Below are 57671 nucleotides of genomic sequence, written 5' to 3'. Positions count from 1 at the left end.
TACGCTGGCGACTGGCATGCCGCCGCGCTACCGGGCTATGGCCCGCGCCACCGGGCCAACCCGTTCGAAACCTTCGAGGCGATCCCGGCGGTGGCGCGCTACCAGTTCATGCTGGATAACGCCGAGTACTTCGTGCGCACCTTCATCCGTGGCCCGGTGTGCCGTGGGCAGATCGCCACCGACGTGATCCGTGACAACTTCTGGGCGCTGTTCCAGGAGCCGGCCCACGACCGCTACATCACCGATGCCCAGTACCGGGGCGAGGCCACGCCGCTGCTGGCGATGCCTGGCCAGATCGATGACGTGGGCAGTGTGCTGAGCCTGTGGCATGCCTACCGCGACAAGCGCAACGAGTACGAGAAACTGCGCCGCGAAGCCTATGCCGACATGCCGGCACCGGGCTGGGCCACCTTGTGGGCCGGTAACGACAACGCGTTGCTGAGCATCTTCCGCCACTTCGACAGCGCCTCGGTGACCAAGGGCCTGATCGGTGACGTACCGCTGACCGTGTGGCTGTTCGACTACCCGCTGTTCGAGCGCACCTACTACCAGCTGGCGGTCAATTTCGATGTGTACGGCAACGTCTCGCACCAGTTGCAGACGCGCCTGTACTTCGACCTGATCCGCAACGGCGCCGAGGTCAACTTCCTGCGCCTGATGCCGGCTGACCAGCGCAAGGCGATCCTCAGCGACTGGTACCAGAACAGTGGCAAGGTGAAGATGTGGATGGATTATGAAGACATCGACACCGATACCCCGAGTGGCATCCAGCTCGACCCGCGCAACGCCAAGCGCGACTTTGGCCTGAAGCTGCTGCAGCGCACCGGTAGCCTGAACGCTGCGCCAGACCCGATCAACCGCTGCCATGGCGCATTCTGCTCACGGCCGCAGATGAGCGAAGAGTTCCGCAATGCCGAGCAGTCGCTCAGCCGCCTGGTATCGCGCCCGGCTGCCGGGCTGAAGGTGATCAACCAGCTGCCCGAGGCGACCATGCTGCGCATCGAAGGGCAGGGCGGCCAACGCCAGGTGTACAGCCTGCTGCGCAACCGTGCGCACAGCAACGTGGCGTTCCTGCTGGGTGAGGCGTACCGCTACCAGCCGGGGCTGGATACCCTGACCTTGTACCCGGGTGTGCTCAGCAGTTACCCCAACTTCATCTTCAACATCCCGACCAAGGATGTGGCGGAGTTTGTCGAGGACATGGAGTATGCGAAGGATGATACGGCCAAGTTCGAACGCATCGTCATGCGCTGGGGCGTGCGCCGTAGTCACCCTGAGTTCTGGCGCTACTTCCATGACCTGAACAGCTTCATCAAGGAGACCGAGCCGGTCGAGGCGGGCGTGCTGGACATGAACCGCTACGAGAACCTCTGATCGGGTGGGCTGACCTTTCCGAGTACCCTGTGGTCGGAAACGGTGGTTGGTCCTGATCGATTGCAAGCGGGCTGCTTTGCAGCCCTTCGCGGGTGAAGCCGCTCCCACAGGTATTGCGCTGGTCTTGAGGCTTGCACTTTCCCTGCGGGAGCGGGTTCACCCGCGAACGAGCGCGCAGCGCTCGCCTCTGCACTCGATGCGGGCTTCAATGCACCGGCAACTGCAGGGTACTTCATGCTGTATTCGCTTCAGGCACTGCGGGCGTTCGCCGCCTGGGTGGTGGTCTGCCACCATTTCATGCAGATCTTCTTCGACTTCCACGCCACCGGCCCCATCGGCCAACTGCTCACCGACCGCGGCGCCGTAGGCGTCGACATCTTCTTCGTCATCAGCGGGCTGGTCATCTACCTGTCGACCCGCGACAAAGCCATCGAGCCCCGCCAGTTCCTGCTCAACCGGGCGCTGCGCATCGTGCCGGCCTACTGGTTCTACACGGCGCTGATGGCCGCGCTGCTGCTGGCCTTCAGCCAGTGGATGCCACATCAGCAATTCGCCTGGCATCACCTGCTGCTGTCGCTGCTGTTCATCCCGGCGGAAAACCCCGGTGGCTATGGCCTGTACCCGACCCTGAACGTGGGCTGGACGCTGAACTTTGAAATGTTCTTCTACCTGCTGTTTGGCCTGGCGTTCCTGGTGCGTCAGCGCCACCACTTGCTGCTGGTGACCGCCGCACTGCTGCTGGCCAGCGAAGTGCTGGGCCGGTTGGGTGTGCTGAGCCGCTTCTACAACAACGACATCATCTACGAGTTCCTGCTCGGCATCGGCCTGGGTGTGCTGCAGCGCCGTGGGCTGATCCGCCAGGGGCGGTGGCTGCCGCTAGTAGTGCTGGGGGTGGCAGGCCTGGCCATCTATCACCTGGATGCGTCGCAGCGCTTGCTGCACTGGGGGGTACCGAGCGCGATGATCGTGCTGGCCTTCGTTGCCCTGGAGCCGGTGTTCCAGGGCAACCGCCTGCTCAAGGCGCTGGGCGACTGTTCCTATTCGGTGTACCTGGTCCATGTGCTGGTGCTGTACGCCGGCTGGTTCGCCAGCCAGCGCCTGCAGTTGAACCCGTACCTGGTGTTCGCCCTATGTGTGCCGTCCATTGGACTAATGTCGTGGTTCAGCTACCAGTGGCTGGAGCGCGGCCTGTACCGGCGCATGCAGGCCTGGCTGGCGGCGCCACGGGGGCCGGCAGGGGAATATGCGCTTTCCCGAGTCAAATACTAGGACTTTGTTACAAGGCCGGGTTGGCGTACACTTGCCGCAAGTCTGTGAGGAACCTACATGAGCGCTATAACCATTACCGACGCCGCCCATGACTACCTGGCCGATCTGCTCTCCAAGCAGAATACGCCTGGCATCGGCATTCGCATTTTCATTACCCAGCCGGGCACCCAGTACGCCGAGACGTGCATTGCCTACTGCAAGCCGGGCGAAGAGAAGCCTGACGACACCGCCGTGGGTCTGAAAAGCTTCACCGCTTACCTGGACGCGGTCAGCGTGCCGTTCCTGGAAGACGCATTGGTCGACTACGCCACCGACCGCATGGGTGGCCAGTTGACCATCAAGGCACCCAACGCCAAGGTGCCGATGGTCAACGAAGACAGCCCGATCAACGAGCGCATCAACTATTACCTGCAGACCGAGATCAACCCCGGCCTGGCCAGCCACGGCGGCCAGGTCAGCCTGGTAGACGTGGTCGACGACGGCATCGCCGTGCTGCAGTTCGGTGGTGGCTGCCAAGGTTGTGGTCAGGCTGACGTGACCCTGAAGGAAGGCATCGAGCGCACCCTGCTCGAGCGTATTCCAGAGCTGAAGGGCGTGCGTGACGTGACCGACCACAGCCAGAAAGAGAACGCCTACTACTGATGTAGAGGCAGGCGCGGTCTGCCGCTCCCACAGCGACCGCGCAACCTGCAAGGTGTGCGTGCCTGTTAGCGCCCTCCTAGCAACAAAGTGTTACGGTTTCAACCCCTGCGACAACAGGCCGCAGCCCGTATTCAAAGGGCTGCAGGCCATCCCCGCCTTGGTCGGGTAGAACCCCTCAGGGTGTCATGCCAGAATGCCCCGGTTTTTCGACCGGTCCGTCCCGAGGGCCGGCACCTTCCCTGTAAAGGATGGTTTCATGAATGATCTATATACCCGGCGCGCTGTTGTCGCCGGGATGGGCGTTCTCGGGCTTGGCCTGCTGGCGGGCTGCAGCCCGGCCCGTGGGCTCGAGTTCAAGTACGGCAAGAACATGAGCAATGAAATCCTTGGGCGCAAGTTCAAGCTCAAGGACACCCAAGGCAATGAGCGCACCCTGTCGAGTTTCTACGGCAGCATGCCGATGATCTTCTTCGGCTTCACCCAGTGCCCGGCTGTGTGCCCGACCACGCTGGCGCGGGCGGCGCAAATTCGCAAGCTGCTGAAGGGCCGTGATCGCGACCTGTTCCAGGTGGTGCTCATCACCTTGGACCCGGAGCGTGACACCCCCGAAGTGCTTGATGCCTACGTCAAGGCCTTTGACCCGTCGTTCACCGCGCTGACCGGCACCCCCGAGGAAATCGCCGCGGTGGCCAAGGAATTCAAGGTGTTCTACGAGAAGGTGCCGGCCGGTGATACCTATACCGTCTCCCATTCGTCCACCAGCTACGTCTACGATACACGTGGCACCCTGCGCCTGAGCCTGGGCCATTCCCTGACCGCCAAGGAATGCGCCGAAGACCTCGTCACCCTGATGGAGATCTGCTGAATGTCGATGCAACCGATCAAACGCGGTTTGGCTGCCCTGGTACTGATGGGCCTGGCCTTGCCGGCCCTGGCCCAGACCACCGTGAGCGATGCCTGGGTGCGTGCCAGCGTGCCGCACCAGCAGTCTACCGGTGCCTTCATGACCCTGACCGCCAGCACTGACAGCAAGCTGGTGGGCGTGGCTTCGCCAGTGGCCAAGACCGTGCAGGTGCACGAGATGACCATGAACGGTGACGTGATGGGCATGCGTGAAGTCAAGGTGGTGGAGCTGCCCGCTGGCAAGGCGGTGACCCTGGACCCGAACAGCCTGCATGTGATGCTGATGGGCCTGAACAACCAGGTGAAAGAAGGCGAGAAAGTGCCGCTGACCCTGACCATTGAAGATGCCAAGGGTGCCAAGGAAACCGTGGACGTGCAGGCTGAAGTGCGTGCGCTGAACGCCGAGGCGGGCGGGCACGATCACATGCACATGAACCACTGATAGCTTGGTAACGGGCTGCTTTGCAGCCCTTCTCAATCAGCTGCGAAACTTGGGCAGCGGCCTGTCGAGGGTCAGCGAGGTCAAGGTCTTGCGGACCTGGGCTTCGTCGGCCTCGAGGGCCTTGAGACTTGCGCGGATCTTGCCGGCGGCGGGCACATCGCCCTGCCGGTCGATCCAGTCGGCAATCTCCTTGCAGGCACTGCTCAGGCAGGCCTGGCGCTGGTTCATCAGCGACAGGAGGGTGGTGAGCTCTCTTTCGGACATGGCAGGATCCTCCATTCAGCCCTGTCAGTGTAGCAGAGGGTTGGCGTTGCTCTGCTGCCTTTGCGGGGCGCGCCGGGGCAGCGGTAAATAGCTGCATCCAAGACGCCGCAACAAATCCTTACTTATAAACAACGTGTTTAATGTCGATGCCGTTACGATGTGTGCAGTATGCCATTCGGCGCTTGAAAGCGATGTACTGAAACGCTCTGTTTTGCAGGTTAGCGCTGTCGAGGTTATCCATCCTGAATAAACTTCCATGTAGGGGTGTTCCTAAGTCTCGGTGCGAGCGTCCTGAAGAGGGTAGTGCTGTTACAACTTGGATGTTGAGTGTGACCTTGGAAGAGCCTTAGGTTGTAGTTGCCCGAGCGATGCAAGGGTAATTCCAATAACCTGAAAGATGCGGCGTCTTGATGTATTGATCAAGGCAGGCCTGGTGCTTGAGGGCTCATGTTTCTATCGGCTGACGCGGCTCGGCTGGCTCTGGTGCAGCACATCATGTTCTACCTGATGCCGGCAAGTGAGCAGGACATTCTCAGGGAGCTGGTTTTCGAGCGGCTTGATGTGCCTGGGCGAGATATCACCGAGCACGAGTTGATCTAAGCCGCTGGCTGAGGAAAACATGAAGTATGCAAGCGCTGAATCTTAATTACGGAACGCGATCGCTGGCGTTTGGTTATGGATTTTCCAAATGTGGTGAATTTGCCTTCGAAGCCGCGTTTGCCGTGGCAATCGTGTCCCTCACCGATGCTGATCTGCTTCTGATCGGCATCGCCTATTTTTTTCGTTACTTGCCAAGTGTCGTGTTTTCGCCCTTGGGTGGCTGGTTGGCGGATAACGCCGACAAAAAGAAAACCCTGTTGGCAGTCGAGGCTGCCAAAGGCCTTTTGGCGCTTGCCTTCTTTGCCTTGTTCGGTCTGTTCACGCCGGTATTACCCATATTGGTTGGTCTTGCGATGGTCATGACGGCGCTCGAATGCCTCTATGTGCCGACATTTCGCGCGTACTTTCCGGACATCGTCGAAAGGGACCAGTTGGCCTCGGTCAACAGCGGTGTCCAGGTGATCGAGGATGCTGCCTCGATTATCGGCCCGCTGGTTTTTTCGGTCTGCGTGATAGTGCTTTCTCGCGAAGCAACGTTCTTTTTTTTTGCGACATGTCTGGTGCTGTCGGCCATCTCCATCGCCACCTTGGGGCCAGGTAGGCAAAGTGCCAGGCAGGCCTTCGATGGGCGTGCCATCGTCCGCGATGCGGCGCGTAGTGTAAGCCAGCTAAGGGCCAGCAATGCGCCGTTGTTTGCCGTTATTGGTTGCACCACGGTCTGCGCGATGTTTGCCACGTCAGTGATTCGCTTCATCCTTCCGGCTTCGGTGCTGGAGCATTTCGTATCTGAAGCAGCGGTGGGTTACGTATTTTCTTTGCTTGCAGCCGGCACAGTTCTGGGGGGCGTGCTCTACACGCGCTTCAATCCGCGCACAAGCGCACGGTTGGTGCTGCGTTACTGGCTGCTATACGGCGCATTGTTTTTGGCCGCAGCAGTCGCGCTGCAGTTCAACAGCTGGCTGTTTCTGTCGGTTTTGTTCCTGGTCGGCTTCATCGGTGCATTTGTCGATATCGCTATCGTGACCAACATCCAGTGCTTGTCCAATGAGCACGAAGTGGGCAGGAACTTTTCCCTTTACTACTTCACGGCCGTCATTGGTGATGCCGTTTCAGGGCTGGTTGCCAGTTTGGTGTTTGTGCTTGCGGGGCCGGCAACCTTCATCTGGATGACGTTGATGCTGTTTGTCGCGCCTGTGCGCTGGAACCTGAAAGGTAATGCCGATGACACCGACAATCGGATGTAGCGTGGCGCTCGATGTGGGCGTTTGGGACGGTGTGGTAACGCAGGGGCTATGTCGCATGCTTTGGGATACTAAACGGCAAGTGCGAGCGGTGTGCTTGCCGATAGGCCCCCGGTGACACCCCGTAAGCCTGCTTGAACTGCCGGCTCAAATGGCTCTGGTCGGCAAAACCCAGGTCGAACGCCACCTCTGAAGCCACCAGGCCGCTCTTCAGCATTTCCCGTGCGCGAGCCAGGCGCCGCTGCTTCAGCCAGGCATGCGGCGGCAGGCCGGTGGCCTGGCGGAACACCCGGGCAAAGTGGAACGGCGACAGGTTGACCGCCGCTGCCAGGGCTTCGAGCGAGGGCGGGTCGGCCAGCTGGCTTTCCAGCAGCTCGCGGGCCCGGGCCACGGCCAGCGGTTCGTGGCCTGGGGCCGAGGGTTCGGCGCATTGCCCATGCCGCTGCACCAGCGCCAGCACCGCCTGGCGCCAGGCGGTTTGTTGCTGCAGGGCGCTGGCGCCAGCTTCAGACAGCTGGTGCAGCTGGCTGAAGGCGATGGCCAGGGCGGGGTCGTGAATCACGCTGTCCTTGAAGCTGGGCATGCCGTGGCGGCCCAGTTCCAGCTCGTCGAGCACGCCGGTGACGCGCTCGTGTTCGGGGTAGAAGCCGCGATAGCGCCAGCCTGCTTCGTGCGCCGTGGCGCCAGTGTGCAGCTCATCCGGGTTGATCAGCACCATGCTGCCGACCGGTGCCAGGTGCTCGCTGCCACGGTGCCAGAAGCGCTGGGCGCCGGACTCGATCACGGTGAACACATAGCCTTCGTGCACATGCGGGGCGAAGCGCTGCTGGAAGTAGCGCGCGTGCAGCATCTCGACGTCGCCCAGGGCCGGCGCCTGCCAGAGGTGTGTCTGCTCGCGCAGGGGGGGGCTCATGCCAGCCAGCTACGCAGGAAGAAGAAGATCAACATGCTCACCAGCATGCTCAGCAACACGCTGCGGGTCAACAGTACCAGGGCGATGGCCACCAGCGAACCCAGCAGATAGGGGTTGAGCAAGCTCAGGTTGAGCTGGTGGTCGGGCATGAAGATGATCGGGCCACAGATAGCGGTGAGCATGCCCGGCACGGCAAAACCCAGGAACTGCCGTGCGTTGGAGCTCAGGCGCAAGGGCAGGCGCGGTTCCAGGAACGCATAGCGGTTGAGGAACACGATGGCGCCCATTGCGAAAATCAGGATCCAGGTCATGGGCGGGCTCCGGCGAGTTTCTGGCAGACGAAACCGGCGCTCATGCCCAGCAGGCCTGCGGCCACCAGGGCGGTTTCCCAGTGCCAGTGGCTGAACAGTACCGAGCAGAACAGCGACACCGCTACGCACACCAGGGTGGCCAGGTTGCGCACCAGCGGTGCGATCAGGGCAACGAAAGTGGCGACGATGGAAAAGTCCAGGCCGAGTTGGTCCAGGTGCGGAATGTTCTGGCCCAGCAGGATGCCGGCCAGGGTGAACAGGTTCCAGGCAACGTAGAAGGTCAGGCCCACGCCCAGGGCATACCAGCGGTTGAACTGCTGTTGGTCATATTGGCTGGTCAGGGCAAAGAACTCGTCGGTCAGCAGGAAGCCCAGGCCCAGCCGCCAGCGTAGCGGCTGGCTGGACAGTACCGGGCGCATGGACAGGCCGTACAGCAGGTGCTGTGAGGTCAGCAGCAGGGTGGTCAGCAGGATCGACGCCAGGTTGGCGCCGCCCTTGAGCATGCCAATCGCTACCAGTTGCGCGGCACCGGCAAAGACAATGGCCGACAACCCTTGCCCCTCCCAGGCGCTGAGGTTGGCCTCGATGGCCATGGAACCGGCCAGCAGGCCCCAGGGCGCGACGGCCAGGGATAACGGGAGAATGGCGATGGCGCCGTGGAGGAAGGCTTGGCGGGCGATGTGGGGCATGATGGCTGCAATGCGTGTACGTGGTAGGCCAGCATGCCAGACGAACCAAGGGAAGGCTTGAACGATCTTGCTGGTTGACGCGGTTACTTGTGGGAGCAACTGTCTTGCTCAATTTCAAAAAGCTGGCGCGATCCCTGTGGGAGCGGCGGTGCGGCGGTGCGGCGGTGCGGCGGTCCGACGTGCCCGCGAACTCCGGCGCAGCCGGTGCCATGCACCGCGTTGGATTTTTCGCGGGCGCGCCCGCTCCCCCATGGAACAGCGTCTGGCAGACAGTCAAGGATGGCTGGTCAGGTGCTGCTGCGCCGTTACACAGCCGTTGATGTCCACGGCCTTTTGCAGCAGGCTCTGGCGGTGCTGCGGGGCGAGGTCGCCGAGCAGGCGGTAAACCTCGGCCTGGTAATCGCGCTGGCTCCCCCACAGCATGTCCAGGCCTTGCGGCCGGCTGCGGCTGCAGGCCAGGCGGGTGGCCGGTTGCGGGTAGTAGGGGGCGTATACGGTGGCCATGTTGGGTATGGCCTCCAGCGCACTGCGGTACTCGCTGCTGGCGTTGTAGGGCGGGCACCAAGCGGCGATGGCGGGTGCCGGTGCGGCAAAGCCCTGCTTGAGGCTGGCTTCGAGCAATGGGCAGGCGGCATCCGGGATTTGCGCGGCGGGCAGGTAGGTCATGTAGTAAAGCGCCAGGCGGTACTGCGCAACAGGGTGGCCCAGCTCTACGGACTTCTTCAGCAAGGCAACCGCTGTCGGCAAGGTGTGGGCCATGGCCTGGCCCTGGCGGCTGAGTTCCGGGTCGCCACCCACGGTCGTGCGCAATGTGCCGGCGCTGTCGTCCCGGCTGTCGGCCTGTTCGAGCAAAGGCAAGGCCTGGCGATAGAGCAGGTCGGCGTGAGGGTCGATGTGTACCTCCAGCGCGTGCGCGGCCAGCGGCATCAGGGCGAGCAACAGCGGGGGCAGGCGAAGCAGGCGGATCACTGGCAAACCCCGCGGTATGCCAGGTAAAGATGGACGGCTTCGATGTTCATGGCGGTCAAGCGTGCGCCTCGGGCAAATCAGAACGACGGCGTATTCTAGCCACCCAAAGGGGCTGGCCGGAAGACCAAGCCGATAACTGTCAGACGAGCTTGATCGGCGTGACCTTGCGCTGTGCGTGTTTTTCCTGAGCCAGGCCAAGCTTGGCAGTGATGACCTTGGCCAGGGCATTGTTGCCCAAATCGTTCAGGTGCAGGCGGTCGACGAACAGGTCGGCAGTGAACACCGGCGAGCTGCTGAGCATGCAGTTCATGTCGTAGCAGGGGACCGGATCGGCCTGGTTCTTGATTCGGCGGAAAAAAGCCGAGTGCAACTGGCTGTCAAAAGCGCCTTCCAGCAGCCGGTCGAAATTCGCCGGTTGTTGCTCCAGCGCGGCCAGCATGGCCTGCTCGCCTGCGGGTAAGGTATCGCGGCACCAGGGCAGCAACGGCTGCAAGATGAAGGTGAGGGTGGCATGGCTGTTTGCTAGCAGGCGGTCCCATTGGCGCAGGGTGCGGCCAATGTTGTCGGCAGCGCGCGCCAGGCGCTTCTCGGGGGGCGACAGCGGCCAGGCCACGGGCGCCTCGATCGGGTGGGCGGCCAGGGCCTGGCCGATACGCTGCCACAGCGACTGCCGACGAAGGGGTTCGGTAGGCTGCATGCCTTCGCTGAAACTGTTGAGAAGGTCTTGGTAGGCCTGGGCGTGCTGTGGGTCGTGCGGGCTGGCGAGCACTTCGCAAAGGGCTTCGTGGGCCAGGCTGTTGACGCCACTAAGCACGACCACATGGCCCAGCTGGCCAAGGCGGTGCTGGTGGGTCAGGAACATCAGCAGCTCCTGGCTGGCATTAAGCCCGCAGCCGGCCAGGCTCAGCCAGACTTCGCCGGTGAGCATGGAAAGGTGTGACGCGACGGTGTGTTCGTCAGAGCTGGCGCCGATGCCCAGGGCGGTGGAGCCGCCGACTAGCAAATTGACACGCGACGCACCGCCGCGCTCGGCCGCGGAAAAACGCTTGCCGGCGCAATGGCTGTAGCGCAGGCCGAGGGCGTCGGTGTTGATGGTGCCGGAGCGGTAGCCGGATTCGTGCACATGTACGGTGTGCGGTGCACGGCGGCTGCCCAGCAGCAGAAAGCGCTGGTAATCCTGTTGCAACGGTGAAAGGGGCCGGCTCGTGTCAGTTGCTTTCATGGGCTGTCCCTCTGTTGCACTGGGCGCTTCGCATCAAATTCAGGCCGCCAGTTCTTTCAGGTTGTAAAGCAGGCCGCCTGCCGCGATCACTAGCAGGGCGACGCCCGAGGCCAGGCTGATCAGGCGGTTGCTGCGCTGCGAGGCGATCTTGCCGATGGCGAAGATGTATAGGCTGAGCACGGCGAAATCGATGGCTACCCACAGCAGCGACAGCACCACCATGCTCTTGCCGAACGACTCGGTGATCTGGATGAACTGCGGGAAGAAGGCAATGAAGAAGATGATGTCCTTCGGGTTGGAGATACCCACCATAAAGCCTTGCAGCAGGCCCCCACGCGCAGGTTTGGCAGCCTCGCTCGCCGCTTCTGCCGCAGGCGCCTGCAAGGCGTCTTTCAGCGTACCGACGGCAATGTAGCCGATGAACAGGCAGCCCAGCAGGCTCATGGCGCTGAGCCAGGCCTTGTCGATGGCGGCGCTGGTGAGGATGATCCAGGCCGCAGCACCGATCAGTACCAGTGACGCCCAGTTGGTACCGACGGCGGTGAACATGGCCTTGCGCGAGCCGGAGGCGGCTGCGGTATTGACGATCAGTGCCACCACCGGGCCGGGGGTGGCGATCAGCAACAGGACGGTGAGGGCATAGGTAGCTGTGAGTGCGGTATTCACGGTCAGTTCTCGATCAGGATGTCAGGTGTTGGCTGCTGTGCGGCATGGGCGTGGAACGGGCAGCGTGACGGATTGAGCGACCCTGCCTCCTGCAGTTGGTACTGCTTCCACTCATAGTTGCTGGCATCGCCGAAGAAGCCGAGGGTGTCTGGCATGACGCCGTCGTTGTAGTGGCGCACGCGTTCGCGAATGCGCTCGCGGATGCGCTGGCCGCTTTCGGTGCTGGCGTTGGCCACTTCGTCGAAGTTCTCCCGCGGGTTGATGACGAAGGTGATGTGCTGCCCCAGGTTGCGGCTTTTCATTTGCTGGTGGCCAGGAAAGTTCATGTTGATGAACAACGGCATGCCGGCGTAGCAGAACGACCAGCCGTTGTCGTCGGGGTCGGTTGGCATGCCGTGCGGCCAGGGCTGAGGGTCGCGCGCATGCACGCCGTGAAGTACCTTCCAGGCCAGGGATTGTTGTTCGGCCAGGGTGCTCGTTGTTGTGGTTTCGAGGAACACCACCAGCGGGCTGCCGATGCGCTGCTTGGGTTTGATCGGCGCCATGCTGCACACATAGTCGGCAAGGCCCTGGGCGATGTCATCGGCCAGTTGCTCGGCACGGGCGAAGAGAATGTGACAGGTTTCACCATTAACCGCCTTGCGCCCGAACAGGCAGGGAAAATCGGGGTTGGCGAGAACACTGCGAAAGTGATTTATGGTCTGATACGTCCAATGCTGTGAGTTAGCACCATGTTCAGCGGCCAGCTCTAGCGCGTCCAGGCGATAGCAATTTCCATAACCCGTAAACATGATTTCCCCAGGCGTTTAGTTAAAGTAACGTTCCAGTCATATGCAGGCAGGATCTTGGTTATGTTTATTGTTTACCTGCATTTTCTGAGACGGAGTTAACGTTGTAAAACGCGTGGAACTATGACCTACTATTAGTCTTACTCATGCTTGGGGCGTCTACATGTCGGAACGGATTCAGGCTTTGCACGCCTTGCGTGCCTTCGAGGTGGCCTCTCGTTATGGCTCTTTCACCCGCGCGGCAGAGGAACTGGCGCTGACCCAGGGCGCCGTCAGCCACCACATCAAAACGCTTGAAGCCATGTTTGGCTGCGACCTGTTCGAACGTCGTGGCCCGAAACTGAGCCTGACCGAGCACGGCCGCTTGCTGGCGCAAGAGCTCAAGGTCGGCTTCAAGATCATCGAAAATGCCTGTGCACTGCTGCGCCAGGACCGCTACGGCCTGCGCCTGAAGGCGCCTTCCACGCTCACCATGCGTTGGTTGCTGCGAGCGCTGGATGCGTTCAAGAAGGACGACGACAACTGCAGTGTGCAGTTGTCCAGCGTGTGGATGGACATCGACAGTGTGGACTTCTACTCCGAGCCCTACGACTGCGCCATTCTGCTGGCCAACGGGCGTTTTCCAGCCGATGTCGAAAGTATCAAGCTGTTCGATGAATGGCTGATCCCGGTGTGCCACCCGGATTACATGACGTCACAGCAACCGGACCTGGCCGACCTGCGCCAGTGCGAACTCTTGCACCCGTCGCCCGACCGACGTGACTGGCGGCGCTGGCTGGCGCGCATGGACGCGCTGGACATCAGCATCGACCAAGGCCAGGTGTTCGACACCCTTGACCAAGGTATCTCGGCCGCCCAGCAAGGCCTGGGCATCTCGGTGGTGGACCTGGTGCTGGCCACGGCCGACCTGGCTGCCGGGCGCCTGGTCACGCCGTTCAAGCACGCGGTGGCCACTGGCGATGGGTATTACATGACCTGGCTCAAGGCAAGCCCCAAGGCCCGGCAGATGCACAAGCTGCGCGACTTCCTGCTCGGCCAGGTACCGCCGCTGGCCTATAAGGACATCAACTACCTGTACGGTTGAGTACGCGCTTGGCATGAGGTACGGCGGTGGAGCGGTTTTGTGGCGGGGGCGTTTTTCTTGAGGGGCTCGGCGCCTGGGAGACCGAGCGCCGCCCGCGCGGCGCATCGCGAGCGAAGCTCGCTCCTACATTTTTTCAGGCCAGTTTTTTCTGAGGCAGAGGCGCGAAATTCTGAAGCATTTGGTTTCATGTTCAGAAATGTCTTACGGAGGCTGCGCGGTCCCCTTATAGGCGCGGCCTTGTGTCGCGATCGGGCCGCAACGCGGCCCCAGCAGTACCCGCGGCGAAGCTGAAATCGTGGGGCCGTTGCGCGCCCCATCGCGACACAAGGCCGCTCCTACAAAAATGCGCTGCAACCGTGCGTCGGCGGTAGAATCGCCAGCATTAGCACAACAAACGATTCAGAGGTCGACGCAGTGGAGTTGCAGCAGGGCTTTGTCCTGACCCGGCATTGGCATGACACGCCTGAAGGCACCTGCGTGGAATTCTGGTTGGCTACCGATCAGGGGCCACGGCAGCTGCGCCTGGCACCGCAGGAGTCGGTGGCGTTCGTGCCGCAGGCGCAGGAGGCGCATGCGCGGGTGTTGCTGGCCAACGAGCCTGGTGTTGAACTGCGGCCCCTGCAACTCAAGGACTTCGATCAGCGCCCGGTGCTGGGCCTGTACTGCCGCCAGCACCGGCAGCTGATGCAACTGGAGCAGCGCCTGCGCGGCGCCGGCATCGAAGTGTTCGAAGCGGATATCCGCCCGCCCGAGCGCTACTTGATGGAGCGCTTCATTACTGCCCCGGTGCAATTTACTGGTAAACCTGATGCTCAGGGCGTGCTCTGCAATGCCCAGCTCAAGCCGCTGCCGGGCTATCGCCCACCGCTGCGCCTGGTGTCTCTGGACATCGAGACCAGCGAGCGTGGCGAGCTGTACAGCATTGCCCTTGAGGGCTGCGGCCAGCGCCAGGTGTACATGCTTGGTCCGGCCAACGGCGATCTTGCTGGCGTTGACTTTGACCTGCACTACTGCGATGACCGCGCCGCGCTGCTGGTTTGCCTCAACCAGTGGGTGGCTTTGCACGACCCGGATGCAATCATTGGCTGGAACCTGGTCCAGTTCGACTTGCGCCTGTTGCATGAACATGCCAAGCAGCTGCAGGTGCCGCTGACTCTGGGCCGTAACGGTGCACCGATGACCTTGCGCAGCCATGCCGGTGGTGGCCACGTATTCGCTGATGCCCCAGGGCGGTTGCTGATCGACGGGATCGAGGCACTGCGCTCGGCCACCTGGAGCTTCCCGTCGTTCAGCCTGGAGAGTGTCGCCCAGACTTTGCTTGGTGAAGGCAAGGCCATTGACACACCGTACCAGCGCATGGACGAAATCAATCGCCGCTTCGCCGAGGACAAACCGGCGCTGGCGCGCTACAACCTCAAGGACTGCGAGCTGGTCACGCGTATTTTCGCCCACACCCGGCTGCTTGAGTTCCTGCTGGAACGTTCCTCGGTCACCGGCCTTGCCGTGGACCGCAGCGGTGGTTCGGTGGCAGCCTTCTGCCACCTGTACATCCCGCAAATGCATCGCCTGGGCTTCGTCGCGCCCAACCTTGGCAGCCGCCCCGACGAAGCCAGCCCCGGCGGCTTCGTCATGGACTCGCGCCCGGGGCTGTATGACTCGGTGCTGGTGCTGGACTACAAGAGCTTGTACCCGTCGATCATCCGTACGTTCCTGATCGACCCGGTAGGGCTGGTCGAAGGTTTGCGTCTGCCAGACGATGAGCACTCGGTGGAAGGCTTCCGCGGTGGGCGTTTCTCGCGTAGTCAGCATTGCCTGCCGGCCATCGTCGAGCGGGTCTGGCAGGGCCGGGAAGCGGCCAAGCGTGAAGGCAACGCAGCGCTGTCTCAGGCCCTGAAGATCATCATGAATGCCTTCTACGGGGTGCTGGGCTCAAGCGGCTGCCGCTTCTTCGATCCGCGCCTGGCCTCGTCGATCACCATGCGTGGCCACCAGATCATGCGCCAGACCCGGGCACTGATCGAAGCCGAGGGTTATGAGGTTATCTACGGCGATACCGATTCCACTTTCGTCTGGCTCAAGGGTGCCCATGGCGAGGAGGCTGCGGCACGCATCGGCCGAGCGCTGGTGGCCCAGGTCAACCAATGGTGGCGTGAACACCTGCGCGCCACCATGAACCTGGAAAGCGCCCTGGAACTGCAGTTCGAAGTGCATTACCGGCGTTTTCTGATGCCGACCATCCGCGGCACGGACGAAGGCAGCAAGAAGCGTTATGCCGGTCTGGTGCAACGGGCCGATGGCAGTGAAGAGATGGTCTACAAAGGCCTGGAATCGGTGCGTACTGACTGGTCGCCGCTGGCCCGGCAATTCCAGCAGGAACTGTACGGGCGTATCTTCCGTGGCCAGCCGTACCGCGACTATGTGCGCCAGTACGTGCAGCAGACGCTGGCGGGCGAGCTCGATGAGCTGCTGGTGTACCGCAAGCGCCTGCGCCGGCCGTTGGCCGACTACCAGCGTAACGTGCCGCCACATGTGCGCGCTGCGCGCCTGGCCGACGACTACAACAGCCGCCTGGGCCGGCCGAAGCAGTACCAGCGCGGTGGCTGGATCAGCTACCTGATCACCACGTCAGGCCCCGAACCTTTGGAAAACCAGCAGGCGCCAATCGACTACGAGCACTATTTGAGCCGCCAGTTACAGCCTGTGGCCGATGCGATCCTGCCGTTTGTGGGTGATGACTTCGCCGCACTGACCGAGCGTCAGCTGTTGTTGTTCTGACGGTGCGGTATCTGGGTAGCACTGCTGCGCCCAGGCTTGCGGTTAGCGTTGCGCCCTCGATGATGCAGAGGGCTGGCAATGGCTGACACAATGATACCCGGGCACGCCGCAGGGGATACCCGGGCACTGGAACAAGGCTTTCAGGATGGCCTGATCGCCCGTGCGTTGCCAGCCTGGCTGCGTAACATCAGGGTGGCAGGCGAGCTCACGCAGGCTCGGGCGATGCCGATGAGCCTGACCCCGACACAACTGGCGGCGCTGCTCGAAGCCCTGAAAACCAGCTTGCACGGCTGGCAGCGTCTGACGCTTGAACTGCAGCGGATCAAAGACATCACGCAGTTCTGCAAACCACTGCTCGAACGCGCGCTGAACGATGAACTCGGCTATCCGGTCGACAGTGACGGGCTGCACCTTCGGCATCATTACTTCAGTATTTCGCCCGAGCCTGACCACCCCTTCGGCCGTTTGCCCCAGCAGCAGCAGGGGAGCTATGACGTGCCACTGCTGACCGCCGCGCTGGCGAATTTTACCGAGGTCGAAGCACGGGGTGATGGGCTGCCGCGCCATGACCGACTGGTTGATCGCGGCGGTGCCGCCTTTACGCCGATGACGGCGGCCGCGTTTGCCCGTTGTTGCCGCAGGCTGGACCTTGGTGGGCGGTATCAGCAACACCTGGATGGGGTTCTGTCGCCGGCGGCGAACGCTACGGCAAGTGGCTACGAAGTGACGTCGTCGCTGCAAGGGCTGCTGCGCTCGTCGATGTTGATCGACGCCTGCCGCGCCCGGAGCGAAGGGGGCCTGACAGCGGACGATCTTGAATGGGTGCTTGGGTTGTGCCGTGAGGGGCGCCCTGGCACCGTTGCCGGGCTGGAGGCTCGCGTCCGGCAGTTGACGGTGTACGGTTGCAGGCTCGAGCAGGTCGTCGTGCTCGACATCATCGATAACTTCGTCGGCTTCAAGTCCAGCAGGCGGCTGCTGGTTTATATCCCGGATGACCCGGTCAGCCCGTGGAACATCGCCACCGACCTGGACGCTTTCGTTCGCCGGACCTTGAGCAAGCGCTTGGCCGGGCAACCCTATCAACAGTTTTTCAGCCGTTTCGTACGCCGCCGTGATCGCCCGGGGTTCTTTGCGCGGGTCGGCAACGAGTTGATGGATGTTGCCGAGTGGGCATCGCGTGACATGGACCAGCACATGGCAGATTATCCGCTGCCGTTGTTCCCCCATCTGGCGCAGGCGTGGGTCGACCAGGTCAAGGACGACGCGGCATTCATTGCCGTGCCGGTCGCCCAGGTGGACAGCGAGGTCGAGCAGACGCGGCAGGATCGGCTGTTGAATGCCGCGTGGATGATCGCCGGTGTGGTGGGGTTGTTCGTGCCGGGGCTGAACAACTTGTTGGTGGCGGCAGCCGGCTGGGGTTTGCTCAAGGAGGTGTTTCATGCTGTCGAGGCCTGGCGTGAGGGTGACTGCCGGGCGGCGCTGGACCATGTGCTGGATGTGGCCAGGCAAGTGGTAGAGCTGGGCATCACGGCGGTAGTGATGCGCACGGTCAGCCGCCAATGGAGCCTGGTTGACCCCTTGCTGACGGCGCGCCTGGAGGGCGGTGGCGAAAAACTCTGGCAGTTCGACCTGCAGCCGTTTCGCAGTACGCCACCCCCCGTTCAGGCCATCGTCGATACGTTGGGGGTTTACCGCCTGGCAGGGCGGTCCTGGGTCAAGCTGGAGGGGGCTTTTTTCGAGGTGCTGCAACGCGCCGATGGCGAATGGCAGATCAAACCGGTGCAGGGCCACGGGCCGCTATTGCGGCACAACGACGCCGGGGCGTGGCGCGTGTGGTGCGAACAACCCGTGGAATGGGACGATGTGCCGCGCATGTTCAATCGGCTGGGGGGCGCGTTCAGCACGCTGCCTGCCGAACAGGCCGACGCGGTCATGGCGATACATGGTATCGATGCCGACCATTTGCGCGGGTTGCATGTCTGCAACCAGGCGCCGGACGCCTGCCTGGTGGATACGGTCAGCCGTGTGGCGTTGACCAATCGCATCCAGCGCCTGGTCGACCAGTTGCGTAGTGGCGAAGGAGTGGAGGATGACGCGCTGCTGGCCAGGGTCCGGCGCTGGGGCAGCGGTGCGGCGCTGACGGACGGGGCGTTGGCCGAGCTGGTCTGGAGCCGGCGTTACTCGCTGCTGGAGCAACTGTATTACGAGCAGTACCCGGTGACTGCCGATACCCAGGTGTTGCGACGGGATTTCCCCAGCCTGCACCAGCTGGCTGCCGAACAGGTGCTGGGGGCTGCCAGTCATGAAGCGGGCTACCATGCTGCCGAGCTGGCAAGGCGTATCCGCAGTGTACGTGTACGTGAATCGCTGCTGTTCGAGCTGCCGCAGAATCTTGACACAGCCCGTGTGGTGCTGGCGGTAGTCGGACAACTGCCGGGCGCAGATGCCGGGCCGCGTTGGCGGTTGTTCGATGGCAGCGCCTTGCAACCCTTGGCCAGCAGCGAGGGCGGTGGACAAGAAGTGCATGTGCGCTTTGCGCATGGGCTGTTCCAGCTGGAGGATCCGGCTGGCAAGGCGTCAGGTTCGGCCAGCAGTATTTTCGAAGCGCTCAGCCTGGCCAGCAGCACTGAGTATCGCCAGGCGCTGGGGCTGGGTGAGCCGTTCGCCCAGCGTTTGCGCATGGCAGTTGCGCAGCGGGTGATGACCGGGCAGCGGGTCATTGCTGATGCACTCAACATGAAGCGCCCGGTCGGGCTTTTCCTGCCGCCGCAGCGGCTCGATCAGCACCGCATCGGTTACCCGTTGTCTGGCTGGCGCAATTGGCTGGGGCCTGGCCGGCAAGGGGTACGCAACCTTGCTGCCGAGCTGCGTGACCTCTACCCCGGGTTCAGTGACGAGCAGATTGACGAATGGCTGGCCACCCTGCGCCGTTCCAACACCGAACCTGCCGCGCAACTGTCGGCATTGAAGCAACAGTTGAAGACACTGAGCCGGCAGTTGCGAAGCTGGAAGCGGGCTACACCCAAGCTGTGGGCCTGGACGTCGCGTGGCGAATTTGCCCGCGGGCTGATCGATTGCTGGCGGCACCTGCTGCCCAGGGCGCTTTCCAATGTCGGTACCACCTATGCATTTAGATCGTTTGCCAGCAACCTTGATGAGCTACCCGTCATCCCCGCCGGCGTCGATTTTTCCCATGTGTCTGACATTTCGCTGCGGGCCCTGCAGTTGCGCAGGGTCCCCGATGACTTCCTGCACGCCTTCAGTACGCTGACTAGCCTGAGTGTGACCCACTGCCGGCTGCGCAGCCTGCCCATAGCGGCCGGGCTGGCCGAGCGCCTGGAGGTGCTTGATCTGTCCGGCAACCAGATTCGTCTGGATGGTCGCGCCACTGACCTGCTGGCCCGGTGCAGTTCGCTGGTGTACCTGAACCTGTCGGATAACCCCTTGCGGCGAAGCTTTTCGCTGCAGCAGATGCAGCACTTGCGGGTGCTGATGCTCAGCAATAGTGAGCTGGACGACGTACCTGAGGGCCTCATGCAGGCGGCGGCGCTGCATACCCTTGACCTTGGCGGCAACCGTATACGCACGTTGCCTTTCGCCTTCTACCGGTCGGCATTGTGGCTGAACCGCCGGGTGAGGCTGGCTGGCAACCCACTGCAGGAGGCGCAGAACGTGTGGAATGACGTAACGGATGAAGCCTTGCCCACCCGCTTGCATTGGCTTGATCTGGTCAACGCCACAGAGCGTGATCGCCTGGCCAACACGTGGGATACGTTGCAGGCCGACAGGCGTTCGGAGCACTTCTTTCATTTGCTGAAAAGGCTCGCCTCGTCTGCGGATACCCGCACCGAGATCCTGGCCCGTTATCTGGCACTGCGCGTGCAACGAATGATCAGCTACATGAGTGAACGCCCTGCATTGCAGGCAGAACTGTACGCGCACTCGCTGACCGAAGATTGCCAGGACAACGCCACCTTGCGCTTCAGTGACCTGGAGGTGAGGGTTAAGGTCTGGAAAGCGTTGCATGCACAAGGCACGGAAGACCGCCAGCGGGCGCTGCTGAGCGTCGGCGCCCAGTGCTGGCGCCTGGAAACACTCGATGAACTGGCCGCGTTGCATGCCATTCGCAACGGTAACCCCGAAGAGTCGCTGGAATATGCCTTGGCCTATCGCCTGGGGCTGGTCGAGCAACTGGACCTGCCGATCGAGCACGATGAAATGCTCAACCCCGGGGTTGCCGCGCTAAGCGCACACGACCTTGCCCGCGCCGCGCGTGACGTGCGCCGCTTGCAGACAGTCGATGCACTGGTGGATTTCCTGCTCAGGCAGCGCTACTGGGCCGAGTACCTGGCGCAAACCTACGAGACCTTGCTGCGCGTGCCGCAATCGATGCACGATGAGCTGGAGGCGCTGGACGCGCGCGGTGCTGCACTGCCGGAGTACGACCAGTTGCAAGCGCGCACGCAGCAACGCCTGTTGAACATGCAGCGGCATCTGACACGTGAGGCTATCGCCAAGTCGCTGGCTGCCGTGGCATTGCGCCCGCCGCTGCCTCTGGGTTGAAGCGCGGTACCCGCGCTTGAGCGGTGGGTGCGGTAATTAACTACCCTACTGCCGGTCGGCGTTTCCCTTACCGTCGAGCCTTTGTATCAGACAGAGGTTCGACAAGGTGACCCGCCCCACGTCAGATCAACCGCCACGTGTCGATGTGCTCGCCATGGAGCAGGCCTATCAGGACAGCCTGATCGTCACGCGCCTGCCCAAGTGGCTGCGGCAGCTGCGCATTGTGTCACCGACCCAGCAGCACATCCCGGTCAATGGCCTGTATGAAGCGCAGCACGAAGCCTTGCGCAATGCCCTCAGGCACAGCCTGGCCTGTCGCCAGTGGCTCAAAGGCGAGCTGGCACGTATCGAGGGTATTGACAGTTTTGCCAGGCCATTGCTGCAACAGGCGGTGCGTGAAACCGCGGGCGCCGGGTACGACAGCAATCACCTGTATTTGCGCAGCTGGTACACCCGCACTGCCTACAAGCAGGGTATTTCCTGGGGGCGCCACCCGCTGAAGGAAAAAGACTATTTCGACGTCCCGCTGATCGAGGCGGCGCTGAGCAATTTTACCGAAGGCGAGAGCCGGAATGAGCAGCCCAAGGACAACTGTATCATCGACAACCAGTGGCGATGCGTGGGCTCGCTCAGCGCCCCGGCATTCGCCCGCCTGTGTCGACAGCTGGACCTCGGCGGACGCTATCAGCGGCATCTGGACAGCATCCTCGAGGCGCCCGCCAGCCAGGCCGGAGGCTGGCAGGACATGACCTCGACCCTGGCCCGGCTGTACCGCTCGGTCATGCTGATCGATGCGTGCAAGGCCAAGAGCGAGGGTGTGCTCAGCGGCGCAGAACTGCAGCTGGTGCTGGAGCTGTGCAACGAAGGCCGGCCAGGTACGTTCTACGAGTCCAAGGTAGTGGCTCGGCAACTGCAGGCATTCGGCAGCCCCCTGCAGCAGATCGTGGTGCTTGAAGTGCTGCACGAAGGGTGGCTGTTCAATGCCAGCCGCCGGATCATCGTCTATATACCGGGTGACCCCAACGGCCCCTGGAGCGTGGCTGCAGACCTGGAAACCTTCATTCGCAAGGTCTTGGGCAAACGACTGCGCAGCGCCGACTACCAGACGTTCTTCACCCGCTTTGTCAGGCGACGGGACAGCCGGCAGTTTTTCTCCTGCGTGGCCAGCCAACTGGTAGACGTGGTGGATACGGCGACGCGAGAGATGGACCAGCATCTGCTGGACTATCCGCTGCCGCTGTTCGACCACCTTGCCTCGGCACGCATCGCGCATATCAAGGACGACGCCGCAGTCATAGCCGTGCCCGTTGCAGACATGGACCGCCAAGAGCAAGCGGCACACGACAAGCGCATGGCTGCCGTGGCCTGGACATTGAGCAGTGTGGCAGGCGTGTTCATTCCCGCGCTGAACGCCGTATTGCTGGCCGTCATGGTCTGGGACCTGCTGGGTGAGCTGTTCCATGCTGTGGAGGACTGGCGTGAGGGCGACAGTGACGCCGCCATGGACCACTTGCTCAACGTCACCCGCGAGCTGGCGTTCATAGGTGCCACTGCGGTGATCTGGCGCGAAGCGAGCCGGGCCTGGGCCGCTGTGGATAGCTGGGTGCCGGCGCGTCTGGACGACAGCACACAGAAACTCTGGAACGGCGACTTGCAGCCTTACCGCAGCGTGGCACCACCTGTGGGCAGTGTGGCTGATGCGCAAGGGGTCTACCGTGCTCAAGGCAGGAGCTGGATCACCCTGGACGGGCATTGCTACGAAGCCATGCAAGGCGCCGAGGGCGAATGGCAGCTCAAGCCACACCGTGGTCATGCACCTGCCTTGCGCCACAATGGCGCCGGCGCATGGCGGCTGTGGAGCGAGCAGCCGGCCAGCTGGACTGACCGCCACTGGATGTTCCGCCGGCTCGGCGAACGCTTCGCCCGCCTGGACAATCAACAGATCGACCAGGCCATGGCCATGCATGGGCTGGACACGGATAACCTGCGGGCTCTGCATGTGTATGGCCGGCCACCGGATGCAGAAGTGTTCGACACGCTGGATAGGTTGTTGATCGACAGTCGCATTCAGGCCTTGCTTGATAGCCTGACGGCTGGGCGGTGGCCTGATGATCAGGCGTTGTTGCTCAAAGCCCGGGCATTGCCAGGCGTGACTGAACAGGCAGGGCCGGAACTGATCGCGCAGATTTCGCTGAAACGGCGTCAGTTTTTCCAGCAGTTGTACAACGAACAGCAAGCACCTGAAGACGCGCCGTTGACGACGTTGCGCCGCGCGTTCCCCAGCCTGCACCGGGCGGCCGCGGCTGAGCTGGTAAAGGGCCTGGCCGTGGAAGGGAAAGACTACCGCGCATTGATCCAGGGCACCGTGCCGTTTCGCATGGTCGACAAGGCCAGGCTGACCGCACTGCGTATACGCGTTGCCCGGGCTTGCGAGGCATTGTTCATCGATACGCCCCAGACCCTTGACCTCGCCAAGGCTGCGCTGACTTTGCTGCAGAGCCTGGACGCAAGGGCGGTGAGGCCCCGTTGGCGCCTGTACGATGGCGATGCACCCAGGCCGGTATTCGTCACCGAGGGTGGCGGGTTGACCTTCAGGCTGGTGCATAAGTCAGGGTTGTTCGAGCTTGAAGATGCCCTGGGGGTCGACCTGGCTGGCCCTGGGGAGCTGTTTGCAACCCTGCGCGCTGCGCTCGATAGTGCAGACTTCACCGCCATGGGCATCAATGAACCCGGCCCGCAAAGCCTGCGTCGGTCCTTGGCAGGGCAGGTAAGTGGTCGAACCGACCTGGTTGCACAGGTGCTCGGCAAGAATAACCAGCAACCTTGGCTGCTGACACCCACGCGGTTGGCTGATGGCAGAGTAGGTTATCCGCTGGGCGGTATCCTGGGGCGTCTTGCCCGCCCGTTGGCACGGCCGCGTGCGTTTGCTGCCCGGCTGCGCGACCTGTACCCAGCCTACAGTGAAGAGCAAATCAATGCCTGGCTTGTCAGCTTGCATGCGGCAGGGCGTGATACCGAGCGTGAACTGGGCATGCTCGAACAGCAGGCACGTCAGTTGGAAAGGCAGTTGAGGAACTGGGAGTGGCAAGGAACGCTTGCCAGCGAAAAGGCCGAGCGCAAGCGGTTTCGCAAGGCGCTGATGCTGTGCTGGCGGGAGTTGATTCCCTATCGGGACATGGCGCAAACGGGGAGGTTGGCCACGGCATGGCATTACACCGGTTATGAGTTGCGCTCATTGCCCGAGCTAGGGGCAGCATTCAACTTTCCACATGTTACAGAACTGTCCCTCGGCAGTTTGCTGCTGACGGCGGTACCGGATGGTTTTCTGCGATGTTTTCCCAATCTGGTGACATTGGGGCTCAGCAGCAACTTCCTGCAACGTTTGCCGGCAGGCTTGAGCGAGCTTGGCAGTTTGCGGATTCTGGACCTTTCTGACAACAGGATAGCGCTTGACCGCACTCAGGCAGATGTTCTCGGGTTCTGCAGCCAACTGCGCTACCTGAACCTGTCGAACAACAACCTGTACACCGGGTTTTCCGTCAGCCGCATGCCGCACTTGATGGAGCTGCGTTTACGCGATACCGGTCTGGCTGCAATTCCGACAGGCTTGTTGAATTGTTCGGAGCTGTACTTGCTGGATGCCGCAAACAATCGCCTGACCTCCCTGCCAACCGGTTTCGTTCAGTCGCGCTTATGGCAAACGGGTTACGTGCAGTTATCGGGCAATCCACTTCCAGTGCACCAGACGGCTGAAATGCAGGCTGACTGGAATATCCCCAGGACCAGCCTGGTGCCACTCAGGCTGCGTTGGCTGGATCGGCTTGAGGGCATACAGCGTGAAGGATTGGCAGGCGTCTGGATCTGCGTCGAGCAGATGGATGGCTCCAGCAATTTCCTGGGCCTGTTATCACAGCTCACTCAGTCACGTGACTTCAAACACCCACGTTACGGTGAAATCCTTGCGATTCGAGTGTTCGAGCTGATGGAGAGCATGCAGGACGTGCCGCAGTTGGCAGAGGAGATCTTCTCCAGTGCGCTGATCGAGCACTGTGCCGACAACGCTACGGTGGTGTTTGGGCAACTGGAAATCCGCAAACTGGTTTGGCAGGCGGAACGCGCGGCGCCGGACGCTGATCAGGAAGGTGCTCTGGTGAAGCTCGCCCGACAGCTGTGGCGGCAGGGGCAGGTCGACCTGATTGCCTTGCACGAGGCCAATGCTGCAGGCGTTCGCAAAGAGTCGATCGAATGGGCGCTGGCCTATTCGATCCGTCTGAGGGACGTGCTGGCGTTGCCGGGCAATGTGCATGGCATGCTCCATGAAGGCATTCCGAATCTGAGCGATGATGCAGTTGCCAACGTGCGTGACCGCATAAGGGAAAGCGAAACAGCGGAAACCCTGTCGGTGTGGATGGTCGAACAACCGTTTTGGCGCCGCTACATGGAACAGCGCTATGCCCGCGAGCTGGAGGTGCCTGAGCATTTGCAGAACCAACTGCAGCCCGATGCCGACGAGCAGGCCGCTGCGGCATTGATGGTGCAGATAAGACAGTGGACCGAGCAGACTGAATTGCAACTGACTGCTGCGGCTTTGCAGCGGTGGGTGTGAGCGCATTGGACTATGCTCACGTTACCAGCGCGTGTGGAGCCTGCCACGGTTTGCGAGGGAGTGGCGATGACCGGTAATGGCCGGTTACTTTTCGTTGAACCGTTGATGCCCCGGGTGGTTTACGCTCGCTTGTCGGATCTTTCTCCCTGATCTGTAGTCTTCTGGTTTATCGAGAGAATAAGGAGATACGCATGCTCGTCCGGTCACTGACCCTCGCCGCCTTGCTCGCTGTTACAGCGCCTGTTTTTGCTGCCGACAGTGATGCGCCCCTGGCCAAGGAATTGGGCAAGGCCAGGCCATTGGTTGTGATTGCCCCAAGCTCCGCCGACCCGACTTTGCGCGGTTTGAACAAGGCGCTTGAAGACCCGGCCACCCAGGCGAAATTCAAGGAGCGCAACCTGGTTTTGTACAGCGTGGCGCAAATGATGGGTAAACGGGAAGACAAGAATCTTGAGCAGCAGACCACCATGGCCCTGATTCGCGAATTGAAACTTGGCGCGAGCAAGGGCACCAAGGTGATTCTGGTAGGCAAGGACGGGGAGCGGCATATCCTCAAGGATGACGAAGACAACACTGCCCTCGATCCAGAGGTGATTTTCAAGGCGGTCGATGATCTGCCTGCCAGCGAAAAAGCGGTAGCGGCGCCCGAGCCTGTGGCAGCAGCACCGGAAACCAAGGCCAAGGACAGCAAGCCGGCCAAACCTGCAAAGCCGGCTGCACCGCCCAAGCCGCTGGAAGACTGAGTGTGGGTAACGGCCCCAGGGTCACCTGGGGCCAACTGCCCGTAGCGGTGTATCTCACTGTACGATGGCAAACTCTCGCGTGATGAGTTCCTTGCCGTGGCCAAGGACCGCGCGGGCGACTTCGACAAGATCGACAGCAACCATGATGGTTTCATCTCCGAACAGGAAGCGGCAGATCATCTGAAGGCCATTTACCAGGCTAACGGCAAAGCCATGCCTGAGGGCTTGTTCAGCCACCTGGCCGGTAAATCCTGACCTGCTGACCCATGAAATGCCGCAACGCCCCTCCTGCTGGTCAGGCGGGGCGTTGTGCCTGTTGCGGAGACTGTTCATGCACCTTATCCGTTGCACACCGGGCTAGGCCTGCGCCGCGGTTTACCGCGAGTTGCTCTATGGCGCCATCGAAGAGCTGCTGGCTGGCAGCTTCCCGGTAATGCGCCAGGCGCTGAGGGACCGCGCAGGCTTTTCAAATTTCGAGCAAGACAGTTACTTCCACAGGAGATATGCGATCACCTGTGGGAGCGGCCTTGTGTCGCGGTAGGGCTGCGCAGCAGCCCCAGTAATTTCAGCTGTAGAGCCGCGTCCTCAGCCAGTGATCCAGGCTCAGGCGCCCAGCCCCCTTGAGCAGCAGCGGCAGCAATGCCACCAGGTAGATCAGTGGCAGCTTGTAGTTGCCAAAGCCCTGGTCGGTAATCGCATACCCCTGCGCCAGCTCGGCCAGGCTCGACCAGTGCGCAGGCCAATGCACGGCCGCAATCGCCACCACGGTCACCACCATCAAACCCAACGATGCCAGCCGGGTACCCAGGCCAAGCAACAGCAACAGCGGCAGGATCAGCTCCGCCCACATCGACAGCTGCCAGTTCAGTTCGGCGGGCAGCTGGTTGAACGGGAACGGGAAGCTCGATTGCAGGTCGGCAAACCAGTTGCTGCCATTGAGTTTCTCCAGGCCGGACTCGAAAAATTCCCAGGCCAGAAACAGCCGTAACGGCAGGTCGGCGCTCCAGCTACCGAAGCGGTCGAAGTGGGTCAGGGTGCGGGTCATGCTGGTCATGTGTGGTTCTCCGTTCAGGTAGGCATTCAGGAAAGGGCCTGGGCGCTGCGGCGTTGCTGGCGGGCCAGCTTGGCGGTGAGCTTGACGGCGATGGCGCTGAACATCAGCGCGAACGCCAGCGGGTACCAGCCACCCATGGCGATGCGTTTGTAGAAAGACAGGCAGAACACGCCAGCCAGCACCCACATGCCAGTGCTGTGCAGGGCCCGCCAGGCTCTGCCGCCCAGCAGGCGCATGGGCGCCTTGAACGAGGTCACGGTGAGCAGTAGCAGGAACAGGTAGCCGATGCTGCCGGGCAGGCTGGAGGTGAGTGTGCGACCGGCCCAGAACAGCTCGGGGAATTGCTGGGCGTAGCGATAGATCAACAGGCCATGCACGGTGTGCGAAAAGGCAAATGCCAGGCCCAGGTAGCGGCGCTCCTGGAGGATGCGCCGGCCGACGGTGCCAGGCAGCAGGGTCACCAATGACGAGGCCAGGAACGCCAGCAGGAACAATGCAAAGGAGCTGCGCGCGGTGGCACGGATGGCGCTGCGCAAGCCGTCCGGGTCAGGTTGGCTGGCGAGGACCACGGCGGTTATCACCAGGGTCAGGCCGGCGAGGGCGGCGAACAGTTTCCAGCCAGAGGGCAGGGCGAGGGCTTTCATCAGAGGGGCTCCCGGGGTGTGGTTGTGTGACCGGGAGTGTGTAGGGGCGGGGTATCTGCAGTGTGTCGGGGTGGGTGTGGTTGTGTATCGGTTTGTACTGATACTTGAAGTCTCGCCTGTTTTTTGTGGGAGCGGCCTTGTGTCGCGATTGGGCTGCAAAGCAGCCCCAGGTTTTCAGCTTTGCAGCATAGATTGCTGGGGCCGCCTTGCGGCCCTATCGCGACGCAAGGCCGCTCCCACAAAGTGTCACTACAATTCGATCTGTGCGCACAGACCACCGCTTTTGCGGTTGCTCAGGGTCAACCGGCCGCCCATGGCCTGGATCAACTGGTGGGCAATCGCCAGCCCCAGCCCGGTACCACCTGTGCTGCGATTGCGTGAGCCTTCAACCCGGTAGAACGGTTTGAGCACTTCATCCAACTCGCCACCCGGTATCCCTGGCCCATTGTCGAGCACACGGATCACCGTCGTGCTGCCCTCGCGGCACACCTCCAGCTCGGCAGCACCCGCGAACTTGAGGGCATTGTCGACCAGGTTCACCAGCACCCGGCGCAGGGCATGCGGGCGGGTTTCCAGCAGGCTGCCGCTGCTGCCATGGCGCTCGACCTGCGCGCCGCTGTCCTGGTAATCGAACACCAGGCTGTCGAGGAAGGCATCGAGGTTGACCCGGCACGGGGCCTCGGTGCTGGTGTCCATGCTGCGGGCATAGGCCACGCCTTCGCGCACCAGGTGTTCCATTTCACCCAGGTCGTTCCACAGTTTGTCCTTTTCGACCCCGTCGTCCATCACTTCGACACGCAGTTTCATGCGGGTAATCGGGGTTTGCAGGTCGTGGGAGATGGCCGCCAGCAACTGCATGCGCTCTTTGAGGTGGGCAGCAATGCGCGCCTGCAGGGCATTGAAGGCCACGGCAGCGTAGCGCACCTCGCGCGGGCCGCTTTCATCCAGCTGGACGCCGGGTTTGTCCGGGTCGAGGTTGTCCACTGCATGGGCAAGGCGGGTGAGCGGGCCGATGGCCAGGCGCACCGCAAGCCAGGTGCACAACAACAGCAAGGACAGCTGGATAAGCAATACCACGGGTAGCCAGCGGGCCACCGGGACCGGTGATGGTGTTACGTCGATGGTCAATGGCGCGCCATCGGCCAGGTTCAGGCGGGCCTGAAAGTGCGCATTTGGCCCGGGGATTTCCTGGAAGGTCAGGTGATAGTCGCTGCCGATGGCCTTTACGATCGACTCGGCGGCCATGGGTGGGTCGCTGCTGGGCATCGCTTCGCCCGCCAGGCCCTGGTCCAGGCGGTAGCGGTAGGTACGCCGTTCCAGGCGCGGTAGCCAGGCGGCACGTTCGGCCGCGGGCAGGCGGTTGAGGATGGCCACTGAAGTGGCCACGTCCTGCTCCAGGTTGCTGAGCATCATCGAGCGGCTGCTGATGTAGCGCTCGTAAGCCTGCAGGCCAAACGACAGGCCATAGGCCAGCACCAGGCCGGTGAAGAAGATCAGCGCCAGGCGCGAGGCCAGAGTGCGTGGCCACTTCATGACGGCGACTCGAGCAATTGCACCGGCAGCGAGAACACATAGCCTTCACTGCGCACGGTCTTGATGCAGCTGGCCTCGCGGGCGTCATCGCCCAGGCGCTGGCGCAGGCGGCTGACCAGCAGGTCGATGGAACGGTCGAAAATGTCGGCCTCGCGGCCTTGGGTCAGGTTTAGCAGCTGTTCCCGGCTGAGCACGCGCTGCGGGTGGTCGAGGAACACCCGTAACAGGCGGTATTCGGCGCCGCTCAGGGCCACCAGGGTGCCTTCGCTGTCAAGCAGGTGGCGCGCGGTGGTGTCCAGGCGCCACTGGCCGAAGCCGAGCAGGCGGCTGCTTTCGCTGATGGTCAGGTTGGGCGGCAGCATGCGCGTGCGGCGCAACACCGCGTTGATGCGGGCGAGCAGTTCGCGGGCAGAGAATGGCTTGGTCAGGTAATCGTCGGCACCCATTTCCAGGCCGATGATGCGGTCGGTTTCGTCGTTGCGGGCGGTCAGCATCAGCACCGGGGTGTTGCGATGCTTGCCAGCGCGCAGCTCACGGCACAGCAGCAGGCCGTCGTCGCCGGGCATCATGATGTCGAGCACGATCAGGTCGACGCTGTTGGCTTCGAGGAAGGCGCGCATCTGCCGGCCGTCGGCGACGATGCTGGTGCGCAGGCCGTTCTTCTTCAGGTAGTTACCGACCAGTTCGCGAATCTCGCGGTCGTCGTCGACAACCAGGATGTGATCGACGTGTTCCATGCGCAGCGTTCCTGTGTAAAGGGTGGTTGGGTGCAGTGTACCGAGTGCGCGCGCGCTTGCCTGCGGGGCTTTGTATTGCAGTGTATCTGGCGCAGAAGTAGCAGCAGGTACAAGGGGCTGAATCTGATTGTTGACTTTGCGTGCTCTCAAGCACATTCATGATTCTGGAGTCATCTATTTGAGGTGAGATCATGGCGCAAACCGATGTTCTCATTGTTGGGGCTGGCCCGACCGGGCTGGTTCTGGCGCTTTGGCTCACCAGGCAAGGCGTTTGCGTAAGGGTCGTCGACAAGAGCAGTGGGCCAGGCGAAGCTTCACGCGCCATGGCTGTTCAAGCCCGCACGCTAGAGCTCTATCGCCAGCTCGACATGGCCGAGGCAGTGATAGATGCCGGCTATAAAACACCTGCCATGAACATGTGGGCACGAGGCCACCACCGAGCGCGTATCCCCTTGGTCGATGCAGGCAGAGAGGTTTGTGCATATCCCTTTGTGTTGATTTATCCCCAAGATTGCCATGAGCGCTTGCTGGTGCAGAAGCTCCAGTCATTCGGCGTGGACGTCGAATGGCAGACTGAACTGCTGGCCTTCGAAGAGGGTGATAGCCATGTCTCTGCCCTCCTGAAACATGCTGATGGGCGAGAAGAGCGCTGCACTGCGGCTTACCTGGCGGGATGCGATGGCGCTCGGTCGCTCATTCGGCATCAGATCGGCAGCGGTTTTGAGGGCGGCACCTACAAACAGCTTTTCTATGTCGCGGATGTCAGGGTCACTGGCGTCGAGCCTGCGGGTGAGGCACATATCGCTTTTGACAAGTCCGACTTTGTGCTGCTCTTGTGCTACGGCGAAAAAGACCAGTACCGCCTGATTGGCACCGTGCGTGATGAGCGCGCCGAGCACCCTGAGCATCTGACGTTCACGGACGTTGGCCATGACGCCATTAACGGGTTGAACCTCCAGATTAACGATGTGAACTGGTTTTCCACCTACCGTGTTCATCATCGTGTCACGGATCATTTCCGCCGTGGCAGAGCGTTTCTGCTCGGCGATGCTGCGCATGTTCATAGTCCGGCCGGTGGCCAGGGCATGAACACCGGCATTCTGGACGCGATCAACCTGGCCTGGAAGTTGGCAGCGGTGGTAAAAGGCAGGGCGCCCGATACATTACTCGACAGCTACCAGATTGAACGCCAGGCATTTGCCCGCACGCTGGTGGAGACAACTGACAAACTGTTCACGTTTGTTACCGCTCAGGGTGGATTTGCCGACTTTGTACGCACCCGCATCGCGCCGATCTTCGCCAGCGTTGCGTACAAGAGCGAAAACGTCCGCGAGTACCTGTTCCGGGTGGTTTCGCAAACCACCCTGAATTACCACGACAGCCCGCTGAGCCAGGGTAAGGCCGGTGAGGTTCAGGGTGGTGATCGCTTGCCTTGGCTGCCTGGGGGCACGACAGACAACTACGCTTCACTGGCAGCCATTCAGTGGCAAGTGCATGTTTACGGTGAAGCCAAGGCAGAATTGTCTCGGTGGTGCACAAAGCATGGCATTGCACTGCATGTTTTCGCTTGGGCGCATGCGTACGAGAAGGCCGGTGTTGCCAGAAATGCTACTTACCTGTTGCGGCCTGACACTTATGTCGCGCTGGCTGATCCTGAGGGGGAAGCATCCACCTTGAGCCGATATTTTGAGCAGCACGGGGTTGTACTGCCACCTTGAGGCACCGGTTTCGCGGCCTCCAAGGGAGAGGCAGCGATTGTGCCTTCGGTCAAAAGTGACCAAGTACCCACTTTTTAACGGCTGGCGTGTCATTTATGTTTCCATCGAAAACATAGTGCGGGTCATAACTTTGATTGTTTCCCCGCACGCGTCCTCTCCAGACTTTCAAGGGCAGCCAGAACTGGGCCCCACTTGGCAAGGCCTGAGAGCCAATATCGATATACAACGTGTCACCACTCGTGGATAACCCGAAATGGATCGTTCCAGGAACGGCCAGAACCGCATCTGCAAAATCCAGACAGGCACTTGCACAGAATGAATCCGTCACCAGCACAAGCTGACCTTTGAATGTTTTTGGCTGGGAGTCCTTAAAACGGTCTTGATTGAGCGCAGACGTATCCGGCTGTCTTAACCAGTCTTCCTTCTTCACAAGCGCAGCGCTCATTGACTCACGCATAACTGAAACAAACTTGTAGGCATCGCTGTTCTTACCATAATCGCTTTCCATGCTGGCCAAGGCGCTATTCAGTGTTGCCAGCGCAAGGGGAGAGACCCGCCACATTGCATACGAACGGGAGGATTGACCGAGGCTCAGCGCCTGAAGTGGTTGAGGCTCGGTTGGAGGCAAAGGAGCAGGCCACGCCGTTGCAACACTGAGTATTCCACCTTTCATGGAGACGACTGAATGCTGGGGCCGCTTCGCGGCCCATCGCCAGCAAGCGCGGCTCCCACAGTTTTGGTGCAGGCCTGGAAGCTGGTGATGTTCCTGTGGGAGCTGGCTTGCCGGTGATGAGGCCTGCACTGACTACACAAGCCTTGGATCAAGGTCAGCTATGGGTCGATTGTAGCCGTTCACGACTGACCGCTTCCGACCCATGGCAGCCATTCGCGAAGGGCGAATGCCGGCCAGAAGCAGGCATTCTGCTCCAACGTTACACCCAGCGCACCGCAGTAGATCTTTTGTGGATCCCCGCGATCTGTCTGAAGGATTGGTCAGATCCAACCATCTGACTTCTACACAATATTGATACTCATCATGTTCGGAAGCTGTCGACAAGCACCTGTAGGTGGCCTGCGTGTCTATCAAGTGATTCGCAAGCGCCTAGGGTAGTACGAAGGTTTGCTACTACCTCATCGTTGAGATTGTTGATCTCATTCACGTCGAGATTCAACGCATCCACAACGGACGTTTGCTCCTCAGTTGCGCTGGCGACAGACTGGTTAACGCCGTCAATTTCCTCAATGAGCTGAGCTACCATGGTAATCAATGCACCCGCTTTATTCGCGATCTCAACGCTGTGCTCGCTGAACTGCTGGCTTTCTGTCATAACCTGTACGGCATCTTGAGCACCAACCTGTAGTTCCTCGATCATCCTCTGTATCTCCAGTGCTGAGCCCTGGGTACGATGTGCCAAACTGCGTACCTCGTCGGCTACGACCGCAAAACCTCTCCCAGCTTCTCCTGCTCGTGCAGCTTCAATCGCAGCATTCAGTGCTAGGAGGTTGGTCTGTTCAGAGATCCCTTTGATAACCTCTAGGATATGACCAATATCCACGGTCTTACTATTTAGTAGCGAGATTTTATTGCATGAGTTTCGAATTTTTGTCGACAGGTCACTGATTGAACCTATTGTACTGGTTACCGTTAGATTGCTTTCATTGGCTAAATTTCTCGCTGTAGTGACTTGCTGTGAAGCCTCCGCTGCATTTCTTGCTATCTCTTGAGTGGCAGCGCCGAGCTGATTGATCGCAGCGGCTACGCTTGTGGTGCGATAGGACTGATTGTCTGAGTTCTCCATAGACGAATTTGAAGCATCGAGCACCTGCCGGGCGACTTCATTCATAGTAACTGTTGCGTTAGATGTTTGCTTGATAGAATCATGAATTCTATGTATAAATTGGTTGAATGACTTTGCGAGTCGCCCAAACTCATCATTGGACTTAACTGCTAAACGCATCGTCAGGTCACCGTCCCCTTGAGCAATGTCGTGCATCGCATTATTCATTTCCCGAATGGGCTTTATTAGCATCCGAATGACTATCCCCAGCAAAACTATAATGCCAATCACAGAGATAATAGTGGCAATTAGCGCGGAGCTTCTGAAGTCTTGCAAAGCTTGATAGGCCAGTTTTTTGTCGATTGAGACACCCACTGACCACTGGAGTGACGGAATTCCTTTGACTGGCGCAAAGCTAATCACTCTGACTTTGCCATCTTCGGTAACTTCGTTGAGCTGACTGCTAATGGAGGGGACTGCGCCTGAGTAAATGTCACGCAGGCTTTTGGTCATTTGCTTTTTATTCGGGTGTACAAGAATTTGCCCATTTTTGTCGACCAGAAACGCATATCCAATGCCACCAAAGTCCAGTGAGTTGATTATTTTTACCAGCGCATCGAGGCTTAGGTCGCCTCCTACCACACCTTGGCCTTCGACAGGGGAGGCGATAGTCATTACCAGGTCATTGGTGTTGCTATCAACGTAAGGGGCTGTTAGCACTGTTCCCTTTTGTTCTTGAGCGAGCTTGTACCATGGGCGAGCACGGGGATCGTAGCCAGATGTCATGGCTTTGTCGGGATCGATAGTGAAGCTTCCGTCCGCCTTACCGAAATACGTAAAATCGAAGGCACTGCGGATGGCTCTGAGCCCTAGAGCACGGCGAATGTCTTGGGCTGATTGAGCTGCGGCCAAATTTTCGGATGCGGACTCAACGAGTAAGATTCGGCCAGTAAGCCAATTAGAGATGTTGCTTGCAGTCAGCATGCTCATATCATGCAAGCTGGCGTCAATGTTATTTGAAATTGACTTTTTCTGAAGCTGGTCGTTATAAAATGTGAAGATTAAAAAAGCTGTAATTACTACCAGTGACGCGGCGGTCAGAATTTTTTGGCTGAAATTGAAATTCTTCACCATTTCTTATTTCCTAGCAAGTGCATAGGGTTCTGGCAAGCCCTGACGCCGTCTGCAATAGCGTTTCTGGTGTGGCCATCTATTGCTTAATTGGTTTTGGTTAGTTAAAACAAAAAAGCCAATGCAACCCACTAGCGGTGCGTGGCCGCTGGCGGGTGCATTGGCAGAAATAGTTACTTCAGGAACGTTTCGGCGTAAGCGAACAGCCCTACGTATCCACCAGTGTGAAGGAAGACAATGGTATCCGTCTTGGAGAACCGGCCTTGCTCGACAAGATCAATCAAACCGCTCATGGCTTTCCCGGTGTAAACAGGGTCGAGCAAAATCGCTTCTTCGCGAGCCAGACGGGATATCGCGGCTAGCCCAGCTTCGGTGGGAATGCCGTACGACGCCCCCACATAACCATCCTCGACTTTGACAGCTTCTGCGTCGTAGGCATCACCTGCGCCAATCAGGTCAAGTGTCTCGATGGTCTGCTTCTTCACCAGATCAGATTGGCCTTGGAGAGTGCCCATGATGCTGATACCGGTTACCTGGGTTTTGCTTTTAAGAGCCAGGAAGCCAGCGAGCAGTCCGGCATGGGTGCCTGCACTGCCAGTAGTTACAACTACGTGGTCAATGTTGATGCCCATTTCGTCTGCCTGTTGCGACAGCTCTTCGGCACATGCCACATAGCCGAGGTTACCGACGGCGGTCGAGCCGCCCATGGGCACTACATATGGGACCAGGTCCTGCATCTCCAGCACGCTGACCTGTTGCTGAACCATCTCTGCCATGTTGGTGCCAGCTGGGTAGGTTTTGACTTCGGCTCCAAACAGATCAGTCAGCAGCCGGTTACCGTTCCGCTGATAGGCCTCAGTAGGTACATCCACTTTGTCTTCAAGCAGAGCGATGCAACGCAAGCCCATTTTCGCGGCAGCAGCTGCTGTCTGACGGACGTGGTTGGATTGGATGGCACCAGTTGTCAGGAGGTGAGTAGCGCCTTTCGAAATCGCATCTGCGACAAGATATTCGAGCTTACGACCTTTATTGCCACCGGTAGCGAAGCCAGAGCAGTCTTCTCGCTTGATGTAGATCTTGGGCCCGCCCAAGCTGCGGGTGAGATTAGGCAGGAACTCCAGTGGCGTGCGCTCGTGGCACAACCGTACACGCGTTTTATCGACAAGCATTGTGTTTACTCCGGCGTTTGAAAAAATCGGTCCTCACCTGGTCCGACTTATGACTGTGGTGGCTTAACACGGATGAAAAGTAAGCTTGGGTCAGGGCGGTGTGCTGGCTCGCTGTACCGCCCCTAGAGGCTTCACTTGGCCCTCTTAAGAGGCCTGTGGCAGAACGCTCCCTGTGAAAGGGGAGCGAATGTCAGAAAGGAATCGCTGAGCCCTGGGGTGCTCTGGTTTGCGGAAGAATTCTTCGGGTTTGCCGCTCTCCAGGATTGCGCCCTGATCCATAAAGATCACTCGGTCGGCCACTTCACGAGCAAAGCCCATCTCGTGGGTAACGCACACCATGGTCATGCCCTCTTTAGCCAGCGATTTCATCGCGAGAAGCACTTCACCAACCATTTCCGGATCGAGCGCCGATGTGGGCTCGTCAAACAGCATGACTGGAGGTTTCATCGCGAGGGCACGAGCGATGGCCACTCGCTGCTGTTGGCCTCCGGACATCTCGCCTGGGTAGGCGTTTGCTTTGTGGGCCAGGCCTACGCGGTCGAGCAGGCTCATTGCTAACTCATTGGCTTCTGCCGCTCCCAGCTTTCTGATTCGACGGGGAGCCAGAGTACAGTTCTGCAAAACCGTCAGGTGAGGGAACAAGTTGAATTGCTGGAAGACGAAGCCGATGTGGCTGCGGAGGGTGTTTACGCTTGTCCCTTTTCCATAGATGTCGATGCCATCTACGTAGATCTTGCCGTCTTGAATCGCTTCCAGGCGATTCAGAGTGCGGATCATTGTGGATTTGCCAGAGCCTGATGGGCCGCAAACAACCACAACTTCGCCTTTGGAAACTGTTTCGTTCACGTTGACCAGTGCGTGGTAATCGCCATACCACTTGTTTACGTTTTCAAGCTTGATCATGGGACTATACCTTCACAGTACGGACAGCGAGACGTCTTTCCAGCCAGTACGCAAAACGCGTCAGCCCGAAACACAGAACGAAATAAGTTGCGCCCAGCATTGCGTAAATTTCTATCGGTTTGCTTGGCAGCAGGTTGTTGATTTGCGATGCCACGAAGGATATTTCTGTCAGGCTGATGATGTAGCCCAACGAGGTTTCCTTGATGGTAGAGACGAACTGGTTCACCAGCGACGGCAGCATGTTTCTGAAGGCTTGGGGTAGAACCACCAGAACCATCGCGGATAGGTACGAGAAGCCCAGAGAGCGAGCACACTCCATTTGCCCTTTGGGCAGGCCCAAAATGCCTGCACGAACAATCTCCGCGATGTAGACCGCATCGAAAATCACCAGGGCCGCGAGCATGGTTGTGAACTGGCTGGTCTGCTGTCCGGTGATCGTAGGGAGCAGGAAATAAGCCCAGAAGATAACCATCAACAGCGGAGTACCCCTGATGATGTATGCGATAGCGGTAACGGGTATACGCAGCCACTTGTAGGGACTAATCCGGCAGAAGGCCAGTGCCACCCCTACGGGAATTGCCATGATGAGCGCGAGTGACGCCAGGATGAGGGTGAGTAGCAGCCCGCCAAGAGGGCCATTGGGGTACTGGCCAACCAAGAAATACGTGCCATAGGTTTGAAGGATATCCAACATTTCAGATGCTCCGAACCGGATAACGCAGTTGATACAAGTGGGACAGGCCCGTGATGATCAACGAGATCGTGACGTAAGCTGCCGTAGCAAACGCGAATGACTCGAAGCCTTTGAACGTTGCGCTCTCAACCTGCTGGGCCTGGTACATAAGCTCGGCAACGCCGATAACCATCGCGATACTGGTGTTTTTCCAGAGATTCAGCGTCTGGTTGATGAGAGGCGGCACGGTTACTCGTAGCGACTGCGGGAGAATGACCAACCGCATGGTGCTCAAGAAGCCGAAGCCAAGAGTCCGGCCAGCTTCCATTTGTTCTTTAGGTATCGCCCTCAAGCCGCTTCGGATGTCTTCCGACATGTAGGCTGCGGTATAAAGGACCAGAGCGATCACTGCACTCGCAGCCTCAAAATTCCGGTCGTATAACCAGTTTCTGAGCGATTCTGGCAAGAACTCAGGTGCAGCAAAGTACCAAAACAACATGTGTGCCAAGAGCGGGACATTCCGAATCGCCTCGACGTACAGGATTGCTACTCCCCGCAGCGGCGCAAAGGGGGTAATGCGAAATACGGCAATCGTAATTGCTAGAGGCACGGCTAGTAACAAAGTGATAAAAGCCAGTTCAATGGAGAGGAATACCCCGTTGAGAAGCCATTCATGGTACTGGCCAGACAACAGCATTGAAATATCGAAGTTATTCATGTTTCGACCCGAGGCCCGGCCGAAGCCGGGCATTGGTGGTAGTTAATTGATCGAAGAGGACTCAATTTTGAATGGGCGACTTGCGTATTTCATTTTGGTGTCTGGGCCAAACCATTTCATAAACAACTGCTCAGCTTTCCCGGATTTCTCCAGGTCGAGCAAAACATCGTCCACAAGGCCTTTCATCGCTGGCTCATTTTTCCGAACCCCAAGCGCGATATATTCGGTCGAGAGGTTTTCAGAGAGAATCACAAACTTACTTCCTTCGTCCCCCAGGCTTGCCATGCTTTTAACCAGGGTCGACTCGTCGTTCACGAATGCAACGCCCTTACCCTGTTTCAGAGCCAGAAGTGCCTGAGGTGCTGTATCGAAGGAGATGATTTGTGCGTCAGGGACCGCGTCACGGATATTCTGCTCCATAGTGGTCCCTTTCACGGTCACGACACGCTTACCCGCTAGTTGGGAGATATGCTCAATGCCACTAGAGCGTTTGGTCATGATTTTTGCTCCGCCCACAAAGGTGGAGACGGAGAAGTCGATCAGTTCTTCACGCTCTTTCGTGTGGGTTAGCGTGGCAGCAAGGAGGTCGACTCGACCTTGTTGCAGCTCTGGAATCCGAGCTGCAACAGCCAGCTGCTTCACGGATGCCTTAACACCGATCTTATCGGCTACAGCCTGGCACAGGTCCACGTCATAGCCGACGATTTGGCGGGTTGAGGGATCACCAATGAAGCTAAATGGCTCATCTGTGCCGAGAACGCCACATACCAGCTCGCCCTTGGCTTTGATATCACTCAGTTGATCTGCATGAGCACTGAAGTTGAAACCGCACGCAACGATCAGGACTGCGGAAGTGATGCCTTTCTTAACTGCATGAATGTGTTTCATGGTTTTTTATCCTTATACGTTAGTGAAAGCACGGCAGATTTAAACGGCACTGAATGCCAGGGAGTCGATTTCTTATATGCCTCGTGAGGTTAAATGTTGTTAAAGCTTCGCAGCCGCTCGAAGCCTGATTGCAGATCTGCAATCAGGTCCTGAGGGTTTTCCAATCCGATATGCAAACGGAGCAATGGGCCTTGAGACTCCCATTTCGTTGCAGTTCGGTGGGGAGTTGGATTCGTGTGCAAGATGAGGCTCTCAAAGCCGCCCCAACTGAAGCCCATGCCGAAGAGTTCCATGCCATCGAGCATGGAGTGAACCGCCTTCTCATGAGTGTCGTAGAGCTGAACGCCGAACAACCCACATGCTCCGGTGAAGTCACGCTTCCAGAGGTCATGGCCCGGTGCACCAGGAAGGGCCGGATAAAGAATCTGTGCCACCTCTGGTTGTGCCTGGAGCCAGTCTGCAACGATCATCGCATTTCGTTGGTGCCGCTCCAGGCGCGTAGACAGCGTTCTCAGTCCTCTCAGAGCCAGGTAGGCGTCATCAGCACTGACTGTGAGACCGAGTTGCTTGTAGTAACCTCGGACTTGGGGGAATAGGGCCTCAGTGGTCATGATCACGCCCATCAGCACATCGGAATGACCGACGATGTACTTGGTGGCAGCGTGCACCGAAATGTCCACGCCATGCTTGAAAGAGGCGAAATTGACTGGTGTGCCCCAGGTATTGTCGAGGATCACGATGGCGTTGTGCGCATGCGCCACTTCAGCAATGGCTGGAATGTCCTGAATGTCGAAAGTGAGGGAGCCTGGCGACTCCACAAACACCACCCTCGTGTTAGGGCGAATCAGACCCGCGATATTCGCTCCAAGCGCTGGATCGTAGTACGTAGTCTCAATCCCGAAACGAGCCAAGGTTTCATCACAGAAGGAGCGAGTGGGATCGTAGACCGAGTCGGTCATCAGCAAATGATCACCGGGCTTCAGGCAAGCCATGAGCGAGGTGGTGACTGCCGACAAACCGCTTGGAGTCAGCATTGCACCGGATGCACCTTCCAGCTCCGCCAGCGCCATTTCAAGAGAGCGGGTCGTGGGGTTACCGTGGCGACCGTAGGTGTTAAGGGTGCCGTAGACTGATTTCAAATCACCTACGGTAGGAAAGAGAAGAGTAGAAGCTCTGTACACCGGAGTGTTGACTGTCCCACCAACTTGGTCATGGATGCGGCCAGAGTGAGCCAGCAATGTTTCCGAGTGCATTTTTTTGCGATCCATATCTTATCTCACTACCGGTTTGGTTTTCGTCACAGTTCAGAAAGCGCCGCATGCTAGGAGATTGATGCGCGATATCTGAAAGTTAATATGTCTGGGTAAATTTTTGCGCGCAGCAACCCAGCCTCAGAGGTGCGCGAGCGCTAGAGCTGAGGATTAGTTTCTGCTTTAGTTAAATCTTGATCGCTAAGGGGAGTACCTTAAGGTTAGGCCTTGGCAATACCAGGCAGGGAATGCGATCTGAAGAGAGGTGACTGCGCTCGGCATACCATTGATGGAATGCAAAAATGCAACAGGAGTAAAGAGAGATTGGCGATGTTTCATGACTGGCCTCGCTTTTATTATTTTGATAATGCCTTCTTGGCCAGGATTCCATGCCGCTCAACTTGGATTGTGTCCATTTCACTCCACTGTTTGCAGTCTACTCCGTGGCACTGAGAAATTTTTCCCATTTCACGCCTGCGAAATGCCTGTTTTAGGAAAATTTTTCTCCCTATGTGAAGCCGAGCTAAAAAGCAAAATATTGCCCTGGCAGTGTCGGTAGAAAATATTTCTAATTTATTGGTTTTTTTTAGGAAATGCAGACTCTCCACGTTGCGCGGAGTTATCTTGAGTAGTTGCATAGCGTAAGTTAGACGGGGAATCATTTTGTCTATAGACGCCACTATACAAAAAATTCAGAATGTGGGTACTGCATTTTTTTCAGTACGGTGTGAACGTTATGCATGATGCCCTGAGACGTTTGGATCTGAACCTTCTGATCGTTTTCGATGCCCTATACCGGCACAGAAGTGTTGTGGCGGCTGCGACTGAGCTGTCGCTGAGCCCATCTGCCTGTAGCCATGCGCTTTCGCGGTTACGAAGCTCCCTGATGGATGAGCTATTCATCCGAGCTGATAGCTCCATGCAGCCTACGGCAAAGGCCGACGAGGTTGCGATTGGGATCTCCCATGCCCTACAGATCCTAACGGAGAACCTTGGTACAGCGAGTGGGTTTGAACCCAGGACTGCATCTGAGACCTTCGTGTTCGCTGCAACGGACTTCACGGCGTACGCGTTGCTCCCCCTTTTGATTGCTCGCCTTGAGAAAGAAGCTCCAAAGCTGAAGACTAAGGTCGTGTATTCGACGCAACGAGACCCTTGGCGTGAGCTAGGAGAAGGAAAGGTTCACTTCGTCCTGGGTGTGTCTGACGAGTACAGCGCACCTTATGAGGGAATTGAGGAATTGACCTGCTTCAGCGATGACTACGTCGTAGTTGCTCGCCGTGGCCATCCGCGAATCAAGGATGAACTGACCCTCGAACGTTACCTAACCGAAAGGCATGTGGTTGTGATGCCTTGGAGCGATACAGGAAGCGTGATTTCAAGCAGCCTCAACAAGCAGGACGCTCATCGCGAGGTGGCTGTAGAGCTTCCCAGTGTGATGGCTGCCCCCTTCATTGTCGCCAATACGGACCTGCTTATCACCCTGCCTCGACGAGCTGCTGTGCAATTGAGCAGTGCGGCGCCGCTTGAAATTTACCAGGCTCCGTTTGAAACACCTAGGTATACGCTCAAGGTCTTCTACCATGTACGAAACGGGAGCAAGCCCGCAAGTAAATGGCTGCGTGAGCAGATGATGTTGGCTTTGGCTCAAGAATAGTATCGTGGGGGCTCAAAGGATAGATGCAAGTAAGGATTGTTTATAAAGTCAAGATGGATCTTGATAGGTGTAGAGGAAAGAACACCCAGTATCAGAAAAATTCATGAGCGATAAGGAATAAGATATTTTCTTCTTCTCGCATTGTGCAAAAATACCTCCTCAGTTTATTTGGAGAAAACGCAGATGGCCGGGGAAAAATCTATTAACGCGCTTCTCAAGGGAATGAGCCCAGCACTAAACGAGGGCGACTATGTGTTTTGCACGACACAATCCCTCCAAGCACTGACTGATGAGGAAATTGTAGGCAGCTTCCGTGAACAGGAAGGGCTGACAGTGATTCTTAAGCGTGAGCGGGCGGACGCATTGGGACTGAAATACGACTATATTGCGTCCTGGATCACTCTGACCATTCACTCCTCTCTAGAGGCTGTAGGGCTGACAGCCGCATTTGCAACCGCGCTAGGCAACGCTGGCATCAGTTGCAACGTCGTGGCCGCGTTCTACCACGACCATATTTTCGTTGGGAAGCAAGATGCATCCAAAGCTATGGAAGTTCTTGAAGCGCTAGCTAAGGGCTGAACTCAGTTGTGCGGCCCAGCGATTGAGATAGCAGCTGTTGAACTCAGTTCGCTGACCTGCAGGTGATGGCATGACAAGCAATGTGCAAATTATGCACATTGCTTGTATGTGGAGCTGAGGACTAAGACTTCTGGGGAAGCGGTAAGTCGAAGCGCTTTATAATGTGATGCTGTGATAAAGCGTATAGAGGGCCGTTAAGGAAATCGTGGCGGCGGAGATAAGGTTTAGCGTTCCTTTTTTTGATGAAAGGCGATCAGCCAATCGAGCGCCTAGTACGCCTCCACACGCACCTCCAGCTATGAACACAAAGGCAAGCGGCCAATCCACCATTCCTGAGATGGAATAGTTGATAGCCGTGGTAAGCCCAAATCCCGTTACTGCGACCAGTGATGTACCTACTGCCAGGAGCGTTGGCATCCGGGTCGCGGCTATTAATCCTGGTACAACCAGGAACCCGCCACCTATACCAAAAAAGCCCGAGAGAATCCCAGACGCACCGCCAATAAGGGAGAGCTTCGGGGCACTTTGGCGGCAACTGATAGCGGCAGGTGCATGGTGAGCCCTATGCTTGACCATCAAGGCCGCGACCACGAGCATGAGCACGGCGAACATGGAGAGCAGTCGCTGGCCATCGACTAACTTTCCAACCGATGAGCCCACGTACGCTCCGATCACTCCCGCGAGCGCAAAGATCATCGCACAAGGCCACTTCACGTTCCCTCGCCGAGCGTGGTTCATCAAATTCATACCGGCATTCGTAGCGACAGCCAAAGCACTGGTGCCGATTGCAATGTGAGGCTGATCGACGCCCACCAGGTAAATCATGAGCGGTACGGCGAGGATCGATCCCCCGCCGCCGATCAACCCGAGCGATACACCAACAGCAGAACCGGCGATGACCCCGAGAGCATATTGAGTAAGGCTTAGAGTGAGCATTTCCCTAGCCACTCACGATTTGTTTGAGGGAGTCAGGCGCGCAAAACCACTCACGGCCTTTGAGCATTCCATTCCAGTAGATGCTTGGAAGCGCATCGGCTTTCAAATGCCAAGCCAAACGCGAAGGGCGCCGTCCATCAAGCAACCAGCGTGGGAAGGTAGGAGCCAGCTTGCCCCCATAGGAGAACTCAGCCAGGACAATCTTCCCGCGCTCGACGGTCAAAGGGCACGACCCATATCCGTCGTAGCTAGCCTCCGGTGGACGGCCCGCCAAGCATGCAACGACGTTCTGAGCTATCACTGGTGCTTGTTTTCGTGCCGCTGCCGCAGTTTTGGCGTTGCTCGTGTTCACCGCATCGCCAAGGCCGAAGATGTTGGGATAGCGAGGATGTCGGAGTGTGTCCGGGTCGACCTCCATCCAGCCGCTTTCAGCCGCGAGTGGGCTGGCCTTGAGGAAACCAGGTGCCGTCTGCGGAGGGCAGACATGGATCATGTCGAACTCAACGGTTTCAGTCCCTTTACTCCCGTCAGCTTTAAGATGGGAGAAGGTAGCGGTGCGAGCTTGGCCGTCGATGGCGGTGAGTGTGGACCCCAGTTTCAAGTCCACCTTGTACCGCTCGATGTATTCCATGAGGGCAGGGACATAGTCAGGAACACCGAACAAAACGTTGCCGGCGGTATGGAACTGAATATCGTTTTGCACGCCACTGCGAAGCCAATGGTCAGCAGACAAGTACATAGCCTTCTGCGGCGCACCTGCGCACTTGATCGGCATCGGAGGCTGGGTGAACAGCGCTCGGCCGTTCCGTAATTGCTGGACTAGCTTCCAAGTGTATGGAGCAAGGTCGAAACGGTAGTTAGAGGTCACCCCATTTGTTCCCAGAGCCTCCTCAAGCCCAGGGATGGCGGCCCAATCCAGCTTCAGACCTGGTGCAACGATCAATGCTCGATACCTAACGCTGCTCCCATTGCTGAGATAGACACGGTTATCTTGCGGCTCGAACGAGCATGCAGCACTACGTATCCAACTCACGTTTTCGGGGATGAGAGATGCCATCGACCGGCAGGTGGTCTCAGGGGTGAAGATGCCCCCCCCGACCATTGTCCAGCCAGGTTGGTAAAAGTGATGCTCGGCAGGGTCGATGACGCAGACCTGGAGGTTGCTTTGACGCTTGAGCAGGCTGGCGCAAGCCGCCAAACCGCCAGCGCCGGCACCAATGATCACTACATCGAAGTTCTTTTCGATGATCCCAGCGCGGTGCTGGATTGAGAGTAAACGAGCTTTCAGAGCGGTTAGGTCGTGACCTGCCTGGCCAGCTTGGGCAAGGATTGAATTTGCACAGCAGGTGGATGCCTGATGAAGCGCCCAGAGCGTGGTGGACCTCATGCCAGAGCGGCAGAATGCAAGTACAGCGCCTTGCGAATTCTTCATGACATTTGAAAATGCTGCTACATCACTATCGCTGATGCTATTGCTCTCCACGGGCTGGTAAATAAATGCGATGCCTGCATGCTCGGAAGCAGCTGAAATTTCCTCCGCAAGAGGCTGACCTGCTTCCTCCCTGTTCGGTCGATTGCAGATGATCACTTTTATTCCCAGTGAAACGATTTCCGGGATATCGTCAGGAGTGATCTGAGCGGACACGAAAACGCCGTCTGCCAAACTAGTAGGATGCATGCAAGGGACCTCAAAAATTATAATAGTTAGAGCGCTTTACTTTCGGATAATGATGTTTACTTACTGCCTAGGTAATTGAGTGGGATTTTAAGGTAGCGGACGCCGTTAGCTTCCGGTGGTGGAAGAGCACCCCCACACATGTTTACTTGTACGGATGGAAGCATTAATTTGGGGGTGCTTAAAGTAGAGTCTCGGCTGGTGCGCATATTCACAAAGCTATCCATATCAACGCCGTCATGAATATGCACATTTGCTGTCTTCTGATCATGGATAGTGCATTCCCACGCAAACTGATCCCGTCCGGGGGCCTTGTAGTCGTGGCACAGGAAAACTCTCGTTTGCTCTGGCAGGGAAAGCAGACGTCTAACTGAACGGAACAGGGTCCTGCTGTCTCCCCCAGGAAAGTCGCATCGGGCCGTCCCGTAGTCGGGCATGAAGAGGGTGTCACCAACGAATACTGCGTTCCCAATCACATAGGCCATGCAGGCAGGTGTGTGACCTGGGACGTGAAGCGCAACCCCTTCAAGGCCACCGATCTCGAATCTCTCACCGTCCGACAGTAGGTGGTCGAACTGGCTTCCATCGCTCGTGAACCAAGGGCCAGCGTTGAACAGGACTCCAAACGTCTTTTGGACTTGGCTGATTTTCTCACCAATGGCGATTTTCCCGCCCAGGTGGTCCTGAAGTAGGGGGGCCGCAGATAGGTGGTCAGCATGAACATGCGTTTCTAGTAACCACTCTACCGATAGCCCTTCAGAACCCACGAAGGAGATAATTTTCTGAGCTGAAGACTCTCTGGTCGAACCACTTGCTGGATCGTAGTCGAGGACGCTGTCGATGACGGCGCACACTCTGCTATTGGGCTCAACGACGACGTGTGACGCGGTAAAGGTCTCGTCATCGAAAAAAGTGTTGACTGCCGGACGAAGCGATGGGTTTTTGATAGCCCGGTCGATGATCTGCTTTGCGATCTCAACTGATCCATCAAGTCCAGAATTGTCTTCAAGCATTTGAATATACCCGCAGGACTCAAGGGTTGGCGTGTTGGCTCCTACAGGAGCGACGCCGTGATGAGTGTGAAAAAGCGGCAGAGGCGGAGGCACTCTGCAATCCCTCCGCCAGCTGCTCTTTAGCTGAAGCTGCCAATCACTGCGTAGCCGATGAGGGCGATCAATCCCGCAGTTGCGCTGTATGGGATTTGTGTCTTGACGTGATCCATCAGGTCATTTCCGGTCGCCATCGCGCAGACAATGGCGGTGTCGCTTATGGGAGAAAGTGCATCTCCCAGTACCGAGCCAGAAATTGCGGCCCCGATCACTAGATAGGGGTCCACACCCGCAGCGACTGCCAATTGAATCCCGATGGGGATCATGATGGAGAACGTGCCCCAAGAAGTTCCGGTAGACAGGGAGATCAGGGCTGCAATGGCGAAAACGAAAGCAGCGGTCAGTCCTGGTGAGAGGAAAGTGTTGAGGTGTTGAGAAAGGTAGGCACCGACATTGAGCTGACCTGAGATGTTCCCAATGAAGAAGGCCAAGGTGAGAACCACGGCTATCGGGAGCATCGACTGATACCCGACAAGGAGTTCCTTCGTGTACTCCTCAATGCTGAAGAGGCGCTTCACAAAGACGTAGTGGACGAAGCCTGCAACCTGTCCGATCAATACCGCCCAGAAGACGGATGTTGCACCAGACCCCTTCATGAAATTGCCATCTCCGGTGACGTAGAGGGCAACCGGAACGCTACAGAGCATGGCGAGGAACGGGATAAGGAAGTTGGAGACGCTTTCACCAGCTTGCCGTTGAGGTGCGTCTTGAGGCGACAGGAGCGGCGTGGCTCCCGGTCTGATCTCGATACCTTGCGCGGCTCGCTGTTGGGCTGCGCGCATGCGTGGGAAGGCGAAATTGGTGAAGATAGACAAGAAAACCAAGAGCAGGGAGGCCCAGGCGAAAAGGTTGAAAACCATCGACTTGGCGAGAATCTCAAACGGTTCACCCTTGATGAAGCCGTTCGCGATTTGAACCGAAATAACTCCCATCATAACGGCGCCCCAGCCGTTGATCATCACAGATGACCAAACCGAAATGCCTGCGGTTTTGATGATGTAGGCCATTTGCTCACGAGCAATCCGATGCCTCTTAGCCAGCGGGCTAGTAACAGATCCTGACGTCAACAGCGCAATGTTGCTCTCGATGAAAATCACGCATGAGACCAGTACAGCCAAAAGCTGAGTACTTACAGGGCCGCGAGCGACCTTCACCCTGTGAGCCAGGAAATCGACCATGCTATTCATTCCGCCAGTGATCCGAGCGAGATGGACAACGCCGCCGATCATGATGCCGAAAATAATAGACTTTGCAGCGCCGTCAGAATGAAAAACGTCGATCACGCCTTGCGCAGAATTAGTAAGGCCACTACTAACGTCGAAATTCGCGAGAATGAGTGAGCCAGAAATCACTCCCACCAAAAGCGACAGGATCACCTGCCGCGTAAAAATGGCTAAGCAAATCGTAATGACTGATGGAAATAAGGTCCAAGCACCAAGTTCGAGTAGCATTAATCATTTCCTGCATAGATTGTTATTGTTGCTAAAGCAGTATTTTCGGTATGACATTTTTAAACGTGCAGCAGATGGCACAAAACCCACAGGAATAGCTATGCAGTGAATTAGGCGTACCGACGAAGCAAATTCTCTTCGCATGTAAGCTCACCGAATTTGCTGGCCACCCAATCGGGGTTCCAGTATGTATCCGCGTACCTGATACCATCATCACAAATCAATGTCACAATAGAGCCGGTTTCTCCCCGCTCTTTCATTTGAGATGCAACTTCGAGCACGCCACACAGGTTTGTACCCGTCGAAGCACCTACCCGACGCCCCGTTAATTGTTCAAACCAATACATAGCGGCCAGGGTTGCTTGGTCCTTAACCTTGATCATGCTGTCAATGACTTCAGGCAAAAATGAAGCCTCGACTTGCGGGCGCCCAATGCCTTCAATTCTGGAGCCATTGCGCTCTTTCAACGTTCTATCTTTTTTGATAAAACTGTCGTAGAAAACTGAGTTCTCAGGGTCAGTGACTACAAGCTTTGTGTCCATGCCTTTGTAATGAATATAGCGACCAAGCGTCGCAGCAGAACCTCCAGTTCCCGCGCTCATTACTACCGCTCGCGGAATAGGATGTAATTCTGACTGCATCTGCCTGAAGATGCTTGCAGCGATACTCTCCTCGCTGCGCCAGTCAGAGGCCTGCTCAGCGAAGGTGAACTGATCCATATAATGGCCAGCATACTCCGCCGCTAGGTCTCGGGCAGCTCCATAAACAAGGCTGGCGTCCTCCACAAAGTGACATTGCCCGCCAAAAGATTCGATCATCTGGACTTTAGACTTCGAGGTGCTCTTGGGCATAACTGCTGTGAACGGCAGTCCAAGAAGCTTTGCAAAGTAAGCCTCAGAGATGGCAGTGTTCCCAGAAGACGCCTCGACGACATGGGTGTCTCGTACGATTTTGCCACTGCTAATTGCATGCATGTACAGGGAACGAGCAACGCGATGCTTAAGACTGCCTGTTGGCTGTGTGCTTTCGTCTTTTAGATAGACGTCAATGCCTTCTAAGCCAGGGATGCTGACTTTGAGCAGGTGGGTGTCAGCAGTGCGGCGCTGGTCGCTGGCGATCTGCTTGAATGCTAGTCCGGCCCAGTTACTCATCACTCGATACCTTTACAGCAACGGCCTCGACCTCAACGAGCGCGCCTTTGGGCAGCGAAGCAACACCGATAGCAGCACGAGCGGGGAATGGAACGTTGAAAAGTTCTTTCATGACATCATTAACCAGTGCAAAGTTACCCAGGTCTACGAGATAAATATTCATCTTCACAATGTCAGATGTTTGCATATCAGCGGCGCTCAGCACAGCAATCAAGTTTTCGAATGCCTGACGGGTCTGGGCTTCAATACCCTCAACCAACTCCATGGTTTTAGGGTCAAGTGCAATTTGCCCGGACATATAGAGGGTGCCATTAACAAGCACAGCCTGAGAGTATGGGCCGATTGCAGCTGGGGCATCGACAGTGCTGATGATTTGCTTCGACATTTTTTTGCTCCAGGATGATGACTATGGAGCTATGCTAGCCTACAAGCTTGAAAAAAAATTTGCTCATTCTCTACCTTGATGGTACGAAATGAGAAAAATTTTCTACCTGAGGTTGCTGCGATGGACACCTTTGATCGACAGATTCTTATGCATCTTCAACGTGACGTTTCAATGTCCCTCAAGGATCTAGCGGACAACGTAAACCTTTCCACCACGCCATGTTGGAAGCGGGTAAAAAGACTTGAAGAGCAGGGTTTCATCAAGGCAAAAGTAGCCCTTCTTGATCAGGCAAAAGTTGGCCTAGGGCTAACAGTCTTTGTCCATATCAAGACTCGCCATCACGACAAGGAATGGCTGGAGCACTTTGCTGATACAGTAAAAAATTATGCCGAGGTCATGGAGTTGTATCGTATGGCTGGAGATTGGGATTACTTGCTGCGTGTCGTCGTCAAAGACATAACGGCATACGACCATTTTTACAAGCGAGTTATTTCAGACTGCAAAGGATTGAGTGATATTTCATCAAGCTTTGCAATGGAACAAATCAAGCTCAGTACTGTATTGCCGCTATAGGATTAGCGGATCTTCGGGCGAGCAACCAAGTGTTACTCGCCCAAAGATCAAATGGTCATCATCATCTCGTGCCAGGACATGCCGCCATGATCGGATGGAGATGGCTGGCAGTAGACGTAGCCCATTCGGGCGTAAAGGGCAACATGGTGCTGCTTGCACATGAGGTGAATGGTTTTTTTGCCAAGCAATTTCATTACTTCGATAAAATTCGCCATCATCGGGGACGCGTAGCCATTTCCTTGGAAATTTGGCGCAATCACTACAGACATGATTACCGCGTTAGCCGCGTGGGGATCATGACCAATCAGCTCCTTGAATTCTTCATCTGACATCTGTACCACGTGTGCACAACCGCTGTTGATGAAGCCAGCAATAGACCCATCGATTTCCATAACGATGAATCCCTGAGGGTATTGACTGATGCGGGTCTTGATCTTCTCAAGAGTCGCCGCTTCATCCCCTTCGTAGGCCGAGATCTCGATTTCGTAGCAACGGTCGGCGTCTGAAGGTACTGCATTTCGATAGGTGATCTGAGTCATTGCATAGCCATACTGAGATTGCTGATGACTCAATCATAGGAAAAAACCAACGTGAGCGTACTGCATTCTGTGCACACCTAGCTGCACAGCCTGCACTCCGACGACCTGTTCAGATGATGCTGCTTGGTAGCAATGCAGATGTCGGATGAGGCGCGGGGCTCGGAGATTTCTCTACCGATTTACCGCAAATAATTTCGGCAATCTATCTACAATATTCGGCCTGACCAACACGCGATCTTCAGTCCCTGTTGCAGGACAGACAGATGAGGTGTTTCTCAATGAGTTTCTTGAGGTGATGTCCCAATGGCCGACCAAGCGGTAAGCGCTATCCGTTTCACCCTGTTCAAGCACAGCCGTGATTCTTTCCTGGCTGCACCGGATGATGCTTCCATTCCGCACTCCAGCGTGGTGCAGTTCTCTGGGCGGCCACAAGCATCAGGTTTTACAGAAATGGTCTCGGCTTTGAGCGATGCGTTGCCCTGGAACGGCATAGCTAAAGCGATCATCTCCTGGGTGGAGGCTCGGAAAAGTCGGCGTGTGATGATCCATGCGAAAGACGGGTTGGTGAGCATCGAAGCTGAAGGGTACGGTGCGAAGGACGTCGAACGCCTGCTAAGAGCGTGCCGTGACGTTACGATCATCGATTTGTTGACTGACTTCCTCAGGGCGTGAAGCGGACGTTCAGCCCAGAAGTCCTTGCAAGCTATATATGGAGATTCGTATATTCGACTTTCCATATGTGTTGGTGCCGCCATGCTCACCCCGCCTGATGTCTTCAAAAGCCTATCCGACGAGACCCGTGCTCGCGCCACCCTGCTGATCGCCAGCCTCGGTGAGCTATGTGTCTGTGAACTGATGTGCGCGCTGAACGACAGCCAACCCAAGATAAGCCGCCACCTGGCGCAATTGCGCAGCTGTGGCATGCTACTGGATCGCCGCCAGGGGCAATGGGTGTATTACCGCCTAAACCCGGAGCTTCCCGCCTGGGTACACGAGATCTTGCAGGCGACACTGCAAGCCAACGCGCAATGGTTGGCAGAGAACACCCTTCGCCTGCAGAACATGGACGGCCGCCCCGTTCGTGATGCTGCCTGCTGCTGATCATCACCGAGCGAGATCATCATGCTGGTCGCCATTGCCGTCTTTGTTTTCACCCTCATTCTCGTCATCTGGCAGCCCAAAGGGCTTGGAGTCGGCTGGAGCGCCGCACTCGGTGCCCTCATCGCCCTGGCGGCGGGTGCCGTTTCGCTGCACGACATACCAACCGTGTGGGCCATTGTCTGGAATGCCACCGCCACCTTCGTCGCCGTCATCATCATCAGCCTGCTGCTGGATGAGGCCGGTTTCTTCGAATGGGCCGCGCTGCATGTCGCGCGCTGGGCAAACGGCAGCGGTTACCGCCTGTTCGCCTTCTGCGTGCTGCTCGGTGCCGCCGTCTCGGCACTGTTCGCCAACGATGGTGCGGCGCTGATCCTTACGCCCATCGTCATGTCGATGCTGCTCGCGCTGCGATTTTCGCCCGCGGCGACGCTGGCCTTTGTCATGGCCGCCGGCTTCATCGCCGATACGGCGAGCCTGCCGCTGGTGGTCTCCAACCTGGTGAACATCGTCTCGGCCGACTACTTCAAGCTGGGCTTCGCCGAATACGCCTCGGTGATGGTGCCGGTGAATCTCGCCAGTGTGGCCGCGACCCTGCTGGTGCTGTTCCTGTTCTTCCGCCGCGATATCCCGAGGCAGTACACGGTCGCGGCCCTGAAGACGCCAAGCGAGGCGATTCATGACCGCGCCACCTTCAACGTCGGTGGCTGGGTGCTGCTGTTGCTGCTGATCGGCCTGTTCGCCCTGGAACCACTGGGTATCCCGATCAGTGCAGTAGCCGCAGCCTGTGCGACGATCCTGTTTGCCGTCGCCGCCCGTGGCCACCGCATCTCGACCCGTCGTGTGCTGCGCGAAGCTCCCTGGCAGGTGGTGATCTTCTCTCTCGGCATGTACCTGGTGGTCTATGGGCTGAAGAACGCCGGCCTCACCGACATGCTCACCCACCTGCTCGACCGCCTTGCGCAGCAAGGGCTGTGGAGTGCCGCCATCGGCACCGGGTTGATCGCTGCATTGCTGTCTTCGGTCATGAACAACATGCCCAGCGTGCTGATCGGCGCCTTATCGATCCAGGCCAGCGAAGCGCAAGGGCTGGTGCGCGAGGCGATGATCTACGCCAACGTCATCGGCTGCGACCTCGGCCCGAAAATCACCCCCATCGGCAGCCTTGCCACGCTGCTCTGGCTGCATGTGCTGGAGCGCAAAGGCATGCGTATCACCTGGGGTTACTACTTCAAGGTTGGCATCCTGCTGACGCTGCCGGTTCTGTTGATCACCCTTTCGGCCCTGGCATTGCGCCTGAGCCTCTGACATCCGCCACGAAGCGGAGGAGCCCCCCATGCGAGTCCTGTTCATGTGCACGGCCAACAGCTGCCGCAGCATCCTTTCCGAGGCCATGTTCAATCACCTGGCGCCTTACGGATTTGAAGCCGTCAGCTCCGGCAGTTTCCCGAGAGGCCAAGTGTTGCCCCGCAGTCTGACCACCTTGCAGCATGCCGGCATCTCGACTGATGGCCTGAGCAGCAAGGGCAACGATGCGTTCGAAGGCAACCCACCGGACATCGTCATCACCGTGTGCGACAAGGCTGCCGGCGAAGCCTGCCCGGTGTATTTCGGCCCTGCGCTGAAGGCGCATTGGGGGCTGGAGGATCCATCCGACATCATCGGTGACGAGGCGTCAGTCGACGCTGCATTCCGCGCCACGCTGGCCCGCATCGAGTCTCGCTGCCAGGCCTTCTTCGTACTGCCTTTCGATAACCTCGACCGTGAGCAGCTCAAGCATGAGCTGGATCGCATCGGCACGCTTTGAGCTGGAGGAAACATGTCTGAGCAATTGCCTAATCTCGACCTCGCGCTGTTCGATATGCCGCCAGCGGCAACCCGTTCCAGCGAGCACAAACCGCGCATCCTGCTGCTGTATGGATCGACCCGCGAACGCTCTTTCAGTCGCTTGCTGGCGGAAGAAGCCGCACGCCTTCTGGAACACTTCGGTGCCGAGACGCGGGTCTTCAATCCGTCGGGCCTGCCGCTGCCTGACGATGTACCTGTCGAGCATCCCAAAGTGCAGGAACTGCGTGATCTGGTGCAGTGGTCGGAAGGCCAGGTCTGGTGCTCGCCAGAACGCCATGGTGCGATGTCTGCGGTGTTCAAGGCGCAGATCGACTGGATCCCCTTGGCACTGGGTGCGGTTCGCCCCACCCAAGGCAAGACCCTGGCAGTCATGCAGGTGTGTGGCGGCTCGCAATCGTTCAACGTGGTCAACCAGTTGCGTGTACTTGGCCGCTGGATGCGGATGTTCACCATCCCGAACCAGTCTTCGGTGCCCAAAGCCTACCTGGAGTTTGACGACGCCGGGCGGATGAAGCCTTCGCCGTACTACGATCGTGTGGTGGATGTCATGGAGGAACTGGTGAAGTTCACCGTACTGCTGCGCGACCGTCAGGAATTCCTGGTGGATCGTTATTCGGAGCGCAAGGAAAACGCCGAGCAGCTATCTGCCCGCGTGAACCAGCGCTCGATCTGAGGCCATGACCGTAATGTCCGCTGGATGTCGATAGCTGCCTTTCACAAGTGGCAGTTCCCGCCCGCAAATAGCCAATAACCGGTAACACCCAATAACTTCAATGCCATTCTGAGCAGGTTATCAAGATTGCTTTTGTGTCCCATTGATTGAACCCGCCGTCAAAAACATAAGTCTCTAGGTATGTAACCGGTACCTCGCAACCCTGAGAGGGTTTCGAACCTCGCGAGCTGAGTACGGATATGTGGGACAAAAACGATCGAAAGTTAAAGGTTAGGGCCACGATAATCTGTCTTCGGAGCGGAAAAGTCCTGTTGGTTCGGAAGAAAGGCAGCAAGTGGAATTTTCCAGGCGGCGCCATTGAGCTAGGCGAAACGCCTATGGCTGCGGCAGCCAGGGAGTTGCGGGAAGAGACATCCATTGAAGTCCCAGGTCTGCTTTCCCTCTGTACCATTAGGGTCGGCTATACCATTCATCACATCTTCACCACCCATGTCCTTGACGGCGAGAAGCCCATTGCGTGTAACGAGATTGTGGCCTGCAAATGGGTGCCTCGCGAAAAACTGAGCCCATCCATGCTCAAATCTACGGCAGCAGCATTGATGCTCACCCAGTTGCCAGCACTGATTGCCTAGTAAGACGCAGGCCGAACTTGCCTTGAGAATGGCCAGGTGACGGGGGCTGACGACCTGCTGTGGCCGTCAGTTCAATGCCGGCATTGGCCTATCCGACTCCGCTCAATTGTCGTCGCTAGCCGATCCTGGCTCTGGTATGCCTTGGCATTGGATTTGCTGCCTTGAGGTACGGTGGGTTTATTGCATCTGGGGCGGCTGAAGTTCTGCCAACTCGCTGCGCCGCTATCCCCAAAAGTGGGTAAAACCGGCGCCGCCCCACCCACCCTGTTGAAATTCCGTAAACAGTCATCTGCGTTACCGCACAACCAAGGTGAAGCGAAATACCAGGAGGTGTGATGCAATTACTCTCGGGGTGCAGGCGCATCAAGGCCTTCAGGGCGCAGCTATCCAAGCGCTCTGAACCGTTCAACTTGATGCAGCGCTTTTCGCTCACCAGCTTCATCATTATCGGTGCGGTGGCGATGGGGCTTGCCTGGTATTCGACGCGCTTTCTGGTCAACGAAAGCCTTGAGCGCGATGCATTACTTTCGGCTCAATTCATTCAATCGATGGCGGTCGGCGAAATACGCCACCATGACCTGATGGGTATGAAAATGGGTGATGTGCTGTCCGCTGCGCATTACGGCATGCTTGCACCTGAAACCTCAAAGAACCGTGGGCGCGCACGATCAGAGTTCCTGGATCACTTGGCCAATCTGCCTGACCTTTTGCTGGCCACGATCATTTCGCCGGAGCGTGAAGTAATCTGGTCAACCAACCCTCAACTAATCGGACGCACGCTGGAAAATGATGGACCACTCGAAACAGCCTTCAGTTCAGGTGGTCGCGTCAGTGCCAGATACGATGAGGTAGAGCCCGGGAGACCTGAGCAGCAATTCACTCGCCCGCCCAAAATGTTCTTCGTCGAGAACTACGTCCCCCTGTTGGATGATCAGGGAAAGGTGCTGGCGATGGTGGAAATCTACAAAGAGCCGGTCGATCTGATCGAGCGGCTGGAGCGCGGGCGCAGATTGATTTGGGCAGCTACAGCACTCGGTGGCTTGGTCATCTATTTTGGTCTGTTCTGGATCGTCTACCGGGCGGCCAAGCTGCTGACTGAGCAGCAGGATCAGTTGGTGGCGAACAAGACATATGGCGGCTTGGTGGAAATGTCTACCGCAGTGGCGCATAGCCTGCGCAATCCCTTGGCTAATATCCGTAGCAGCGCCGAACTGGCGCAGGTAATGCCAAGCCAACCGGCGGTACGGAACATCACTGATATCATCACTCAGGTTGACCGGATGTCCGGATGGATCAGCGATCTGCTGCAAATTCTGCGGCCTCTGCGGGGTGAGGCAGAAACCGTCAATCTTGTGAGCGTAACGCGTGAGGCGGTGAGCAGGTTTGAGCCACAGCTTCAGCAGTTCCAGATTCAGACAGTGTTGAACGTCTTCGGCACGATAGATGTGATCAGTCACAGGCTGTTGCTAGGTCAAGTGCTCAACAGTGTCCTGGCCAATGCGATCGAGGCGATGCCTGAAGGCGGAGAATTGCGGGTGTCGTTGGAGCGCACCAGCCTTGTAGAGGTCGTGTTGTTCATTGACGACACTGGGCCCGGCCTATCACGGCAACAGGAGATGTCAGCGTTCAAATCCTTCTACACAACCAAGCAGGGAGGGATGGGTATAGGCTTGGTCATGGTCAGGCAGGTGATGGAGCATCTGGGCGGCGAGGCATCCCTGCTCAACCTCGAACCACAAGGCACCCGAGTGAGCTTGCGTTTTCGTTGCTAGACGCGTTCAGTAGCTTTGGCAGTTGGAAGCGCATGTTCACCAATCTGTCCGTGTGAGCCAGCGCTCAATCTGAGGCCATTTCCGGAATCTCTGCTCTGGGTCGATAACGGTCATTCGCGACTGGCTGTTATCGACCCTGACATTCAGAAACCATGCTTTTGAGGCAGCAACGAGTCAGCATTGACGGCGTAAGGTTTCACTCGGCAATTCGCCGAAAGCACGGTGATACTGATAGGCAAAACGGGAAAAATGTCTGAATCCCCAGCGAGAGGCAACATCGGCAATGTTGCAGCCTGATGCTCCTTGCAATAGGTCACGTAACGCTCCATTCAGTCGAATGTTCATGAACCATCGCCCTGGTGGCATTCCAGTTGTCCGGTTGAAAATAAGCTCCAGCGCTCGTCGACCATAGCCACTGCGCGCAGCAATCGCGTCAAGCTGCACATTCATCAACTCCTCGGTCAAAGCCAAACGCTCGCATGCCAAAATCAAATGCAAATGTCGCTGGGCACTAACCATTCGCGTACGGTCTACCTCCATCGAATGTCCAAGCGCCTCTGCATAGCCATCAACCAGGCTGTGGAAAATTTCGGTGGCGAGCGCGTCTGAAAAACCGGTTGTTTTCAATTCGCGTCCCAATGCGAATGCATCATCTGCCAATTGAACCAACCGATTCCTGCCCCCCCTAGGAAGCCTGACAGAATTGGCGTGCTGTCTGGGTAGCTCAAGCGGACGTCCCCATCGCGCCATCGCTGACGCTTGCAGCAGATGCTCTGGAAGTATGAAAGTGATCCATCGAGAGCCTCCAGATGCCTGGTACAGCAACTCGGCAGCGGGAGGATAAAGCTGAATTACGTCGTCCTCTACCGACGTGGCGTTGTAGCGCGTCACCTCCGCCCCCTCGGCAACCAGTCCGATGCAGAGCGCTTCCTTTGGCATGACCCCGCAAGCAACAACTGGAAAGTCATAGCTCCCAGTCTCAAGCACCGCCCCGCCTAGAACCAGGCGTTGGTGAGCCATATTCGAATGCCGAGCCGAGAGCAATCGATGCTCGAAATATCCGCCATAAACGACATCGAAAGCCAAGGAGGGATCTCTTCCGGAGTAACTGTATTGCTGAAACACACCAGGTGACTGCATTCGCAAATTTCCTAGCTATTTCGTTTTTCGGCTATAGCACTTTAGGTCGCATGGTCTAGATTGCAAACAGCTCTCACCCATGTTGAACTGGTCAAGTAATTTTGGACACCGGTTAAGGTTCATGCCGCTATCTTGAGCTTTTCCTCCATGGCTACCGGTGTTTCATAGCCGTTGTAGCTGTGGAGGCGCTTGA

51 protein-coding genes and 2 pseudogenes (1 of these 53 running past the window's edge) are annotated in these 57671 nt (G+C 58.1%); 25 read left to right on the top strand and 28 right to left on the bottom strand.

Annotation, left to right across the window (positions count from 1 at the left end; translation table 11 throughout):
• The 5 genes from ABE456_RS12095 to ABE456_RS12075 form a co-directional block, all read left to right on the top strand.
• On the top strand, positions 1–1374 hold the 3' portion of the coding sequence (locus ABE456_RS12095) for a fatty acid cis/trans isomerase (RefSeq protein ID WP_346644139.1). The gene continues 927 nt to the left of window position 1, outside the view; 1374 of the gene's 2301 nt are visible here — the last part of the coding sequence; the start codon falls outside the window, past its left edge; the stop codon is at positions 1372–1374.
• A gap of 234 nt (positions 1375–1608) precedes the next feature.
• Positions 1609–2643: an acyltransferase gene (locus ABE456_RS12090; protein ID WP_346644125.1), complete on the top strand. Its 1035-nt coding sequence runs from the start codon at positions 1609–1611 to the stop codon at positions 2641–2643.
• A gap of 57 nt (positions 2644–2700) precedes the next feature.
• Positions 2701–3285, top strand: a complete 585-nt coding sequence (nfuA, locus tag ABE456_RS12085) for a Fe-S biogenesis protein NfuA (protein WP_003250416.1) — start codon at positions 2701–2703, stop codon at positions 3283–3285.
• Between the two features lie 256 nt (positions 3286–3541).
• Positions 3542–4150 carry an SCO family protein gene (locus tag ABE456_RS12080; RefSeq protein ID WP_346644124.1) on the top strand — a complete coding sequence of 203 codons (609 nt, stop codon included), beginning with the start codon at positions 3542–3544 and terminating at the stop codon, positions 4148–4150.
• Positions 4151–4630: a copper chaperone PCu(A)C gene (locus tag ABE456_RS12075; protein ID WP_346644123.1), complete on the top strand. Its 480-nt coding sequence runs from the start codon at positions 4151–4153 to the stop codon at positions 4628–4630.
• A gap of 36 nt (positions 4631–4666) precedes the next feature.
• Here ABE456_RS12075 and ABE456_RS12070 read toward each other — a convergent pair whose 3' ends face one another.
• Positions 4667–4894, bottom strand: coding sequence for a hypothetical protein (locus ABE456_RS12070; RefSeq protein WP_003260451.1), 228 nt, complete (start codon positions 4892–4894; stop codon positions 4667–4669).
• 447 nt (positions 4895–5341) lie between these two features.
• Here ABE456_RS12070 and ABE456_RS12065 point away from each other — a divergent pair, with 447 nt between their 5' ends.
• Both ABE456_RS12065 and ABE456_RS12060 read left to right on the top strand, forming a co-directional pair.
• Positions 5342–5494, top strand: coding sequence for a hypothetical protein (locus ABE456_RS12065; protein WP_346644122.1), 153 nt, complete (start codon positions 5342–5344; stop codon positions 5492–5494).
• A gap of 26 nt (positions 5495–5520) precedes the next feature.
• Entirely contained in the window at positions 5521–6738 is a 1218-nt protein-coding gene (locus ABE456_RS12060; protein WP_346644121.1) for an MFS transporter, read from the top strand.
• Positions 6739–6784: 46 nt separating this feature from the next.
• On the opposite strand, the gene ABE456_RS12055 is transcribed toward ABE456_RS12060, so the two are convergent.
• The 7 genes from ABE456_RS12055 to ABE456_RS12025 all read right to left on the bottom strand — a co-directional run bounded on the left by ABE456_RS12055 (position 6785) and on the right by ABE456_RS12025 (position 12296).
• On the bottom strand, positions 6785–7648 hold the full coding sequence (locus ABE456_RS12055) for an AraC family transcriptional regulator (RefSeq protein WP_346644120.1): 864 nt from the start codon (positions 7646–7648) through the stop codon (positions 6785–6787).
• Entirely contained in the window at positions 7645–7959 is a 315-nt protein-coding gene (locus ABE456_RS12050; protein ID WP_016714697.1) for an AzlD domain-containing protein, read from the bottom strand. The genes ABE456_RS12055 and ABE456_RS12050 overlap by 4 nt, the downstream gene beginning before the upstream one ends.
• The gene (locus tag ABE456_RS12045) at positions 7956–8648 is read right to left on the bottom strand and encodes an AzlC family ABC transporter permease (RefSeq protein ID WP_346644119.1); all 693 of its coding nucleotides are present in this window, start codon (positions 8646–8648) and stop codon (positions 7956–7958) included. Before ABE456_RS12045 ends, ABE456_RS12050 begins: the two co-directional genes overlap by 4 nt.
• Positions 8649–8921: 273 nt before the next feature.
• On the bottom strand, positions 8922–9623 hold the full coding sequence (locus tag ABE456_RS12040) for a sel1 repeat family protein (protein WP_346644118.1): 702 nt from the start codon (positions 9621–9623) through the stop codon (positions 8922–8924).
• Between the two features lie 133 nt (positions 9624–9756).
• Positions 9757–10839 (bottom strand): hypothetical protein, encoded by a 1083-nt coding sequence (locus tag ABE456_RS12035; protein ID WP_346644117.1) that lies wholly within the window; start codon positions 10837–10839, stop codon positions 9757–9759.
• A gap of 39 nt (positions 10840–10878) precedes the next feature.
• Complete coding sequence (locus ABE456_RS12030; RefSeq protein ID WP_346644116.1) at positions 10879–11505, bottom strand: LysE family translocator; 627 nt, start codon at positions 11503–11505, stop codon at positions 10879–10881.
• A 2-nt stretch (positions 11506–11507) separates the two neighbouring features.
• The gene (locus tag ABE456_RS12025) at positions 11508–12296 is read right to left on the bottom strand and encodes a YqcI/YcgG family protein (protein WP_346644115.1); all 789 of its coding nucleotides are present in this window, start codon (positions 12294–12296) and stop codon (positions 11508–11510) included.
• Between the two features lie 160 nt (positions 12297–12456).
• Between ABE456_RS12025 and ABE456_RS12020 the strand changes: the two genes are divergently transcribed.
• The 7 genes and pseudogenes from ABE456_RS12020 to ABE456_RS11990 all read left to right on the top strand — a co-directional run.
• A complete protein-coding gene (locus ABE456_RS12020; protein WP_346644114.1) occupies positions 12457–13377 on the top strand; it encodes a LysR substrate-binding domain-containing protein in 921 nt (306 codons plus the stop codon).
• A 414-nt stretch (positions 13378–13791) separates the two neighbouring features.
• Positions 13792–16152 carry a DNA polymerase II gene (locus ABE456_RS12015; protein ID WP_346644113.1) on the top strand — a complete coding sequence of 787 codons (2361 nt, stop codon included), beginning with the start codon at positions 13792–13794 and terminating at the stop codon, positions 16150–16152.
• Positions 16153–16230: 78 nt separating this feature from the next.
• A complete protein-coding gene (locus tag ABE456_RS12010) occupies positions 16231–20715 on the top strand; it encodes a DUF6543 domain-containing protein (RefSeq protein ID WP_346644112.1) in 4485 nt (1494 codons plus the stop codon).
• Positions 20716–20821: 106 nt separating this feature from the next.
• The gene (locus tag ABE456_RS12005; protein WP_346644111.1) at positions 20822–25321 is read left to right on the top strand and encodes an NEL-type E3 ubiquitin ligase domain-containing protein; all 4500 of its coding nucleotides are present in this window, start codon (positions 20822–20824) and stop codon (positions 25319–25321) included.
• A gap of 191 nt (positions 25322–25512) precedes the next feature.
• Positions 25513–26064, top strand: a complete 552-nt coding sequence (locus ABE456_RS12000; protein ID WP_346644110.1) for a DUF4174 domain-containing protein — start codon at positions 25513–25515, stop codon at positions 26062–26064.
• Positions 26065–26124: 60 nt separating this feature from the next.
• Positions 26125–26319: pseudogene (locus ABE456_RS11995) on the top strand (EF-hand domain-containing protein); the annotation flags it as partial.
• Between the two features lie 118 nt (positions 26320–26437).
• A pseudogene (locus ABE456_RS11990) lies at positions 26438–26521 on the top strand (DUF2063 domain-containing protein); the annotation flags it as partial.
• A 108-nt stretch (positions 26522–26629) separates the two neighbouring features.
• On the opposite strand, the gene ABE456_RS11985 reads toward ABE456_RS11990, so the two are convergent.
• The 4 genes from ABE456_RS11985 to ABE456_RS11970 form a co-directional block, all read right to left on the bottom strand.
• Complete coding sequence (locus ABE456_RS11985; protein ID WP_346644109.1) at positions 26630–27118, bottom strand: DoxX family protein; 489 nt, start codon at positions 27116–27118, stop codon at positions 26630–26632.
• A 26-nt stretch (positions 27119–27144) separates the two neighbouring features.
• Positions 27145–27762 (bottom strand): ferric reductase-like transmembrane domain-containing protein, encoded by a 618-nt coding sequence (locus ABE456_RS11980; protein WP_346644108.1) that lies wholly within the window; start codon positions 27760–27762, stop codon positions 27145–27147.
• A 249-nt stretch (positions 27763–28011) separates the two neighbouring features.
• Complete coding sequence (locus tag ABE456_RS11975) at positions 28012–29295, bottom strand: HAMP domain-containing sensor histidine kinase (RefSeq protein WP_346644107.1); 1284 nt, start codon at positions 29293–29295, stop codon at positions 28012–28014.
• Positions 29292–30032, bottom strand: coding sequence for a response regulator (locus ABE456_RS11970; RefSeq protein ID WP_346644106.1), 741 nt, complete (start codon positions 30030–30032; stop codon positions 29292–29294). Before ABE456_RS11970 ends, ABE456_RS11975 begins: the two co-directional genes overlap by 4 nt.
• Positions 30033–30223: 191 nt before the next feature.
• Between ABE456_RS11970 and ABE456_RS11965 the strand changes: the two genes are divergently transcribed.
• Entirely contained in the window at positions 30224–31750 is a 1527-nt protein-coding gene (locus tag ABE456_RS11965; protein WP_346644105.1) for an FAD-dependent monooxygenase, read from the top strand.
• Between the two features lie 49 nt (positions 31751–31799).
• Here the strand turns inward: ABE456_RS11965 and ABE456_RS11960 are convergent, their stop codons facing one another.
• From ABE456_RS11960 to metC, 8 genes are all read right to left on the bottom strand, one after another.
• On the bottom strand, positions 31800–32423 hold the full coding sequence (locus ABE456_RS11960) for a hypothetical protein (RefSeq protein ID WP_346644104.1): 624 nt from the start codon (positions 32421–32423) through the stop codon (positions 31800–31802).
• A gap of 361 nt (positions 32424–32784) precedes the next feature.
• Positions 32785–34662 carry a methyl-accepting chemotaxis protein gene (locus ABE456_RS11955; protein WP_346644103.1) on the bottom strand — a complete coding sequence of 626 codons (1878 nt, stop codon included), beginning with the start codon at positions 34660–34662 and terminating at the stop codon, positions 32785–32787.
• A 170-nt stretch (positions 34663–34832) separates the two neighbouring features.
• Positions 34833–35828 carry a D-cysteine desulfhydrase gene (locus ABE456_RS11950; RefSeq protein ID WP_346644102.1) on the bottom strand — a complete coding sequence of 332 codons (996 nt, stop codon included), beginning with the start codon at positions 35826–35828 and terminating at the stop codon, positions 34833–34835.
• A gap of 144 nt (positions 35829–35972) precedes the next feature.
• Positions 35973–36731, bottom strand: coding sequence for an amino acid ABC transporter ATP-binding protein (locus ABE456_RS11945; protein WP_346644101.1), 759 nt, complete (start codon positions 36729–36731; stop codon positions 35973–35975).
• Between the two features lie 4 nt (positions 36732–36735).
• On the bottom strand, positions 36736–37425 hold the full coding sequence (locus ABE456_RS11940) for an amino acid ABC transporter permease (RefSeq protein ID WP_346644100.1): 690 nt from the start codon (positions 37423–37425) through the stop codon (positions 36736–36738).
• A gap of 1 nt (position 37426) precedes the next feature.
• A complete protein-coding gene (locus tag ABE456_RS11935) occupies positions 37427–38122 on the bottom strand; it encodes an amino acid ABC transporter permease (protein WP_346644099.1) in 696 nt (231 codons plus the stop codon).
• 42 nt (positions 38123–38164) lie between these two features.
• Complete coding sequence (locus ABE456_RS11930; protein WP_346644098.1) at positions 38165–39010, bottom strand: ABC transporter substrate-binding protein; 846 nt, start codon at positions 39008–39010, stop codon at positions 38165–38167.
• 89 nt (positions 39011–39099) lie between these two features.
• On the bottom strand, positions 39100–40278 hold the full coding sequence (metC, locus tag ABE456_RS11925; protein WP_346644097.1) for a cystathionine beta-lyase: 1179 nt from the start codon (positions 40276–40278) through the stop codon (positions 39100–39102).
• Positions 40279–40996: 718 nt separating this feature from the next.
• On the opposite strand from metC, the gene ABE456_RS11920 reads away from it, so the two are divergent.
• Both ABE456_RS11920 and ABE456_RS11915 read left to right on the top strand, forming a co-directional pair.
• A complete protein-coding gene (locus tag ABE456_RS11920; protein ID WP_346644096.1) occupies positions 40997–41917 on the top strand; it encodes a LysR family transcriptional regulator in 921 nt (306 codons plus the stop codon).
• A gap of 183 nt (positions 41918–42100) precedes the next feature.
• Positions 42101–42496 (top strand): ACT domain-containing protein, encoded by a 396-nt coding sequence (locus tag ABE456_RS11915; RefSeq protein WP_346644095.1) that lies wholly within the window; start codon positions 42101–42103, stop codon positions 42494–42496.
• Between the two features lie 156 nt (positions 42497–42652).
• On the opposite strand, the gene ABE456_RS11910 is transcribed toward ABE456_RS11915, so the two are convergent.
• From ABE456_RS11910 to ABE456_RS11885, 6 genes are all read right to left on the bottom strand, one after another.
• Positions 42653–43432 (bottom strand): sulfite exporter TauE/SafE family protein, encoded by a 780-nt coding sequence (locus tag ABE456_RS11910; protein WP_346644094.1) that lies wholly within the window; start codon positions 43430–43432, stop codon positions 42653–42655.
• A gap of 4 nt (positions 43433–43436) precedes the next feature.
• Entirely contained in the window at positions 43437–45110 is a 1674-nt protein-coding gene (locus ABE456_RS11905) for a TIGR01244 family sulfur transferase (protein ID WP_346644093.1), read from the bottom strand.
• 56 nt (positions 45111–45166) lie between these two features.
• Positions 45167–46120 (bottom strand): MBL fold metallo-hydrolase, encoded by a 954-nt coding sequence (locus tag ABE456_RS11900; protein WP_346644092.1) that lies wholly within the window; start codon positions 46118–46120, stop codon positions 45167–45169.
• Between the two features lie 119 nt (positions 46121–46239).
• Complete coding sequence (locus tag ABE456_RS11895; protein ID WP_346644091.1) at positions 46240–47667, bottom strand: Na+/H+ antiporter NhaC family protein; 1428 nt, start codon at positions 47665–47667, stop codon at positions 46240–46242.
• A 110-nt stretch (positions 47668–47777) separates the two neighbouring features.
• Positions 47778–48818, bottom strand: coding sequence for a PLP-dependent cysteine synthase family protein (locus ABE456_RS11890; protein WP_346644090.1), 1041 nt, complete (start codon positions 48816–48818; stop codon positions 47778–47780).
• Positions 48811–49203: a Rid family detoxifying hydrolase gene (locus ABE456_RS11885; RefSeq protein ID WP_346644089.1), complete on the bottom strand. Its 393-nt coding sequence runs from the start codon at positions 49201–49203 to the stop codon at positions 48811–48813. Before ABE456_RS11885 ends, ABE456_RS11890 begins: the two co-directional genes overlap by 8 nt.
• 120 nt (positions 49204–49323) lie before the next feature.
• Here ABE456_RS11885 and ABE456_RS11880 point away from each other — a divergent pair, with 120 nt between their 5' ends.
• The gene (locus ABE456_RS11880) at positions 49324–49776 is read left to right on the top strand and encodes an Lrp/AsnC family transcriptional regulator (protein ID WP_346644088.1); all 453 of its coding nucleotides are present in this window, start codon (positions 49324–49326) and stop codon (positions 49774–49776) included.
• 47 nt (positions 49777–49823) lie between these two features.
• Here ABE456_RS11880 and ABE456_RS11875 read toward each other — a convergent pair whose 3' ends face one another.
• A complete protein-coding gene (locus ABE456_RS11875) occupies positions 49824–50315 on the bottom strand; it encodes a GNAT family N-acetyltransferase (protein ID WP_346644087.1) in 492 nt (163 codons plus the stop codon).
• A gap of 303 nt (positions 50316–50618) precedes the next feature.
• Here ABE456_RS11875 and ABE456_RS11870 point away from each other — a divergent pair, with 303 nt between their 5' ends.
• The 7 genes from ABE456_RS11870 (at position 50619) to ABE456_RS11840 (ending at position 56338) form a co-directional block, all read left to right on the top strand.
• Positions 50619–50987, top strand: a complete 369-nt coding sequence (locus ABE456_RS11870) for a hypothetical protein (protein WP_346644086.1) — start codon at positions 50619–50621, stop codon at positions 50985–50987.
• 81 nt (positions 50988–51068) lie between these two features.
• Complete coding sequence (locus ABE456_RS11865) at positions 51069–51416, top strand: metalloregulator ArsR/SmtB family transcription factor (protein WP_346644085.1); 348 nt, start codon at positions 51069–51071, stop codon at positions 51414–51416.
• A 21-nt stretch (positions 51417–51437) separates the two neighbouring features.
• Positions 51438–52721: an arsenic transporter gene (locus ABE456_RS11860; protein WP_346644084.1), complete on the top strand. Its 1284-nt coding sequence runs from the start codon at positions 51438–51440 to the stop codon at positions 52719–52721.
• A gap of 28 nt (positions 52722–52749) precedes the next feature.
• A complete protein-coding gene (locus ABE456_RS11855) occupies positions 52750–53220 on the top strand; it encodes an arsenate reductase ArsC (RefSeq protein WP_346644083.1) in 471 nt (156 codons plus the stop codon).
• Positions 53221–53232: 12 nt separating this feature from the next.
• On the top strand, positions 53233–53934 hold the full coding sequence (gene arsH / locus ABE456_RS11850) for an arsenical resistance protein ArsH (RefSeq protein WP_346644082.1): 702 nt from the start codon (positions 53233–53235) through the stop codon (positions 53932–53934).
• A 239-nt stretch (positions 53935–54173) separates the two neighbouring features.
• Complete coding sequence (locus ABE456_RS11845; RefSeq protein ID WP_346644081.1) at positions 54174–54566, top strand: NUDIX hydrolase; 393 nt, start codon at positions 54174–54176, stop codon at positions 54564–54566.
• 335 nt (positions 54567–54901) lie between these two features.
• Positions 54902–56338, top strand: a complete 1437-nt coding sequence (locus tag ABE456_RS11840; RefSeq protein ID WP_346644080.1) for a HAMP domain-containing sensor histidine kinase — start codon at positions 54902–54904, stop codon at positions 56336–56338.
• Between the two features lie 174 nt (positions 56339–56512).
• Here the strand turns inward: ABE456_RS11840 and ABE456_RS11835 are convergent, their stop codons facing one another.
• Complete coding sequence (locus ABE456_RS11835) at positions 56513–57424, bottom strand: helix-turn-helix domain-containing protein (RefSeq protein WP_346644079.1); 912 nt, start codon at positions 57422–57424, stop codon at positions 56513–56515.
• Positions 57425–57671 lie beyond the last annotated feature (247 nt).

Source organism: Pseudomonas sp. TWI929 (genome assembly GCF_039673335.1).
Lineage (GTDB): Bacteria > Pseudomonadota > Gammaproteobacteria > Pseudomonadales > Pseudomonadaceae > Aquipseudomonas.
This window is presented reverse-complemented; position numbering and strand designations above follow the sequence as displayed.

Coding starts and splice junctions, on each gene's coding strand:
- ABE456_RS12090 (WP_346644125.1), top strand. CDS start 1,609: ATGCTGTATTCGCTTCAGGCACTGCGGGCGTTCGCCGCCTGGGTGGTG.
- nfuA (WP_003250416.1), top strand. CDS start 2,701: ATGAGCGCTATAACCATTACCGACGCCGCCCATGACTACCTGGCCGAT.
- ABE456_RS12080 (WP_346644124.1), top strand. CDS start 3,542: ATGAATGATCTATATACCCGGCGCGCTGTTGTCGCCGGGATGGGCGTT.
- ABE456_RS12075 (WP_346644123.1), top strand. CDS start 4,151: ATGTCGATGCAACCGATCAAACGCGGTTTGGCTGCCCTGGTACTGATG.
- ABE456_RS12070 (WP_003260451.1), bottom strand. CDS start 4,894: ATGTCCGAAAGAGAGCTCACCACCCTCCTGTCGCTGATGAACCAGCGC.
- ABE456_RS12065 (WP_346644122.1), top strand. CDS start 5,342: ATGTTTCTATCGGCTGACGCGGCTCGGCTGGCTCTGGTGCAGCACATC.
- ABE456_RS12060 (WP_346644121.1), top strand. CDS start 5,521: ATGCAAGCGCTGAATCTTAATTACGGAACGCGATCGCTGGCGTTTGGT.
- ABE456_RS12055 (WP_346644120.1), bottom strand. CDS start 7,648: ATGAGCCCCCCCCTGCGCGAGCAGACACACCTCTGGCAGGCGCCGGCC.
- ABE456_RS12050 (WP_016714697.1), bottom strand. CDS start 7,959: ATGACCTGGATCCTGATTTTCGCAATGGGCGCCATCGTGTTCCTCAAC.
- ABE456_RS12045 (WP_346644119.1), bottom strand. CDS start 8,648: ATGCCCCACATCGCCCGCCAAGCCTTCCTCCACGGCGCCATCGCCATT.
- ABE456_RS12035 (WP_346644117.1), bottom strand. CDS start 10,839: ATGAAAGCAACTGACACGAGCCGGCCCCTTTCACCGTTGCAACAGGAT.
- ABE456_RS12025 (WP_346644115.1), bottom strand. CDS start 12,296: ATGTTTACGGGTTATGGAAATTGCTATCGCCTGGACGCGCTAGAGCTG.
- ABE456_RS12020 (WP_346644114.1), top strand. CDS start 12,457: ATGTCGGAACGGATTCAGGCTTTGCACGCCTTGCGTGCCTTCGAGGTG.
- ABE456_RS12010 (WP_346644112.1), top strand. CDS start 16,231: ATGGCTGACACAATGATACCCGGGCACGCCGCAGGGGATACCCGGGCA.
- ABE456_RS12000 (WP_346644110.1), top strand. CDS start 25,513: ATGCTCGTCCGGTCACTGACCCTCGCCGCCTTGCTCGCTGTTACAGCG.
- ABE456_RS11985 (WP_346644109.1), bottom strand. CDS start 27,118: ATGACCAGCATGACCCGCACCCTGACCCACTTCGACCGCTTCGGTAGC.
- ABE456_RS11980 (WP_346644108.1), bottom strand. CDS start 27,762: ATGAAAGCCCTCGCCCTGCCCTCTGGCTGGAAACTGTTCGCCGCCCTC.
- ABE456_RS11975 (WP_346644107.1), bottom strand. CDS start 29,295: ATGAAGTGGCCACGCACTCTGGCCTCGCGCCTGGCGCTGATCTTCTTC.
- ABE456_RS11970 (WP_346644106.1), bottom strand. CDS start 30,032: ATGGAACACGTCGATCACATCCTGGTTGTCGACGACGACCGCGAGATT.
- ABE456_RS11965 (WP_346644105.1), top strand. CDS start 30,224: ATGGCGCAAACCGATGTTCTCATTGTTGGGGCTGGCCCGACCGGGCTG.
- ABE456_RS11960 (WP_346644104.1), bottom strand. CDS start 32,423: ATGAAAGGTGGAATACTCAGTGTTGCAACGGCGTGGCCTGCTCCTTTG.
- ABE456_RS11955 (WP_346644103.1), bottom strand. CDS start 34,662: ATGGTGAAGAATTTCAATTTCAGCCAAAAAATTCTGACCGCCGCGTCA.
- ABE456_RS11950 (WP_346644102.1), bottom strand. CDS start 35,828: ATGCTTGTCGATAAAACGCGTGTACGGTTGTGCCACGAGCGCACGCCA.
- ABE456_RS11945 (WP_346644101.1), bottom strand. CDS start 36,731: ATGATCAAGCTTGAAAACGTAAACAAGTGGTATGGCGATTACCACGCA.
- ABE456_RS11940 (WP_346644100.1), bottom strand. CDS start 37,425: ATGTTGGATATCCTTCAAACCTATGGCACGTATTTCTTGGTTGGCCAG.
- ABE456_RS11935 (WP_346644099.1), bottom strand. CDS start 38,122: ATGAATAACTTCGATATTTCAATGCTGTTGTCTGGCCAGTACCATGAA.
- ABE456_RS11930 (WP_346644098.1), bottom strand. CDS start 39,010: ATGAAACACATTCATGCAGTTAAGAAAGGCATCACTTCCGCAGTCCTG.
- metC (WP_346644097.1), bottom strand. CDS start 40,278: ATGGATCGCAAAAAAATGCACTCGGAAACATTGCTGGCTCACTCTGGC.
- ABE456_RS11920 (WP_346644096.1), top strand. CDS start 40,997: ATGCATGATGCCCTGAGACGTTTGGATCTGAACCTTCTGATCGTTTTC.
- ABE456_RS11915 (WP_346644095.1), top strand. CDS start 42,101: ATGGCCGGGGAAAAATCTATTAACGCGCTTCTCAAGGGAATGAGCCCA.
- ABE456_RS11910 (WP_346644094.1), bottom strand. CDS start 43,432: ATGCTCACTCTAAGCCTTACTCAATATGCTCTCGGGGTCATCGCCGGT.
- ABE456_RS11905 (WP_346644093.1), bottom strand. CDS start 45,110: ATGCATCCTACTAGTTTGGCAGACGGCGTTTTCGTGTCCGCTCAGATC.
- ABE456_RS11900 (WP_346644092.1), bottom strand. CDS start 46,120: ATGCTTGAAGACAATTCTGGACTTGATGGATCAGTTGAGATCGCAAAG.
- ABE456_RS11895 (WP_346644091.1), bottom strand. CDS start 47,667: ATGCTACTCGAACTTGGTGCTTGGACCTTATTTCCATCAGTCATTACG.
- ABE456_RS11890 (WP_346644090.1), bottom strand. CDS start 48,818: ATGAGTAACTGGGCCGGACTAGCATTCAAGCAGATCGCCAGCGACCAG.
- ABE456_RS11885 (WP_346644089.1), bottom strand. CDS start 49,203: ATGTCGAAGCAAATCATCAGCACTGTCGATGCCCCAGCTGCAATCGGC.
- ABE456_RS11880 (WP_346644088.1), top strand. CDS start 49,324: ATGGACACCTTTGATCGACAGATTCTTATGCATCTTCAACGTGACGTT.
- ABE456_RS11875 (WP_346644087.1), bottom strand. CDS start 50,315: ATGACTCAGATCACCTATCGAAATGCAGTACCTTCAGACGCCGACCGT.
- ABE456_RS11870 (WP_346644086.1), top strand. CDS start 50,619: ATGGCCGACCAAGCGGTAAGCGCTATCCGTTTCACCCTGTTCAAGCAC.
- ABE456_RS11865 (WP_346644085.1), top strand. CDS start 51,069: ATGCTCACCCCGCCTGATGTCTTCAAAAGCCTATCCGACGAGACCCGT.
- ABE456_RS11860 (WP_346644084.1), top strand. CDS start 51,438: ATGCTGGTCGCCATTGCCGTCTTTGTTTTCACCCTCATTCTCGTCATC.
- ABE456_RS11855 (WP_346644083.1), top strand. CDS start 52,750: ATGCGAGTCCTGTTCATGTGCACGGCCAACAGCTGCCGCAGCATCCTT.
- arsH (WP_346644082.1), top strand. CDS start 53,233: ATGTCTGAGCAATTGCCTAATCTCGACCTCGCGCTGTTCGATATGCCG.
- ABE456_RS11845 (WP_346644081.1), top strand. CDS start 54,174: ATGTGGGACAAAAACGATCGAAAGTTAAAGGTTAGGGCCACGATAATC.
- ABE456_RS11840 (WP_346644080.1), top strand. CDS start 54,902: ATGCAATTACTCTCGGGGTGCAGGCGCATCAAGGCCTTCAGGGCGCAG.